41 protein-coding genes, 4 tRNA genes, 3 rRNA genes and 1 pseudogene (1 of these 49 cut by a window edge) are annotated in these 51,289 nt (G+C 64.8%); 19 read left to right on the forward strand and 30 right to left on the reverse strand.

Annotated elements, in window-relative coordinates:
* On the forward strand, positions 1-1,162 hold the 3' portion of the coding sequence (locus ASF14_RS12530; protein WP_082442227.1) for a TonB-dependent receptor plug domain-containing protein. Its footprint begins 1,274 nt before the window's first position; only the last 1,162 of its 2,436 coding nucleotides appear in the window; the start codon falls outside the window, past its left edge; the stop codon is at positions 1,160-1,162.
* A gap of 41 nt (positions 1,163-1,203) precedes the next feature.
* Here the strand turns inward: ASF14_RS12530 and ASF14_RS12535 are convergent, their stop codons facing one another.
* Positions 1,204-2,346: a histidine-type phosphatase gene (locus tag ASF14_RS12535; protein WP_236697049.1), complete on the reverse strand. Its 1,143-nt coding sequence runs from the start codon at positions 2,344-2,346 to the stop codon at positions 1,204-1,206.
* A gap of 226 nt (positions 2,347-2,572) precedes the next feature.
* Between ASF14_RS12535 and ASF14_RS12540 the strand changes: the two genes are divergently transcribed.
* On the forward strand, positions 2,573-4,381 hold the full coding sequence (locus tag ASF14_RS12540) for a DUF885 domain-containing protein (protein WP_082442228.1): 1,809 nt from the start codon (positions 2,573-2,575) through the stop codon (positions 4,379-4,381).
* 44 nt (positions 4,382-4,425) lie between these two features.
* Here the strand turns inward: ASF14_RS12540 and ASF14_RS12545 are convergent, their stop codons facing one another.
* Positions 4,426-6,165, reverse strand: coding sequence for a chloride channel protein (locus tag ASF14_RS12545; protein WP_056435211.1), 1,740 nt, complete (start codon positions 6,163-6,165; stop codon positions 4,426-4,428).
* 135 nt (positions 6,166-6,300) lie between these two features.
* Here ASF14_RS12545 and ASF14_RS12550 point away from each other — a divergent pair, with 135 nt between their 5' ends.
* Positions 6,301-7,932: an alpha-N-arabinofuranosidase gene (locus ASF14_RS12550; protein WP_082442229.1), complete on the forward strand. Its 1,632-nt coding sequence runs from the start codon at positions 6,301-6,303 to the stop codon at positions 7,930-7,932.
* A 12-nt stretch (positions 7,933-7,944) separates the two neighbouring features.
* Here the strand turns inward: ASF14_RS12550 and ASF14_RS12555 are convergent, their stop codons facing one another.
* Positions 7,945-9,243: an aminotransferase class V-fold PLP-dependent enzyme gene (locus ASF14_RS12555; RefSeq protein ID WP_056435217.1), complete on the reverse strand. Its 1,299-nt coding sequence runs from the start codon at positions 9,241-9,243 to the stop codon at positions 7,945-7,947.
* Positions 9,243-11,606, reverse strand: coding sequence for a TonB-dependent receptor plug domain-containing protein (locus ASF14_RS12560; RefSeq protein ID WP_056435221.1), 2,364 nt, complete (start codon positions 11,604-11,606; stop codon positions 9,243-9,245). The genes ASF14_RS12555 and ASF14_RS12560 overlap by 1 nt, the downstream gene beginning before the upstream one ends.
* A gap of 179 nt (positions 11,607-11,785) precedes the next feature.
* On the opposite strand from ASF14_RS12560, the gene ASF14_RS12565 reads away from it, so the two are divergent.
* The gene (locus tag ASF14_RS12565; protein ID WP_056435224.1) at positions 11,786-12,895 is read left to right on the forward strand and encodes a DNA alkylation repair protein; all 1,110 of its coding nucleotides are present in this window, start codon (positions 11,786-11,788) and stop codon (positions 12,893-12,895) included.
* Positions 12,896-13,159: 264 nt separating this feature from the next.
* Here the strand turns inward: ASF14_RS12565 and ASF14_RS12570 are convergent, their stop codons facing one another.
* Positions 13,160-13,480 carry a hypothetical protein gene (locus ASF14_RS12570; protein ID WP_056435227.1) on the reverse strand — a complete coding sequence of 107 codons (321 nt, stop codon included), beginning with the start codon at positions 13,478-13,480 and terminating at the stop codon, positions 13,160-13,162.
* Between the two features lie 147 nt (positions 13,481-13,627).
* On the opposite strand from ASF14_RS12570, the gene ASF14_RS12575 reads away from it, so the two are divergent.
* The 5 genes from ASF14_RS12575 to ASF14_RS12595 all read left to right on the forward strand — a co-directional run bounded on the left by ASF14_RS12575 (position 13,628) and on the right by ASF14_RS12595 (position 19,045).
* The gene (locus tag ASF14_RS12575; protein ID WP_082442230.1) at positions 13,628-14,122 is read left to right on the forward strand and encodes a Csu type fimbrial protein; all 495 of its coding nucleotides are present in this window, start codon (positions 13,628-13,630) and stop codon (positions 14,120-14,122) included.
* On the forward strand, positions 14,122-14,850 hold the full coding sequence (locus tag ASF14_RS12580) for a fimbrial biogenesis chaperone (protein ID WP_056435230.1): 729 nt from the start codon (positions 14,122-14,124) through the stop codon (positions 14,848-14,850). Before ASF14_RS12575 ends, ASF14_RS12580 begins: the two co-directional genes overlap by 1 nt.
* On the forward strand, positions 14,828-17,227 hold the full coding sequence (locus tag ASF14_RS12585; protein WP_056435233.1) for a fimbria/pilus outer membrane usher protein: 2,400 nt from the start codon (positions 14,828-14,830) through the stop codon (positions 17,225-17,227). The genes ASF14_RS12580 and ASF14_RS12585 overlap by 23 nt, the downstream gene beginning before the upstream one ends.
* On the forward strand, positions 17,224-18,174 hold the full coding sequence (locus ASF14_RS12590; protein ID WP_056435236.1) for a Csu type fimbrial protein: 951 nt from the start codon (positions 17,224-17,226) through the stop codon (positions 18,172-18,174). Before ASF14_RS12585 ends, ASF14_RS12590 begins: the two co-directional genes overlap by 4 nt.
* Positions 18,175-18,256: 82 nt before the next feature.
* Positions 18,257-19,045: a DUF1206 domain-containing protein gene (locus ASF14_RS12595; RefSeq protein WP_056435239.1), complete on the forward strand. Its 789-nt coding sequence runs from the start codon at positions 18,257-18,259 to the stop codon at positions 19,043-19,045.
* 195 nt (positions 19,046-19,240) lie between these two features.
* Here the strand turns inward: ASF14_RS12595 and ASF14_RS12600 are convergent, their stop codons facing one another.
* Positions 19,241-19,609 (reverse strand): hypothetical protein, encoded by a 369-nt coding sequence (locus ASF14_RS12600; RefSeq protein ID WP_056435242.1) that lies wholly within the window; start codon positions 19,607-19,609, stop codon positions 19,241-19,243.
* A 264-nt stretch (positions 19,610-19,873) separates the two neighbouring features.
* The gene (locus ASF14_RS21540; protein WP_156361168.1) at positions 19,874-20,056 is read right to left on the reverse strand and encodes a hypothetical protein; all 183 of its coding nucleotides are present in this window, start codon (positions 20,054-20,056) and stop codon (positions 19,874-19,876) included.
* A 184-nt stretch (positions 20,057-20,240) separates the two neighbouring features.
* On the opposite strand from ASF14_RS21540, the gene ASF14_RS12605 reads away from it, so the two are divergent.
* Entirely contained in the window at positions 20,241-20,681 is a 441-nt protein-coding gene (locus ASF14_RS12605; protein WP_330218787.1) for a hypothetical protein, read from the forward strand.
* A gap of 475 nt (positions 20,682-21,156) precedes the next feature.
* Here ASF14_RS12605 and ASF14_RS22555 read toward each other — a convergent pair.
* A pseudogene (locus ASF14_RS22555) lies at positions 21,157-21,953 on the reverse strand (IS5 family transposase).
* A gap of 326 nt (positions 21,954-22,279) precedes the next feature.
* On the opposite strand from ASF14_RS22555, the gene ASF14_RS12620 reads away from it, so the two are divergent.
* Positions 22,280-22,738 carry a MucR family transcriptional regulator gene (locus tag ASF14_RS12620; RefSeq protein WP_236697050.1) on the forward strand — a complete coding sequence of 153 codons (459 nt, stop codon included), beginning with the start codon at positions 22,280-22,282 and terminating at the stop codon, positions 22,736-22,738.
* Between the two features lie 65 nt (positions 22,739-22,803).
* On the opposite strand, the gene ASF14_RS22305 is transcribed toward ASF14_RS12620, so the two are convergent.
* The 7 genes from ASF14_RS22305 to ASF14_RS12655 all read right to left on the reverse strand — a co-directional run bounded on the left by ASF14_RS22305 (position 22,804) and on the right by ASF14_RS12655 (position 27,501).
* Positions 22,804-23,088 carry a hypothetical protein gene (locus tag ASF14_RS22305; RefSeq protein WP_056435251.1) on the reverse strand — a complete coding sequence of 95 codons (285 nt, stop codon included), beginning with the start codon at positions 23,086-23,088 and terminating at the stop codon, positions 22,804-22,806.
* A gap of 107 nt (positions 23,089-23,195) precedes the next feature.
* Complete coding sequence (locus ASF14_RS22310) at positions 23,196-23,453, reverse strand: phage integrase central domain-containing protein (protein WP_056435254.1); 258 nt, start codon at positions 23,451-23,453, stop codon at positions 23,196-23,198.
* An 8-nt stretch (positions 23,454-23,461) separates the two neighbouring features.
* The gene (locus tag ASF14_RS22315; protein ID WP_236697051.1) at positions 23,462-23,878 is read right to left on the reverse strand and encodes an Arm DNA-binding domain-containing protein; all 417 of its coding nucleotides are present in this window, start codon (positions 23,876-23,878) and stop codon (positions 23,462-23,464) included.
* Between the two features lie 60 nt (positions 23,879-23,938).
* Positions 23,939-25,063, reverse strand: a complete 1,125-nt coding sequence (ribB, locus tag ASF14_RS12640) for a 3,4-dihydroxy-2-butanone-4-phosphate synthase (protein ID WP_056435260.1) — start codon at positions 25,061-25,063, stop codon at positions 23,939-23,941.
* 4 nt (positions 25,064-25,067) lie between these two features.
* On the reverse strand, positions 25,068-25,697 hold the full coding sequence (locus tag ASF14_RS12645; RefSeq protein WP_056435263.1) for a flavin reductase family protein: 630 nt from the start codon (positions 25,695-25,697) through the stop codon (positions 25,068-25,070).
* Between the two features lie 14 nt (positions 25,698-25,711).
* A complete protein-coding gene (locus ASF14_RS12650) occupies positions 25,712-26,467 on the reverse strand; it encodes a maleate cis-trans isomerase family protein (protein ID WP_056435265.1) in 756 nt (251 codons plus the stop codon).
* Between the two features lie 23 nt (positions 26,468-26,490).
* Entirely contained in the window at positions 26,491-27,501 is a 1,011-nt protein-coding gene (locus tag ASF14_RS12655) for a carbon-nitrogen hydrolase family protein (RefSeq protein WP_056435268.1), read from the reverse strand.
* Between the two features lie 112 nt (positions 27,502-27,613).
* Here ASF14_RS12655 and ASF14_RS12660 point away from each other — a divergent pair, with 112 nt between their 5' ends.
* Both ASF14_RS12660 and ASF14_RS12665 read left to right on the forward strand, forming a co-directional pair.
* Positions 27,614-28,741 carry a cupin domain-containing protein gene (locus ASF14_RS12660; RefSeq protein WP_056435271.1) on the forward strand — a complete coding sequence of 376 codons (1,128 nt, stop codon included), beginning with the start codon at positions 27,614-27,616 and terminating at the stop codon, positions 28,739-28,741.
* Between the two features lie 26 nt (positions 28,742-28,767).
* Positions 28,768-29,679, forward strand: coding sequence for a fumarylacetoacetate hydrolase family protein (locus ASF14_RS12665; protein ID WP_056435274.1), 912 nt, complete (start codon positions 28,768-28,770; stop codon positions 29,677-29,679).
* A gap of 166 nt (positions 29,680-29,845) precedes the next feature.
* On the opposite strand, the gene ASF14_RS12670 is transcribed toward ASF14_RS12665, so the two are convergent.
* The 4 genes from ASF14_RS12670 to ASF14_RS12685 form a co-directional block, all read right to left on the reverse strand.
* Positions 29,846-30,253, reverse strand: coding sequence for an acyl-CoA thioesterase (locus ASF14_RS12670; protein WP_056435277.1), 408 nt, complete (start codon positions 30,251-30,253; stop codon positions 29,846-29,848).
* The gene (locus ASF14_RS12675; RefSeq protein WP_236697052.1) at positions 30,250-30,738 is read right to left on the reverse strand and encodes a MarR family winged helix-turn-helix transcriptional regulator; all 489 of its coding nucleotides are present in this window, start codon (positions 30,736-30,738) and stop codon (positions 30,250-30,252) included. Before ASF14_RS12675 ends, ASF14_RS12670 begins: the two co-directional genes overlap by 4 nt.
* A 23-nt stretch (positions 30,739-30,761) precedes the next feature.
* Positions 30,762-33,056, reverse strand: coding sequence for a bifunctional salicylyl-CoA 5-hydroxylase/oxidoreductase (locus ASF14_RS12680; RefSeq protein ID WP_056435500.1), 2,295 nt, complete (start codon positions 33,054-33,056; stop codon positions 30,762-30,764).
* 67 nt (positions 33,057-33,123) lie between these two features.
* Positions 33,124-33,585 (reverse strand): MarR family winged helix-turn-helix transcriptional regulator, encoded by a 462-nt coding sequence (locus ASF14_RS12685; RefSeq protein ID WP_236697053.1) that lies wholly within the window; start codon positions 33,583-33,585, stop codon positions 33,124-33,126.
* Positions 33,586-33,719: 134 nt separating this feature from the next.
* On the opposite strand from ASF14_RS12685, the gene ASF14_RS12690 reads away from it, so the two are divergent.
* The 5 genes from ASF14_RS12690 (at position 33,720) to ASF14_RS12710 (ending at position 40,619) form a co-directional block, all read left to right on the forward strand.
* Positions 33,720-34,499, forward strand: a complete 780-nt coding sequence (locus ASF14_RS12690) for a cyclase family protein (protein ID WP_056435280.1) — start codon at positions 33,720-33,722, stop codon at positions 34,497-34,499.
* Positions 34,500-34,502: 3 nt separating this feature from the next.
* On the forward strand, positions 34,503-36,629 hold the full coding sequence (locus tag ASF14_RS12695; protein WP_056435283.1) for an indolepyruvate ferredoxin oxidoreductase subunit alpha: 2,127 nt from the start codon (positions 34,503-34,505) through the stop codon (positions 36,627-36,629).
* Positions 36,548-38,128, forward strand: coding sequence for an indolepyruvate oxidoreductase subunit beta family protein (locus tag ASF14_RS12700; protein ID WP_082442245.1), 1,581 nt, complete (start codon positions 36,548-36,550; stop codon positions 38,126-38,128). The genes ASF14_RS12695 and ASF14_RS12700 overlap by 82 nt, the downstream gene beginning before the upstream one ends.
* A 99-nt stretch (positions 38,129-38,227) precedes the next feature.
* Positions 38,228-39,019, forward strand: a complete 792-nt coding sequence (locus ASF14_RS12705; RefSeq protein ID WP_056435286.1) for an SDR family oxidoreductase — start codon at positions 38,228-38,230, stop codon at positions 39,017-39,019.
* 4 nt (positions 39,020-39,023) lie between these two features.
* Positions 39,024-40,619 carry a phytoene desaturase family protein gene (locus ASF14_RS12710; RefSeq protein WP_056435289.1) on the forward strand — a complete coding sequence of 532 codons (1,596 nt, stop codon included), beginning with the start codon at positions 39,024-39,026 and terminating at the stop codon, positions 40,617-40,619.
* 181 nt (positions 40,620-40,800) lie between these two features.
* Here ASF14_RS12710 and ASF14_RS12715 read toward each other — a convergent pair whose 3' ends face one another.
* From ASF14_RS12715 to ASF14_RS12725, 3 genes are read right to left on the reverse strand one after another with little or no spacing between them, the layout of a single operon-like run.
* Positions 40,801-41,745, reverse strand: a complete 945-nt coding sequence (locus tag ASF14_RS12715) for a SphA family protein (protein ID WP_236697054.1) — start codon at positions 41,743-41,745, stop codon at positions 40,801-40,803.
* 47 nt (positions 41,746-41,792) lie between these two features.
* Positions 41,793-42,266 carry a flavin reductase family protein gene (locus tag ASF14_RS12720; protein WP_076715518.1) on the reverse strand — a complete coding sequence of 158 codons (474 nt, stop codon included), beginning with the start codon at positions 42,264-42,266 and terminating at the stop codon, positions 41,793-41,795.
* A 1-nt stretch (position 42,267) separates the two neighbouring features.
* Positions 42,268-43,488: a styrene monooxygenase/indole monooxygenase family protein gene (locus tag ASF14_RS12725; protein WP_056435510.1), complete on the reverse strand. Its 1,221-nt coding sequence runs from the start codon at positions 43,486-43,488 to the stop codon at positions 42,268-42,270.
* A 214-nt stretch (positions 43,489-43,702) separates the two neighbouring features.
* Between ASF14_RS12725 and ASF14_RS12730 the strand changes: the two genes are divergently transcribed.
* Positions 43,703-44,716, forward strand: a complete 1,014-nt coding sequence (locus ASF14_RS12730; protein WP_056435295.1) for an AraC family transcriptional regulator — start codon at positions 43,703-43,705, stop codon at positions 44,714-44,716.
* A gap of 439 nt (positions 44,717-45,155) precedes the next feature.
* Here ASF14_RS12730 and ASF14_RS12735 read toward each other — a convergent pair whose 3' ends face one another.
* The 8 genes from ASF14_RS12735 to ASF14_RS12770 all read right to left on the reverse strand — a co-directional run bounded on the left by ASF14_RS12735 (position 45,156) and on the right by ASF14_RS12770 (position 51,058).
* The gene (locus tag ASF14_RS12735) at positions 45,156-45,428 is read right to left on the reverse strand and encodes an Arm DNA-binding domain-containing protein (RefSeq protein ID WP_056435298.1); all 273 of its coding nucleotides are present in this window, start codon (positions 45,426-45,428) and stop codon (positions 45,156-45,158) included.
* A gap of 185 nt (positions 45,429-45,613) precedes the next feature.
* Positions 45,614-45,690 (reverse strand) — tRNA-Met (locus ASF14_RS12740).
* 17 nt (positions 45,691-45,707) lie between these two features.
* Positions 45,708-45,784: transfer RNA gene (locus ASF14_RS12745), tRNA-Met, on the reverse strand.
* Between the two features lie 58 nt (positions 45,785-45,842).
* Positions 45,843-45,957: ribosomal RNA gene (gene rrf, locus ASF14_RS12750) — 5S ribosomal RNA — on the reverse strand.
* A 134-nt stretch (positions 45,958-46,091) separates the two neighbouring features.
* Positions 46,092-48,889, reverse strand: a 23S ribosomal RNA gene (locus ASF14_RS12755).
* A 303-nt stretch (positions 48,890-49,192) separates the two neighbouring features.
* Positions 49,193-49,268: transfer RNA gene (locus ASF14_RS12760), tRNA-Ala, on the reverse strand.
* A gap of 10 nt (positions 49,269-49,278) precedes the next feature.
* Positions 49,279-49,355 (reverse strand) — tRNA-Ile (locus ASF14_RS12765).
* A gap of 214 nt (positions 49,356-49,569) precedes the next feature.
* Positions 49,570-51,058 (reverse strand): 16S ribosomal RNA (locus ASF14_RS12770).
* Together the 16S, 23S and 5S rRNA genes with 4 tRNA genes alongside form the textbook arrangement of a ribosomal RNA operon.
* Between the last annotated feature and the right edge of the window lie 231 nt (positions 51,059-51,289).

Below are 51,289 nucleotides of genomic sequence, written 5' to 3' on the forward strand. Positions count from 1 at the left end.
CGAGGGCTTCAAGATCGAGGCAGGCCAGCCCGAAAGCTACAACCGCGCGCCCGGCGCCGCCGCCAACCTGGCCTCGGGCGCGCAGGGTTTTGTCGGCTTCCGCCCGGAAAACCAGGTCGATGCGCATCGCAGCAACGGCAGCCTGTATCTGGATGTCGAGGCCAAGCTGTGGGATCGCCTGACCCTGGGTGCGGCCGTCCGTGGCGAGAGCTATTCAGACTTCGGCGAGACGGCGACCGCGAAATTCTCGGCCCGCTATGACGTCGCACCGTGGCTGGCCTTCCGTGGCACGCTGTCCACCGGCTTCCGCGCGCCGTCGCTGCAACAGCAATATTATACCTCGACCCAGACGCTGGTGACCAACGGCACCATTCTGGAAACCGGTCTCTATCCGGTCGACAGCACCCTCGCCCGGACGCTGGGCGCACTGCCGCTGGAGCCGGAGAAGTCGCGCAACTATTCGCTGGGCACGGTCGTGCGCTTCGGTGGGTTCAGCCTGACCGTCGACGGCTATCGCATCCGCATCCGCAACCAGATCGTGCTGTCGGAGAATATCCAGTCCTCCGCCAGCGCCCAGGTCGCTAGCCTGCTGTCACCGTTCGGGGTTCAGGCGGCGCGTTTCTTCATCAACGGCGTCCAGACCACCACCAAGGGGCTGGACATCGTCGCCGCCTATAATTGGCGCAGCGAGACGCTGGGCAATTTCAACTTGAGCGCGGCGGCGAACATCAACGACCTGTCGGTCGACCGGGTGCCGACCTCGACGGCCGCGCTGAACCCCGCGCCCAGCCTGTTCGGCCGCAACCGCATCCTGACCATCGAACAGGGCACGCCGCGCACCAAGATCGTCGGCTCGGTCGACTGGACCCGGCAGGCGGTCGGCGCGACGCTGCGCGCAGTGCATTATGGCAATGTGCTGCAACCCGGATCGGTGGTCGCCAACGACCTCTATACCGGCCCACGTACCATCGTCGATCTGGAGGGGCGGTATCGCTTCAACGACAATGTGTCGCTGGCGCTGGGGGCGTCGAACCTGTTCGACGTCTATCCCCGCACGACACCCGCCGCGCTCAACAACAATGGCGTGACGGCGTTTCCGTACTATTCGCCCTTCGGCTTCAACGGGCGGCAGCTTTACGGCCGGTTGAACCTGATCTGGTAAGGCCCGCCAATTCCTCCCCATCTTTGATGGGGAGGAATGGTTTAGCGGGTAAGCTGTGCCTGAAACGCCTGCATCGTGCAGAGCCCCACCACGCCCCGCGCCTTGCAGCCTGCGATCGGCAGCACCGCGACGTAAGGGGCCTCCACCGCCGGATCGGCCAGCTTGCGGATCTGCTCGACAGTCTGCGACCGATAGAGCGCGCGGACATAAGCCTGCCCCCGCGCATCGACCAGCCGCTCCAGCACGATCGCCCCGCCCGGCGCGGGATCGTCCGCCGCCAGCCCCGGCACCTTCCAATGCAGGTCTAGCAGCCCGCCCAGGCTGGCGATATTGGTGTCGTGGCCCGAGATCATCGTGACCACCGGCCCCTTGCCCGCCGTCAGCCCCTGGACGATCAACGGCGCGATCCCCGCCATATTTGCCTTGGCGACATAGCGCGGGCGGGCGAGCAGCCGGAATTCCTCGGCATGGAAGACGCCCAGCCGCTCGATATCGGCGGGCGTGGCACGGCCCCAGCCGACCTCTGCCATCGGCTTGCCCTCGGCATATTCGAGCAGCAGGATCTGCGCCGCCGTCGAGGCGCGGTCGACCGCCCCGGTCAGCTTGGGCCGCTTGTAGGGCTTGACCGGAGCCAAGCCGGTTGGAGCCTGCCGCACGCCGCATGTCGGCGAGGCAGGCGCGCAGAGGATCGCGTCGAGCCGCGCCAGTTCGGGCGCCAGCCGCTTGTCAAGCGCCACGAGCCCGGCCTCGCCCCCTGCCCCGGCCAGCACGGCGGCCCGCGCCTTCGCCGCATCGAACGCCACCGCCCGCTCGTCGATCGGTGAGAAGATCGGGTCGGCCACGTCCTGCGGCTTGTGATCGATCGCGACGGAGCAGCTGGGCGCCAGCGCCTCGGCATAGGCCTCGGCCGTGCGGATCGTCCGTTCGTCGCTGTCGGCAACGATCCGGATTGCGGCGCAACCCGATCGCGGCAGCAGGCCCGCCGCCGTCCAGGCGCTCCGGTCATAAACACCCAAGCGCTCAACGCCGCTGCGCCCGTGCGGAGTCAGATAACCCGGCGCGACCGGCCAGCTTGGCCATGCCTGGTTCGTGGTGCCTTCGGGCATGGGCGGCGACTTGGTCGGCGGGCGGACACCATGCCGCATCAGCAGCACGACCCGGTCGAGCTTCAACCCCTGCGGCACGGCAGGCCCTTGTGCGAAAGCCGTTCCCGCCAGCAACAGGCCTAAGGCCAAAGCCCCCCCAAGTCGCGCAAAATTCTTCATAAATCGCCCGCCCCTCTTATCGTCACGGCAGGCGGTAGGGCGGCGGCAAGACAGGAAAGCGACATGGGCATGAACATTATGTTACAACCGCAAGGCGGCCGCATCCCCGTTTGACCTGTGCCCCTGCGCCGGTCATCCTGGCGGCATGACCAGCCTCTTCTCCCGTCGTGAAACCCTGGCGGGCATGACCGCCCTCTCCGCCGCCGCCTCCGTCCGGGCGGCCAACCCGGCCAGCGATGTGGGAGCCCTGCTCGATCGGCTGGCGTGGCAGTTGCTCGAACTCGTGCCCGAGCGGGCGACCACTTTGGGCGTGGATACCGGCCCCCATGCCGATCTGCGGCGCAGGCTGGAGGATCGCTCGCCCGCCGGTATCGCGGCGCGGCAGCGTTTCCTGACCGATGGCCTGAAACAGGTGGCGCGGGTGCCGCGCACCGGGCTCGATCCCGCGACGCTGACCAGCCTTGCGGTGGTCGAAAGCGCCTTCCAGACCGCGCTGGACGGCATGGCGCTGCCTTACGGCGTCGCGACGATCGGCGACTGGCGCAACACGCCCTATGCCGTCATCCAGAATGTCGGCGCCTGGCTGGACGTGCCGCAGATGCTGGACGGTGACCAGCCGGTTCGCGACAAGGCCGATGCGGAGGCCTATCTCGCGCGCCTCGCCGCCATGCCCGCGCAGCTGGATGGAGAGACGGTGCGGATCCGGCAGGCACGCGAACAGGGGCTGGTGCCGCCGTCCTTCCTGCTCGACAAGACGATCAAGGGCATGACCGGCACCATTGCCGAGGCGGCGAAGGCCGACGGCCCGCTGATCGGCCCGCTCGCGCGCAAGACGACCGCGATCCCCGGCGAATGGACCAACCGTGCCGCGCAGATCGTGCGCTCGGCCATCGTGCCCGCACTGGAGCGACAGCTCGCCGAATTGCAGGCGCAGCGCGGCGTGGCCATCGCGGCACCCGGCATGAATGTCCGCCCGCATGGCCCGGAATGGTATGCCTGGGGCCTTCGCGCCGGGACTACGACGCGGCGCAGCGCGGCCGATCTGCACGCCATGGGCCAGGCCCGGCTCGCCGATCTCCAGGCGCAGATGGACACGATCCTGCGCAGCGAAGGGCTGACCCAGGGCAGCGTCGCCGAACGCGCCATCGCCTATCAGAAGCGCCCCGGCATCGGCTTTCCCGATGGTGACGAAGGACGGCGGCAGATCGTCGCCTATATGCAGGGCCGGATCGACGCGATCCGCCCGCGCCTGCCCGATGCGTTCCGGCGGCTGGCGCGCGGAAATCTGGAAATCCGGCGGATGCCGGTGGCGCAGGAGCCCGGCGCCCCTGCGGCCTATGGCGGCCCCGGCACCATCGACGGCAGCGTGCCGGGCAAGGTCTGGGTCAATCTGGGCGATCCGTCGATCCACAACCGCGTCACCATCCCCGATCTCGTCTATCATGAGGGGATACCGGGCCATGTCTGGCAGGGCGAATATGCGCAGAAGCTGCCGCTGATCCGTTCGATCCTGGCGTTCAACGCCTATTCGGAGGGCTGGGCGCTCTATTCCGAACAGCTCGCCGACGAGCTGGGCATGTACCGCGACGATCCCGCCGGGCGGCTAGGCTATCTGATGGGCCTCGCCTGGCGCGCGGTGCGGCTGATCGTCGACACCGGCATCCATGCGATCGGCTGGTCGCGCGACAAGGCGCTGGCCGAGTTCATCGCCGCCACCGGCCTGCCGCGCAGCAATGCCGAGAGCGAGGTGGACCGCTATTGCTCCTGGCCCGGTCAGGCCTGCGGCTACGAGGTCGGGCGGGCCGAGATCGTGTCGCAGCGCACCCGCGCGCAAAAGGCGCTCGGGACACGCTATGACCTGCGCGATTTCGACCAGGCGGTGGTCGATGGCGGCAACGTGCCGCTGAACGTACTGGCGGAGAATGTGACCCACTATATCGACGGCGTGCGCTGAGTCCGACCCGTTCCTCCCCTTGCAGGGGAGGAATGAGCGGCCTCTTAATCCTCGCCGAACAACGCGCGCTGCGCCTTGTCCATCTCCTCGGCATAGCGGCGGCGGACATAGGGTTCGGAGAGCAGGCCCAGTACCGTCCGGTCCGGGCCGACGACCGCCATTTCGTCGGCGCCCGCTGCGTCGAGGGCGCGCATGACCGCCTTCACATCCGCCTCGGGCGTCAGCGCATGGTCGCGCTGGATGGCAAGCGTCGCGATCGGCTCGGCCGGGTCCAGTCCGTCGACATAGGCGCGCGCGGTCTGGACGATCCCGGCATAATGGTCCTGTTCGTCGACCAGAACGACACGACTGGTCGATCCCAAGGGAAAGACACGGCGAAATTCGGCGATGGTCCATGCCGAGGGCGTCGCGCGCTCGACCCGGCGCATCATGCGGCCAGCGGTCAGGGTGCGCATCCAGCCGACATCGCGCGCGCTCTTGATCGTCTCGCCGCGCAGGTGAAGCCGCCAGGTCGAGAAGGAATAGCCGAACGTCTCGCGCACGATGGTCGTCGTGACCAGCGAGGCCGCGATCGCCGCGCCCGCCAGTGAGAAGTCATGCGTGGCCTCCAGCACCAGCATCGCCATGGTCATCGGCCCGCCGACCACCGCCACCGCAAAGGCCGCCATGCCGACCAGCGCGGCATTTTGCGGATCGACGACCGGCGCGCCGACCATCAGGCCGATCAGATCGGCATAGATATGGCCGAGCAGGCTACCGAGGAACAGCGAGGCGAAGAACAGGCCGCCGCGAAAACCGAAACCCAGCGACACGATCGACGCCGTGCTCTTCATGACGAAGATGGCGGCGAGGAAGCTGAGCGGCAGGCCATATTCCAGGTCGAGATGCAGCGCCCCGTGCCCCGCCGACAGCACCTGCGGCGTCAGCCAGGCCAGCGGCATCAGAAGGACGCCCCCCAGAACCGGCCGCCACGCCGCCGGGATGGGAAGACGACGGGTCAGCGTCTCCATCTCCGCGACCGCGTGCATCAGCACGATGCCCAGCGCCGCCGCCACTGCGCCCAGCCCGGCATAGATGAGATAGTGGTGGGTCAGCACCGCCTCACCCGCGACGGCGTTGACCAGATAGGGCTGCGCGCCCAGCATCTGCGCGACCAGCACGCCGGTCAGCGCGGCAGCGGCGACCGGCGCGATGGCGGCGGGCGTATAGGCGCCGATCACAATCTCGAAAGCATAGAAGGCCCCGGCCAGCGGCGCGCCGAAGGCCCCCGCGATCGCCGCGCCCGTCCCCGCCCCGACCAGCACGCGCAGATCGCCGCGCCGCAGCCGCAACCAGCCGCCGGCGATCGAGGCCAGCCCCGCCCCCAGCTGCGCATAGGCCGCCTCCAGCCCGACCGAGGCGCCGCAGCCGTTGGAGAGGATCGTCTGACCGGAGATGACCAGACTGTCCGACCAGGACATGCGTCCGCCGTGCAGCGCATTGGCCTCCACCGCGTCGACCAGCCGCCGCTTGCGCGCGCCCGTGATCCGCGAGAACAGAACCAGCACCAATCCCCCCAGTGGCAGGGCCAGCAGTCCCCAGGCCGGGACGGTCGTGCTGGCGCTCAGGCGCTGATCCGCCTCCAACGTGAACAGCAATCGCTGCAACCCTCGCGCGATGGCCCCCTGCACGACGCTCAGCAATCCCGCCGCCGCACCGATCGCGATGGCGAGCAGGACGAGGCTCGCTTCGCTGGATCGGACCCGGTGGCGTATCCAGGATGGCGAGAGTCGGGGGAAGGACATGGCACCGGCTATGTCGCGAAACCGGCGGGCCTGCCAGCGCCGTCAACCGCTATCGGTCCGTGAGGAATGACGGGTTGCATATAAAAAGGGCCAAGATTACTCCTACAATATAAAATATTGGGGGGAGGCTTTGGGATGGGAAGATCTGCCTTTTCGCGTCATATCGCTTGGGTCGGCAGCTTCGTACTGACGCTGTCCGTAGCAATGGTGCCAGCAGCCGTAGCGAGCGGTCAAACGACCGCGCCGCGCACCATTTTGTTGCTCCACGCCGACCGTCCCGGTCCCCGTATCGCGCCCGAGATTTATGGCCAATTTGTCGAACATCTCGGACGCGGTGTCTATGAGGGCATCTGGGTCGGCGAGGACTCGCCGATTCCCAATACGCGCGGCATCCGCAACGACGTGACCCAGGCGCTGCGACAGGCGAAGGTGCCCGTGATCCGCTGGCCCGGCGGGTGTTTCGCCGACGGCTATCACTGGCGGGACGGCATCGGCCCGCGCAACAAACGGCCGCGCAGCATCAACGCGGCCTGGGGCAACGCGCCGGATTCCAATGCCTTTGGCACGCACGAGTTCATGGATTTTCTGGACCAGATCGGGGCCAGGCCCTTCGTCTCGGTCAATGTCGGATCGGGCAGCGTGCGCGAGGCCGATGAGTGGCTGCGCTACATGACCGCACCCGTCGAAAGCTCGGCCGGGGCGGAGCGCGCCGCCAATGGCCGTGCCGCGCCTTGGGCGGTGCCCTATGTCGGCGTCGGCAACGAAAGCTGGGGCTGTGGCGGCAAGATGACGGCCGAAACCTATGTCGCCCAGTATCGCCAATATGCCGCCAACCTGCGCACCTTCGGGGGCGGCCCGACGAAGCTGATCGCGGTGGGCGCGGACACCGACGATTATGAGTGGACCGAAAAGGTCATGGCCGGAACGATGAAGTCACGGCCCAATCCCACCCCGCTCGCCTATATCAATCCCCGCCCGCTCCTGTGGGGGCTGTCGCTGCACTTCTACACCTTCACCGGCAATGACTGGTATGCCAAGGGCCGCAATGTCGGATTCACCCGTGACGACTGGGCCAAGGCGCTGGGCCGGGCGCAACTGACCGACGAGATGGTCCGTCGCCATTCCGCGATCATGGACCGCTACGACCCCGAAAAGAAGGTCGCTCTGGTCGTCGACGAGTGGGGCGCCTGGTTCAACAGCGAAAAGGACGCGCCCTCCGCCCTCTATCTGGAGAGTACGCTGCGCGACGCGGTGATTGCTGGGCTGAGCCTCAATATCTTCAACAACCATGCCGACCGGGTGCGGATGGCCAATATCGCCCAGATGGTGAACGTCATCCAGTCGCTGATCCTGACGCGCGGCAAGGAGATGGTGGTGACGCCGACCTGGCACGTCTTCGACCTGTACAAGGTGCATCAGGGCGCGACGCAGATCCCAGTCGATGTCGATACGCCGGACTATGTCCAAGGTACGACGCGCCTGCCGACGATCAGCGCCTCGGCCTCGCGCGATGCGGCAGGCAGGCTGCACCTGTCGATCGTCAACCTCGACCCCGACAAACCCGCGCCCGTGGACATGGTGGCAAGCGCCCTGTCCGGCCGACGCGCCCAGGCATCCGCGATCACCGCCGACCGGATCGACCGGCCAGTACAGTTCGGCCAGCCCGATCCCTTCGTGCCCCAGCCGGTAAAGGCCATCGCGATCAGGGGCGACCGCCTGACCCTGACCGTTCCCGCCCGGTCGGTCACGCTGGTGACCGTCGAGTAGCGCGGTCCTCCGCTAACCTCTCCCCTCGGTAAGGGACGAGGGAGGGAAAGACGCGACGAGATCGGGCAAGGCCAGCGCCAGCCGGTCGACCTCCGCCATCGATGTGAACAGTGCGGGCGTGACGCGGACACATGCACCCTTGGCCGGGCCGGTGCGGTGGACGGTGAAGACGCGGTGCCGGTCGAGCAGCCGCTTGGCCAGTTCGGCATTGCCTTGCGCGCTCGTCACGCCGTCGATGCGGAAGGATGTGATCGCGCCGTGCAAGGCCGGATCGTCGGGCGTCAGCACGGCAATCCCCGGAACCTGCCGCGCCCGCGCCACCCAGCGATCGCGCAAGGCCCTCAGTCGCGCGGCCCGCGCCGCCCGGTCGATCCGCCGCTGATAGGCAAGCGCCGCCGGTGCGGTCAGCCATGCGGCATAGTCCAGCGTGCCCGTATGGACCCGCGACAGCAGGGTGTCCGGCCCCGCCGCATCCTCGGCAGGATCGCGGTCGATCCGCGCCAGTGCGGGACGACGGATATGGAGGATCCCCATCCCCAGCGGCGCGCCCAGCCATTTATGCCCGTTCAGCCCGACAAAGTCGCAGTCGAGATCGGGCAGCGCGAAGTCCAGTTGCTGCCAGCTATGCGCCGCATCGACGATGACATCGATCCCCCGCGCCCGCGCCATCGCGGCGATCTCCCGCACCGGCAGGACCAGCCCGGCGCGGTGGCTGAGATGGGTCAGCAGGATCAGCTTCAGCCGTGGCTCCGCCGCCATGGCTTGCGCATAGGCATCGATCAGCGCCTGCCGCGTCGCGGGTTCCGGCAGGGCGATCCGCCGCACCCGAACCCCGCGCCGGGGGCCCAGGCTCTCCATGCAAGCCTGCATGCTGTCATAGTCGAGATCGGCGTACAGCACCGCATCGCCCGGCGAGAGGCGGTTATAGCCCAAGATCAGCACCTTCAGCGCCTCGGTCGCGTTGCGGGTGAAGGCGATCTCCTCGGGCGGCACGCCCAGTTCGTTCGCCACCGCCTCGCGCGCGGCGCGCAGATCGGCCAGCATGCCCCGCCGCGCATAATAGCTGGTGTCGCGGTTTACCCGCGCGACGGCCTGTTCATAGGCGAGCCGCACGGGCCGCGCCATCGCACCCCAATTGCCATTTTCCAGCTGGACGATGCCGTCGGACGGCCGGTCATAATCCGCGGCGACGCCCGCCCAGAACGCTTCGTCATCGGGTCCCGGCGCATGGGCCCGCGTCGGGGCGGCGATCCCCGGCAGCGGGACGGCCGCCGCCATCCCGCCTGCCAGCATCATGCGCCGGTCGATCATCAGAAGCTGACCCCGACGCGCACATAATAACGCCCGCCATCGGTGTCATAGGGGGCATTGCGCGAGTAGATCAGGCCGCGATTGGCTTGGTTGGTCGCCTCGGCGGGATAGGTGTCGAAGATATTCTCCGCCCCGCCCCGGAGCGAGATATTGGGCGTGATGCGATAGGTGAGGGATGCGTCGAACAGCGCGATGCCGCCGAAGCGCTGGAACAGCTCGCCCGTCGCATTGCCCGTCACATCGGTCCATGGTCCGTAATAACGCCCGCGCAGCATTACCCCGACCGGGCCGATATCATAGCCCAGCGTGCCGGTCGCATTGTGACGCGGCAGCCGTTCCTCGAAGATGCGCCGCTGCGTCTCGTTGGCGATCGCCGCGCTGGTGCCGCTGCGTACCTGGGTGCGATTGTAATTATAGGCCAGGGTCGCGCTGGCCCGCCCGCCGCCGATCTGGCGGTTATAGCCCAGCACCATGTCGACGCCCCGCGTGCGCGTGTTGAAGTCGTTGGTGAAATAGCTGATCGAGGTGAAGCGATTGGGGTTGGCCAAGGTCGCCGGGATGGCGATCGTCGCCGACTGGCTGAACCGGTCGTCGACATCGATCTGATAGAGATCGACCGTCGCGGTGAAGCCTATCTGCGTCTGCACCGCCAGCCCCACGGTCGCATTGCGCGAGGTTTCGGGGCGCAGCGGCTTGGCACCCAGCGCGATCGCCAACGGATCGCTGGGCGCCAGGCGGCCTTGGTTGAACACCTGAAGCGTGCGGGTGTCGAGCCCCTGGCTGACCACTCGCGTGTTCAACTGCGCGGGCGTCGGTGCACGAAAACCGGTCGAATAGGTGCCGCGCAGCGCCAGCCACGACATCGGCTCTACGCGGCCCGACAGCTTGTAGGTGAACTTGTCGCCGAAGCTGGAGAAATCCTCATAGCGCCCCGCTGCGCCGAGCGAGACGATCGACACCGGCCGCCAGGCGAGGTCGACATAGCCCGCATGGCTGCTCTGCCGGAAATGGCCCGCCTGTTGCGGGCCGAAGCCGGGGAAGCCGTTGGAATTGGGCGCCAGCCCCGTCGCCGCGCCCGGCCCGATGGCATAGGAGGCTGGGTCGCCGGTGCCGACGACATAACGCTCGATCCGGCGCTCGCCCCCAAAGGCGATGTTCAGCGGCTCGACCCCGCCGATGGGCAGGCGATAGACGAAATCGGCGTTCAGGTTCGTCTCGACCTGGGTCAGCCGCCCCAGATAGAAGCGCGTCGGACTGTTCGGCCCCAGCGAGGCGTTCAGGCTCTCGGCGAGCGTATAGTCGATACGGCTGCGGCCCGACGACGCACTGATGTCGTAGGAAAAGGCATCGGACAGTTCGCCCCGCACCCCGCTATCGGCCTGGAGATCGGCGAAACGCGTCCCGAAACGCGGCGTAAAGCCGACCGGATAGATGCTGCGGAAGCTGAAACCCGGAAAGGCGCTGCTGGCATTATAGACGCTGCCCGTCCCCGCCGGATTGCGCCAGTTGAAGTCGGTCACGCCCTCCCCCTGCTGTGCCGTGCCAAAGGCATAGAGGGTCGCGCCGGGCGCCAGCTCGTAATGCATGTCCAGCGCCCCGCGCAGCCGCTCCTCGTCCGGCTGGCCCCAGCGCTGGACGGGATTGGGAACGGTCAGCGTCGGATTGGCCGCCTGGAACGCGATGGCATCGGGGCGCTGGCGGGTGCGCGAGGTGGCCTCGGCATGTTCGAACTGGCCGGTGAAAACGATGGCGCCGCGCTCGCCCAGCGCGATGCCGCCGCGCATGCCCGACTGATAATCATTGCCGTCGCCCGCATCATATCGGCCGAACTGACCATAGGCCTCCATGCCGGGCGCATCGTCGAGGATGATGTTGATGACGCCCGCAATCGCGTCCGACCCATATTGCGCCGAGGCCCCGTCACGCAGCACCTCGATCCGCTTGATCGCCAGGCTGGGGATGCTGGCGAGGTCGGGGGCCTGCGCCCCGCGCGTGCCGAGCAGAGCCGAGCGATGGTAACGCTTGCCGTTGACCAGCACGAGGGTCTGGTCCGCCGACAGCCCGCGCAAGGTGGCCGGGCGGACGAACGCCTGCCCGTCCGCCGCCGGCAGGCGCTGCACGTTGAAGGAGGGCAGCAACTGCGCCAGCGTGTCGTTCAGGTCGCCCGACACACCCGAGCGGATCAGCGTTTCGGGCAGCACATCGACGGGTGCCAGCGTATCGAACTGCGTGCGCCCCCGCTCGCGGGTGCCGGTGACGATCACATCGCTGTCCACGCCCGGCTCCGGCACGGCCTGCGCCCAGGCGGCGGAGGCAAAGGACAGATGCAGCGCCACGACGGCGCTGGCGGTAACGAATTTCATGATGAAGCCTTCCCCATAGGCGATGCGCGTGGCGCTTGCGGGGGCTCCGCCTATGGGCGGGACGTTTCAGCCGCGTTACGTCCCGGCGGCGGTTTGATGACGGCATTTTGCGCACACGATGCCGCGCCGATGCGGTAACGATCGCCACCAGCGATATTCCAGGCGGACGACCGACCCTCATGAGCGACGCGAAAACCTATCCCCTGATGAAGGACATTCTGGGCGTCGCGGCGGTGACGATCATCGCCGATGCGGGTGCAGCGGCGTCGCCCGTCTTCGACCGCACGGCATTCCTCGACGCGGCGCTGAACGGACTCGACGGGCTGTCGATCATGGAACGGGTGCGCCATATCGCCGACGCGCTCCATGAAGCCCTGTCCACCGATTACGCCACCGCAATCCATGTCGTCCGGGCCATCGCGCCGCACCTGACGCACAGTTTCCAGGCGATCGCCGTGACGGAGTTCGTCGCCCGGCAAGGGTTGGGCGATTTCGATCGGTCGATGGAGGCGCTGGCCGACCTGACCCGGTTCGGCTCGGCGGAGTTCGCCATCCGACCGTTCCTCGCCGCCGATCCCGCGCGGACCCTGGCGCAGATGCTCCGCTGGACGGATCACCCGAACGAGCATGTCCGCCGCCTCGCCAGCGAGGGCAGCCGCCCGCGCCTGCCCTGGGCCTCGCGCGTCCCGGCGATGCGGGACGATCCGACGCTGGCCGCCCCGATCCTGGATACGTTGCGCGACGATCCCAGCCTCTATGTCCGCAAATCGGTCGCCAACCATCTGAACGATATCGGCAAGGATCGCCCCGACTGGCTGGTCGAGCATCTGCAAGGCTGGGACCGGGACACGCCGCGCATGAGCTGGATCGTCCGCCATGCACTTCGTTCGCTGATCAAGAAGGGCGATCCGCGTGCGCTGGCGCTGATCGGGGTAGCGCATGGGGCACAGGTGCGGGTCACCCGTCTCACCGTCGAGCCCGCAACCGTCAAGCTGGGCGAGGCGGTCACGATCACGGCGGAGCTGGCGTCCCTCGCCCAAACCGACCAGCGCCTCGTCGTCGACTATCGCCTCCATTATGCGCGGAGCGCGGGCAAGACGGCGGCCAAGGTCTTCAAGCTCAAGACCTTCGATCTTGCCGGATCGGCCTCCGCCACGTTGGGCATCCGTCAGGTCATGCGCGACTTCAGCACGCGCCGCCACCATCCCGGTCGCCATGAGGTGGAACTGCTCGTCAACGGCCTGCCCATGGCCACCGCCGCGTTCGATCTGGTTATGGACGACAGTTAAGCGGCGTCCGAAACCATCTCTTCCTTCCCTCGCCCCTCGCAGAGGGGAGAGGGTTGCGCAGACTTGGTCTTTGCGAGAGCAAAGGCCTAGTCGGAGCTGGGTGAGGGGTGAAGCGCTCGCTTGGCGAGCGCGCGAGCCTTTGGGCTCGCTCCACCCCTCACCCAAGCTGCGCTAGCCAGCAGGCTGGCAAGCTCCGCTAACCCTCTCCCCTTTCCAGGGGAGAGGGATAAGAAACTGGCAGGACAGCAGATCGCCCCTGAGGCCTCAATTCCCCTCGGCGTCGACGGTGAAGACCACCGGCCGCCCGCGCGACATCGGGTCCCAGCCTGCCGCCAGTGCCGAGCGCACGCAGCGCGTGATGGTCGGGTCGTCGAGCTGGAGCCGCCCGCGCGGCAAGCCCTTGAGCAGCCGCTTCGGAGCCGGAAACTCCATATGCGCCTCGCGCTTGGCGCCCTGTTCGGAAAGCGCGATGGTCATGCCCTTCCATCCTTCGTCATCCGACAGATGGGGCTCGCGCTGGAGATGCCAGTCATAGGTGATGCCGTCGACGGCCACGCTGCCGGACTGAATTTGGGTTTTCGACATGGCCCCGCCCCTAGCACGTTCGTCGTGCCAAGGCACAGACCGCCGCGACAAACCGCATCTTCCAAAATTCTCGTCCGATTCCGAAGCTTTAGCACCTTGATAAGGCCTTCGGGCTTTTGATCAGGCGTGATTTGGAGGCACAATATCGTGAAACCCTATCTCGCACCTCTCGGCATCGCGGCACTGGGCTGCGTCCTGATCGCCGATCCCGCCGCCGCGCAGCAGAGCACACAGTTTCAGGTGTCGATGACGATCCAGGCCGAATGCCGCCTGACCTCGGCGAGCGACCTGGCCTTCGGCAATACCGGCGTGATCCAGGCCGCGATCACCTCGACCAGCACGATCGGCGTCCAGTGTACCAACACCACCCCCTATAATATCGGCCTGAATGCCGGTGCAGGCACGGGGGCGACGGTGGCGGCGCGGCGGATGACCTCGGGCGCGGGGGCCACGGTCGTCTATGAATTGTTCCGCGATCCCGCCCGGTCGCAAATCTGGGGCAATACCGCAGGCACCGACACGCTGGCCGGGATCGGCAACGGCGCGGTTCAGTCGCTGACGGTGTACGGGCGCGTCCCGGTCCAGACCACTCCGGCGGCGGGCAGCTATACCGATACCGTCCAGGTCACGGTGACATACTGATGTCGCCGTGGCCGAAACGGTCGTGGGCGGCGGCGGCGATGGGGCTGGCGATCCCGGCGATCGGCCACGCGTCCGACATCCGGGTCGCGCCGGTCGCCATCGACCCGCTGCCGGGCGCGCGCACGACCTCGCTGACGCTCAGCAATGCCGAGCAGCGGCCGGTACGGGTCCAGGTCCGCGTGATGAAATGGTCGTCGCGCAACGGCACCGACGTCCTGACCCCCACGAATGAGGTGGTCGCCAGCCCGCCCTTCTCGACGCTGGCACCGCAGCAGCAATATCTGATCCGTGTCGTCCGCACCGCCAAGGCCGCCCCGGTCGGCGAGGAAGCGTATCGCGTCCTGATCGACGAAGTGCCCGAGCCGACCCGCGCGCAGCCGGGCACGGTCAATCTCGTGGTCCGCCAGTCGATCCCCGCCTTCTTTTCCGACATCCCCCGCCGGATGCCCGATGTGGAATGGCGGATCGACCGTTCGGGCGGCGGCGCGGCGCTGGTCGGGCGCAACAAGGGCAACAGGCGGCTGCGCATCGCCGACCTTCAGCTGATCGCGGGCAGCCAGCAGCTTCTCGCGCGACCGGGGCTGGTCGGCTATGTGCTGGCCGGGTCCGAACTGCGCATTCCGCTGAACCCCGGCACCGCCCTGCCCGGCGGCACCGACCTGCGGATGCGGGCCGTCTCCGATGGCGGCCCGATCGAGGTCTCCCTTGCGACCCAACCGCGCCGGTGAACTGGCCGGGATCATCCTGGCCACGCTGGCCTGCGCGCAGACCGCCGGTGCGCAGGACAGCGAAAGCCTTCGCGTCGGGGTCGATGTCGACCCCAGTCGCCAGGAACAGGCGCTTCAACTCGAGGTCTATCTGAACGACAAGCCGACCGGCTATGTCGCCTCGTTCACGCAGCGCGCGGACGGCAGTTTCACCGCACCCGTCGCCCAGTTGCGGACGCTGGGCGTCAAGGTCCCGCCGGATGCCGAGACGGGCGACGTGCCGCTGGAGCGTATTTCCGGGCTGCGCTATCGCTATGAGCAGATGCGCCAGATCATGTGGCTGGCCGCTGGCCCGACCATACAGAGCCCGACGCTGATCGACGGCGGGCGCGGCGACCGTTCCGGCCTGGCGCCCGACCGGCCACCCTTCGGCGCGGTGCTGGACTATACGCTGTTCGCCAGCGGCGACCGGAGCGCGGTCGGCCCGCGATTTACCGGCGCATCGGGAGCGTTCGGGACGCGCGTCTTCGGCGCGTTCGGCCTGTTCGAGAGCAGCGCGGTCGGCCTGTTGTCGGGCGGGCCGCGCTTTACCCGGCTGGCCACGAGCTATAGCTATGAGGACCCCAGACGGCTGGTGACGCTGCGCGCAGGGGACACGATCAATGGCGGCCATGCCTGGACCCGCCCGATCCGCATGGCGGGGCTTCAGATCCAGCGGACCTTCGGCATGCGGCCAGACCTGGTCACCATGCCCGTGCCGCGCCTGCTGGGCAGCGCCGCCGCCCCCTCGACGCTGGACCTGTTCATCGACCGGGTCCGCACCCTGTCGGCCGACGTGCCCCAGGGCCCCTATGCCGTCATGCACCCGCCGATCGTGCAGGGCGCAGGTGTCGCCACCGTCGTCGTCCGCGATGCGCTAGGCCGGGAAACCGTGCAGACCGCGCCCTTCTATGCCTCTCCCCAGTTGCTGGCGGAGGGGCTGACCGATTTCAGCGCGGAAATCGGCTTTGCCCGGCGCAGCTATGCGATCCTGTCGAACGACTATGACCGACGGCTGATCGGCTCGGCCTCGGTTCGACGCGGCATGACCGACCGGCTGACGCTGCAGGGCCATGCCGAGCTTGGCGCGGGTCTCGTCCAGCTTGGCGCGGGCGGCGTCGTGACGTTGCGGGACCAGGCCTTGCTGTCGCTCGCCGGGGCGGTCAGCCAGGCGGGGGGACGCACGGGCGGGCTGGTCGATATCGCGTTTGAGACGCGTCGTTCCGGCTTTTCGGTGCTGATCCGGTCGATGCGGGCGATCGGCCGCTATGAGGACCTGGCGTCGCGCACATCGTCCTTCGGCCCGATCCTGGTGGGCGACCGGCGCATCTTCGGCGCGCCGCGCGAGGTCGACCAGTTCTCTCTGTCGTTGCCCATCGCCGCGACCTCGGCCTCGGTCGGGGTCAGCCTGGTCAATTCCAAGACGGCGGCGGGCGACCGCTATCGGCTCGCCAGCCTGTCCTCTACCGCCAATATCGGGCGGCTGTCGCTCTTCGCCAATGCCGTCGCGGACCTGAGCGGCGACCGCAGCTTTGGCCTGTTCGTCGGGGCCAGCCTGCCCTTCGGACGACGCGCCTCGGTGACGACCGGCGCGACGGTGTCGGAGGGGCGCGTCTCGGGCTATGCCGAAATGTCGCGACAGGGGGCGCACGAACCCGGCTCCTGGGGTTGGTCGGTGCGGGTTGCCGATGGCCGTGAGCGGGCGGGCCATGCCATCGTCCGCCATACGACCGGCTTCGCCCAGTTCGAGGCGACCGGCCTCTATGCGGGCGGCAACGTCTCCGGCACCTTGCAGGCCGAGGGGGCGGTCGCTTTGATCGGTGGCGACCTCTATGCGGCGCGGCGGCTCGACCAGTCCTTTGCGGTGGCCGATGCGGGCGCGAGCGGCGTGAGGGTGTACCGCGAGAACCGGCTGGTCGGCACCACCGGCGCGTCGGGCAAGCTGCTGGTTCCCGACATCGCCCCGTTCGAGCCGAGCGCGATCTCGATCGATCCCTCCTCGCTCCCCGTCGACGCGCGCATCGCCTCGACCCATGCCGAGGCGGTGGCCTTTACCCGCGTACCCGCACTGGTCGCGTTCGGCGTGGCGCGCGAAACCGACGCCGCGCTGGTCGAGTTCGTCGATGGCGAGGGTCGGCTGCTGCCGCTGGGCTCGGGGATCGCTCGGCCGGGGCTGCCCGAGGATGTGGTCGGCTATGACGGTGCCGCGTTCCTGAGCGCGCTCGGGGCCCAGAACGAAGCGATCGTCACCGATCCCGATGGCCGCCGCTGCCGGGCGCGTTTTTCCTTCGCCGCGCAGCCGGGCGAGCAGGTTCGTATCCGGGCGGTCTGTACGCCCATGGCGAGTATTGCGCCATGACCCGGCTGATCCTCATGCTGCTCGCCGTCCTCACCTGTCTGGCCAGGCCTGCCCCGGCACAGGCGCAGACCTGCTCGGCCACGGTGTCGTCGATCGATTTCGGTAGCCCCTCTCTCCTCACCAGTGGCCCGGTCGATGTGACGGGGACGGTCACGGTCACCTGCACCAGCATCCCGGTGCTCAACGTCGTCAAACTCTGTCCCGGCATCGGCGCGGGCAGCGGCGGCACGGACGGCTCCGGCCGGTTGATGACGGGCACCGGAGGATCGCTGCGCTACCAGCTCTATCAGGACGCGGCGCGATCGGTCGCCTGGGGATCGCTGGACAATCCGGCGTTGGGCACGGTGCCCGCGATCATCATTTCCAACCTGCTGAACGGGGCCGGTTCGGCGACGCGCACCATCTATGCGCGATTGTTCGGCGGCCAGGCGACGGCGGTGCCGGGGGCCTATCGCTCCAGCTTCATCGGCAACGCCACGCTGTTCAGCTATGGAGCCGAACTGCTCGGCACCAGCACCAACTGCACCGGCTTTGCGGGCACCGCCTCCGTCCGCCCGACCTTCGAGGTGACGGCCACGCTCCCCAAGGGTTGCACCGTGGCGGCCACCGCACTCACCTTCCCGACGACCGGCGTGCTGGCAAAGGCGGTTACGGCGCAAAGCGGCCTGACCCTGACCTGCACCAGCCAGACGCCCTATGCGCTGCGGCTCGACGCCGGGCGTAATGGCGATGCGTCGGGCGGCCGCCGAATGCGCGGGCCCTCGGGCAGCTTCATCGCCTATGGCCTGTTCCGCGATGCCGCCTTCTCATCCAGCTGGGATAGCGGCGTCCAGGCCTCGGGCACCGGCCTTGCCCAGGCGCTGGCGATCTATGGGCGGGTCCCCGCGCAACCGACCCCCGCCCCTGGCCTCTATACCGACACGGTCGTCGTGACCGTGACCTATTAGGGCGGGGGCCAAGTCGAAAAGCCATTCCGAGGCTGGAACGAGATTGCTTTGTCCTTGTTTTGTCGGGGGTAAGGGAGATCATATGAACGCCAGCTCGCGCCTGACGGCCTTGACCCGGATCGGCTTCGCGACGCGCGGGCTGCTCTATATCGTCATCGCCATGCTGATCGTCCGGACCGGCAGGGCGGAAGACCAAAGCGGTGCGATCGAATATCTCGGCCGGGGCGGCGGCCAGATATTGCTGGCGATCATCGCCGTCGGGCTGACGGCCTATGGCATATGGCGGCTGGCCGACGCGGCTCTGGATATCGAACGGCACGGAACCGACCGTAAAGGCGTGATGGAGCGGATCGGCGCTGGCGTCAGCGGTGCCATCCACCTCCTGCTCGCCTCGCAATCGGTGCAGTTGATGCGCGGAGCGGCCCTGTCGGGAGACGGCGCTCAGGAAAGTGCACGGACGGCTATGCAACTGCCCGGCGGCTGGGCGTTGGTCCTGCTGGGTGCCGCGGTGATGATCGTGCTGGGGGTGGTCCAGTTCGCAAAGGCCGTCAAAGGATCGTTCCTCCGCTATCTGGATCCATCGGTGGCGCGACATTCCTGGGTGCAGTGGAGCGGACGTGCGGGTTATGCGGCACGCGGCCTCGTCTTCCTGATCAGCGGCTATCTTCTGGCAAAGGCCGGGATCGAGGAACATGCCAGCGAGGCGGGCGGCATGGCGCGGGTGCTGTCCTGGCTGACCGATCCTTTCGATATCATCGTCGGTGTCGGGCTGTTAGCCTTCGGACTCTTCAGCCTGGTCGAGGCGCGCTACCGGCAACTCCATGACGTACCGGTCGACGAGGCCATCCAACGCGCAACCCGCTGGCGTTAAGCGGGTTCGCCGAGATGGCGAAGGCCGGTGTCGGATTTGAACGCCTTTGCTGCGGCTGGCTTTAACGCTTGCCTCAGATTGCTTTCCTGCCGGTAAACGCCGCCTGCTCGACGTGACGGACGAAAGCTATTCGATCGTGACGATGGTAAAGGAGAGCCCGACCAGTCGATACCGAAAAGCCCTCCTTTCCCAACTTTATGCCTCGGCCAGAGGCTTTGCCAGCTTCGGCGTCTGCTGGTGCTGCACGACCCGCCAGACCTCATGCTCCAGCCGCCGGATGACCGAGGTGCAATAGGCCTCATAGGCCTCGCCATCCCGGCTGGCCGCGACATGATAGCCGATGACGATCAATCCCTCCTGGGGGCGTGACACCTGCCGTTCGGTCAGTTCGGCGCTTTCCCAAACGGGCGTATCCGCCACCGCCGACACCGCCGCGTCGCCGGTCAGCACGAAAGGCGGCCGGGGCAGCACCATCACGACCTCGGCATCGACTTTTTCCCGATAATTGTCCGGGCCTTCGGTCCAGAGGCTTTCCTCGAAACTCCAGAGGCGTTCGTCATCCATGATTGGCACTCCCGATAGTGAACAGAATGGCGTGGCGGTCGTCAGGCAAAGTCACCGAGTCCGGCGGCTCCTTCGCCCGTCGCGTTTCCCCCGGGCGAGGCCGCTCCGGGCACCGGTGTAGGGCTGGGACGATCGGACATGTCGGCTCCGTTGGTGCGACCGACACTTTGCCAGCGGCCAAGCCATAGAACGCCCTCGCCCTCTATCGGAGCCGTTCAAACGGAAGGAAAATGTCGGGCGGGCGACTTCGCCCCGATCGCGCCGTCAGCTTTTCGCCGTCACCGGCACGGATGCCCGCGCGACGGCGACCGGAGGACGGTCCGTCGCAGGACTATCCTCCCCCAAGTGCCGCATGGCATGGAGACGCCGCAGGATGAGCGCCAGATCGTCCTCGGTCAGTTCGGACGCCGGATCGATAGTGCCCGCTCCGGCAACGACTCCACCCACATCGCCAGCCGGTTGCAGGCTGCACCAAGATCGGGATCGGAACTGTCGTCGAAAGCGGCCATGCGGTCAGCCTAACCCTTTCCCTGCCGCCCGCAACCATCATCGACGCCGAACCGCCCCCCGCCCGGAACGCCGCCCCCTGGCATTCGTCTGATGATATGTCGTTCCTTGCGAGGCAGAAAGCGTGACCAGTACCAGATCGGCCGAACGCGTCATTGATACCGGAACCGCGGGCAAGACGAAGACGGGCCGTACCCGCCCCGGTGGCCTATCGGCACCCAAATCCCCACCGCCGATCACTCCCGATGGTCGCTATATCGTCGTGCGCGGTCGGTTGTGGCGGAAGAGCAACCCGGCCCTGGCATCGGACGAGCGACAGGCACTGGTCGATGCGTTGATGCAGGCCCGCCGAGCGGTACGAACGGCGATGGCGCAAGGTGACGGGCCGGCTCTTCGCCAGGCGCGCGCCCAAGTCCACGCCACCAAGGTCGCGCTCGGCGAGCGGGGGCCGGTCTGGTGGGACGATGGCGCCCCTGATCTCAATCGGCACATGGTCCACACCACCGGCTATGCCGACTGGTATCGCGACGCTTCGCCGCCGAAGACAACGACATCAGCCAGCTAAGGTCTGATTCGGTAGACCCGAAACGTAGAGAGGATCGCCAAGCGGGCATAGCTACGCTAAAAATTCCTGCCCGAGGGAAGATCGGTAGCTGTGGGGCGAGGCTATTCGAATGACCTACTGTACAGGTAGCAAATTCGGTTGCCTGCGCTGCGACGGCCCGTGGCAACATGCTTCCACCTATTCCTGCGGCATCCGCCATTCGAAAATCTTGAACCGCTCTGTCATGCGACCGTTTACGCCATTCCGGTCGATCAGCCCAAAAGCCGATCAGCGTTCTTCTGCTCGTCCGTCAGCGCGGAGAAGCGCGTCTCGACATGCTCTCTACTGCCGACATTTTCCGGGACGCCGTGAACGATGAAATTCTGAACATCGCTTCGTAGGCATCGTGGACAAAGGGCAGCCAGAGCAGGACTGATGCGAGGCTGACGAAGCCGATGTAGGACTCGGCGGTTTTGTCGTATCGGGTTGCGACCCGCTAGGCATCGTGGACAAAGGGCAGCCAGAGCAGGACTGATGCGAGGCTGACGAAGCCGATGTAGGACTCGGCGGTTTTGTCGTATCGGGTTGCGACCCGTCGCCAATTCTTGAGTTTGTTGAACAGTCGCTCGATCTGGTTGCGCCAGCGGTACTTGCCCCGATCATACGCAGCCGGGTTGCGACGGTTGCGCCGAGCCGGGATCACGGCCTCAACGTTCATGCTGGTCAGGGTGTCGCGTACYGCGTCGCTGTCATAGCCTTTATCCGCAAGCAGAGCGTCGATCCGGTCGGCGATCATGCGCATCAGAGGGCCGAAGCCTTGCGTATCGTGCGCCTGGCCCGGCGTCAGGACGAAGGCGAGCGGACGACCTCTGACATCGCAGCGGGCGTGGAGTTTGGTAGTGAAGCCGCCGCGCGATCGGCCAAGCGCCTCGGTCGCGCCAGTCCCTTTTTTATGCCCACGGCACAATGGTGTGCCCGGACAATGGTGCTGTCGATCATGTCGGCGCGACCATCGCGTTCCACCGCACCGGCCAGCGTCTCCAGCATGGCGTCGAACACACCCGTCGTCGCCCAGCGACGGTAGCGGCGAAACACGCTGTTCCACTTGCCATATTCCTCCGGCAAATGCCGCCATTGCGCACCCGTCCGCGCGATCCACATCATGCCTTCGAAAAAGGGGCGGTTGTCACCAGCGGGACGACAGCCACGTCYGCGCTCGGCCGGTAGCAGCGGCCCGATCAGCGACCATTCCTCATCCGACAAACCGATCCGCTCGCCCAAGCCTGCCCCCAAAAGGCAGCCTTGAATCAGTGGCGAGGCACGCCGTCAAGCTTTGTCCACGATGCCTAGNTCATCCGACAAACCGATCCGCTCGCCCAAGCCTGCCCCCAAAAGGCAGCCTTGAATCAGTGGCGAGGCACGCCGTCAAGCTTTGTCCACGATGCCTAGTCCCTTGACGCCATGTCGTTATTGCCGCTGCAAGGCCGTCGCTGTGACATGGCCGTTTACGGTTCTTCGGAACCCCGCAGCGTTTTAAATCTCTGCCACTCCCATCTGGATTGACCATGGCTGACTAAACCATCACTGATACCGCGCATGCGGTCGAACTCGCTACCGAATTGACCATTGCCTGGCTGGGCAATCCCAACACGCGCATCGATGCCGAGCAGGTCCCGGCTTTTCTGGGCAGCATGCACAGCGCCATCCTGAAGCTGGCCGGCGGCAGCGAGACGGTGGCAACGGATGCCGTAGACACCACCGAATACACCCCTGCGGTGTCGGTGCGGAAGTCGCTGGCCTCGAAGGACCACATCATCTCGATGATCGACGGCAAGCCCTACAAGACGCTGCGTCGTCACCTCGCGACCAACGGTCTGACGCCCGAGCAGTATCGCGAGCGCTATAATTTGAAGGCCGACTATCCGATGGTGTCCGAAACCTATTCGGAAAGCCGCCGGGCGATGGCCAAGAAGATTGGCCTCGGCCGCAAGCCGGGCACCAAGATGGCAAGCGCAGCCAAGCCGAAGGGCGTGAAGGCCGCCAAGAGCGCCGCGGCGGCGCATCTGTCGGGCGAATAATCGGTCAGGCAGGGCTGGCTTCGACCAACCAGCCCTGCCCGCTACTTTCGGTTACGCCCGAGGCCTTATCGGCCACTGCCGCCAAGGCTAGGTGGCTCTGGATAAACCTGGGTCAGTCCTCGAGCATGCGCTGACGCGGAGAATATTAAGCGCAGCGTTATAGCCCCCCTCACCTCGTCGCGTTCGAGCGCCATCTTCATGCGCTGAGCCAGCACCCGCCAGAGCGGCGCGGGCCCGTCGAAATCTTCGAACTTCTCCCAACGGGCGTGACGCGTCTCGTTGGTCCGCGCCCAGGTCAGCAGCGTGAACAGCAGCGCCGCCCGGGTTACCGCTCGACGCCGCGGCGTCATAGCCGTCAATCGCTCGGATGAGCGTCGGCAGCTCGCTGCGGCCAATAAGCGTCATATGCCGGGTATGCGGTTTGGGCTTGAGCAACTGCCCAAGATGCTCGGCGGGATCACGCTCGGCCCAGCCATGCGCGATGGCAAACGGTAGACCTGGCTGACATGCTGCTTGAGGCGGCGAGCGAACCACGCGCCTCGACCCGCAGCACTATCGCCAGCACATCGGTCGGTGTGATGACGGACAACCCAAGCTTGCCAAGCACCCGAAAGGCATCGCGCTCGAGCCGGGTCACCAGCCGAGTAGCATGCCCAGCATCAAGCGCGTCGAGGCAGTATTCATGCCATTTGCGCGCCGCTTCCTCGAAGGTCATCTGAGCCCTCAGCTTGTTGGCAGCACCGGGATCCCCCCCTCGCCCGGCACCACTTTTACCTTGGCGCGGCGCAGCCGCGCCTCGGCGAGTGAAACTGCGGGATAGGCGCCAAAGCTCAGGAGCTTTTCCTTGCCGCCATAGCGGTACTTCATCTGCCACTGCCTGAAGCCGTTGGGGCGGACGAGAAGATAGAGGCCTTCGCCATCGGTGAGTTTATAATCTTTTGCCCGCTTCGTGGCGTAGCGGACTTCGAGCTCCTTGAGGGCCATGGGGGTATCTCCTGCCGAGGCGGCGATGAAAGCCCCTGAACGAAGGCTAATTTGCACAAAAACAGGCACAAAAAGACTCAGCGGGATGCCCGGAGCGGTTGTGGTATCGGAAAATATGGTCGCGGGGGCAGGATTTGGCCGCTGCAGAACGCGCATTCGGATTTCTGGCATCGACTGGTTCTGCCCAGGACTAGCAAAGCCCGGATCGGCTGCGGATTAGCAGATCGCACGTTCGCCGACGATCTTAAGACCATAGCCCTCCAACGCGATCGGCGTGTGATGACTGTTGGTCAGCAGCACGATGTCCTCTACACCGAGTTCGGTGAGGATCATTGCGCCGACGCCGTAATCGCGCAGTTCTTCCATGTCGGGGATCGGCGCGCCGCTGCGTGCATGGATCGCCAGCGTCAGGCCGTCGGAGCGGGGCCGGTCGATCACGACGACGACCCCTGCCCCCTCCTCCGCGATGATCCGCATCGACTTGGCGAGCAGTCCGGCGCGCGATCCGGTTTCGCCGAACATGTCGGTAAAGGGCGACAGCGAGTGCATACGCACCAAAGTCGGTTTGTCGGGCTGAACCTGCCCCTTGACCAGTGCGACCTGTTCGCTGCCCGTCGCCTTGTTCCAGAAGGTCATGACCCGCCATGCGCCACCCCACTCGCTCTCGAACACCGTCTCCGCGCGTTTTTCGACAAGGTGATCGTGGCGGCGGCGATAGGCGATCAGGTCGCGGATCGTGCCGATCTTCAGGTTATGGAGCTGCGCGAAGGAGACGAGGTCGTCCATCCGCGCCATCGTCCCATCCTCGTTCATGATCTCGCAGATTACGCCCGAGGGGTTGAGCCCGGCGAGGCGGGAGACGTCGACCGCCGCCTCGGTATGGCCCGCCCGCACCAGCACGCCGCCTTCGCGCGCGATCAGCGGAAAGATATGGCCCGGCGTCACGATCGAGGCCGCGTCATGGTTCGCATCGATCGCCACCGCGATGGTCCGCGCGCGGTCGGCCGCAGAGATGCCGGTCGTGACGCCTTCGCGCGCTTCGATCGAGACGGTGAAGGCGGTTTCGTGGCGGGTGCCGTTGGTCTTGGTCATCGGGTCCAACCCAAGCTGCTCGACCCGCGCCCTGGTCATCGCCAGGCAGACCAGCCCGCGTCCGTGCCGCGCCATGAAGTTGATCGCGTCGGGGGTCGCCATCTGCGCCGGGATGACCAGATCGCCCTCATTCTCGCGATCCTCGTCATCGACCAGGATGAACATACGGCCGTTGCGGGCCTCGCCGATGATTTCCTGCGGGGTGGAGAGAAAGGCGTGGCGGACGGGCGCCAGTTCACATGTTTCCATGGACCTACTCCTTGACCAAAATGGGAAGCGCGGGGCGAAGCATCTCGAACTTGTCGCTTTGACGGCCATACCAACCCGCCCCGTGCAGCCGGGATATCAGGTTCATCGCGCTGATATCGAAGTGCAACCGCGTGGCATCGGTCACGAAGGCGTCGGCGATATGGGCATGGACGATCTCGGCCAGCACTGCGATCTGATTGGGGCCGGTTTCGATGATGTGCCGCGCCCGACATTCGAAGCCGACCGGCGCGCTGGCGATGCGGGGGGCCGCGACGGCGACGCCCGGCACCATGTCCAGGCCGACCAGCGCGCCCTCATCGACGCCCGCCGGATGGTCGATGCTGGTGTGGTTCATGCGTTCGGCATGGGCTTCGTCGACCAGATGGACGATGAAATTGCCCGTCTCACGGATATTCGCGGCGGTGTCCTTCGTGCCCTTGATGGGATGCGCGACCAAGCCCAGCACGATCATCGGCGGGTCGTTCCCGATGGCGTTGAAGAAGCTGTAGGGCGCGAGGTTGGGCACGCCCCCGGCCGACACGCTGGACACCCAGGCGATCGGCCGGGGCGTGATGCAGGCCCCGATGATCTTGTACCGGCTGGCGGCATCCAGCGTCCGCATGTCGACCTGCATCGCGGCCGCTCCCCTCAGTACCGGCCGCTGAGCAGCGCACCGGCATCGGGCACGCGCCGCTCCAGCCCCAGCCGGTCGAGCATCTGGTGCGTGGTGCACACCGCCGCCGAGACGACCGGAATGCCGATCGCATCCTCCAGCCGCTGGACGATCGGCAGCGAAGGCATCTGCACACAGGCGGAGGCGACGAAGGCATCGACGCCGGTGCGGTCGACGCGCTTGTAGATTTCCAGCAGCCGCTCGGGATCGTGCCGCCCGACCTCCAGATTGTCGGGGATTTCCAGCGCGGTGAAGTCGTGGACGGTGATCCCCTCATGCTCGATATAATCGACCACCAGCTGGGTCAGCGGCTTCATATAGGGGCAGATGACCGAGATTTTCTTGGCGCCCATCCGCTTCAGCCCGTCGACCAGCGCGCCCGCGCTCGTCACGACGGGTGCGGCGGCGTGGTTTTCGACGGTGCGGGCATGGAGCCGCGCTTCGGACTCGCGGTGATAGCCCTTGCCCATGCTCATGATCGCGACGAGGCAGGCATAGCCCAGCACATCGACCCGCGCGTCGGACAGCTCGGTGGCGCAGCGATCGCTGTCGCGGTCCATCGCCTCCAGCTCTTCCTTGACCACCTTCTTCATCCGCATCCGGCTGGAGTGAAAGGTGAAGCGCTCGGGCAAAATCCCCTCGCGCGCACGGAGCATGGCGGGGATTTCGGTTTCCATGGTGGTGTTGGACGACGGCACGATCTGGCCGATGCGATAGCTGTGGGCGGTCATGGTGATCCTCTCGAGGTTTTTGTTCAGGATTGGACGTCGGCGCTCGGTTCGGGCTCGGCGGCGGGCGCGGGGCCGGTGTCGATCCGCACCGGCTGTTGCGGCACGGCGTTCACGCGCAGGTCGAACACATCGAAGCGGTTATAATGACCGATGATGTCGTGCATCTGCTTGGGCTGGATGCAGCGTGACAGGTCGATCTCGCCATAGACGATGCCTTCCTCGTCGATCAGCGGCTGGCCGACGACGCGCCCATCGGGACCGAGGATGCCGGAAAAGGCACTGTTCTTGCGCTCCAGCCGCGCGCGCGCGTCGGGGACCAACGTCTCCATCGCCGCGATGATCTCCTCCGACACGGTCGAGCAGGAGACGATGGTGAACAGCTTGCCCTCGAAACAATGCGCGGCGGCGCGCACCTTGATCGCCTCGGCCATATCGTAATCGGCGGGTGCAACGGGCAGCGCGATATAGCTGGCGACATGGATCAGTTCGCCCTGCGCCAGCAGGCTGAACCGCGCGAGCGTGTTGGTGTTCTCGCCGCACGCCAGGCCACCCAGCGGCCCGATCGCGGTGTCATAGACCTTCAGCGTCGACCCGTCGCCATGCGCCCAGGTCAGCTTCTCCGCCCAGGTCGGCACCAGTTTGCGATGCTTGCCCAGGATCGTGCCGTCGGGGCCGATAAAGACCAGCGTGTTGTAGAGCGTGCCAAGCGACACCGGGCTGCGTTCATTGACTCCGATGACGACATGCACCCCCGCCTCGCGCGCGGCGGTGCAGATCCGGTCGATCTCCGGCCCCGGTATCAGGATCGAGGCACGGGCCAACTTTTCGAACCACGGGCTGCCCGACACCGGATCGGCGATCCAACTCCAATAGGGATAGCCCGCGACGAACACTTCTGGAAAGGCGACCAGTTCGGCGCCATTCGACGCTGCCTCGCGAATCAGGCTGGCGGCCTTGTCCACCGTCGCGGCGGGATCGAGGAAAACGGGGGCGGTCTGGACCGCGGCGGCCTTGAAACGGGGCAGGTTCAGCATGGTGCTCCCTCACGGCATTCATTGCATTTGCAAGTTTTCTCTAACCCCGATTGACAGGGATTGGCAAGATATTTTAAGCCTGAACTAATTCGACGCGACAAGGAGATCGAACATGTCGACGGAGAGCTTTGACGCCTATCGTGAGGATGTCGCCGGGCGGGCCAATGTCAGCGACACGGCCGAGCTGGTGGACTTCTACCGTGATCTCGAAGACCAGCACGCGGGCGCATTGTGGACGGTCGCCAACAAGATCGAACCCTGGGAGCCCAAGTCGCAGTCGGTGCCGGTCGTCTGGCACTATGACCGCCTGCGCGACCATGTGCTGCGCGCGCTCGATCTCGTCAGCCCGGAAAAGGCCGGGCGCCGCGTCGTCTATCTCGCCAATCCGGGACGTCGCGACGTGTCGGCGGCGGTCGGCTGGCTCTACACCGGCCTTCAGGTGATGGGTCCGGGCGAGGTCGCCTCGGCGCATCGCCACTCCGCATCGGCATTGCGCTTCATCATGGAGGGGTCGGGCGCGTTCACGAACGTCGATGGGCACAAGATGACGCTGGGCCGCAACGACTTCGTGCTGACGCCCAACGGCACCTGGCATGAGCATGGCGTGGCGGAGGACGGCTCGGTCTGTATCTGGCAGGACGGGCTGGACATCCCGCTGATGAACGCGCTGGAGGCCAATTTCTATGAAGTCCATCCCGATCTCAACCAGGCGGTCGGCTATGCGGTCGACGACTCCACCGCGACCTGGGGCAATGCCGCGCTGCTGCCCGCGGGCGAAAGCTGGTCGAAGCGCTACTCGCCGCTACTCAAATACGAGTGGGAGCCGACCTATGAGGCGCTGCTCCGCTATGCCCGCGCCAGCGACGGGTCGCCCTTCGACGGTATCCACATGAACTATGTGAACCCGTTCAACGGCGGCCCGCCCATGTCGACCATCGGCGCGTCGATGCAGCTTCTCCGCCCCGGCGAGCATACCAAGGCGCATCGCGAGGTCGGCAGCTTCGTCTATCAATGCGCCAAGGGCTCGGGCCACTCGATCATCGGCGGCAAGCGCTTCGACTGGAAGGAGCGCGACATCTTCGTCGTGCCATCCTGGATGTGGCACGAGCATGTCAACGGATCGGCCAGCGACGACGCCTGCCTGTTCTCGTTCCACGACCTGCCCGCGATGCGCGCGCTCAATCTCTATCGATCGGAAGCCTTTGCCGACAATGGCGGGCACCAGCCGGTCCTGTCCTGATCCCCCTATTTTCTGAAAGGAATGCCATGCGTCTCGTTACCTATCGTGTCGATGTCGAAGCCGAAGGCCGCTTGGGCGTTCTGGTCGATGGCCTGGTCATCGACGTCGCCAAGCTTGGCACGCGCGCCGGTGTGCCACTGCCGTCGCGGATGCTCGACTTCATCGATCTGGGGCCGGTCGCGGTCGCGGAGCTGAAGCTGCTGCTCGACGAGGCCAAAGGCCGTTGGCCGGTCGATGGCGCGCGTCCTCTCGCCAGCGTGAAATTACTCGCGCCGATCCCGCGCCCGCGCAAGAACGTCTTCGGCATCGGCCTCAATTATATCGATCACGTCGCCGAGAGCGCCGCCGCGCTCGATACCTCGGCCGATCTCCCAAAGAAGCCGGTGATCTTCTCCAAGCCGCCGACCAGCGTCATCGCGCCGGGCGAGCCGATCGTCCACCGTGCCGACATCACCCAGCAGCTGGACTGGGAGATCGAACTGGGCGCGATCATCGGCACCACGGCGCAGCGCGTGTCGCGCGAGGACGCGTTGAAGCATGTCTTCGGCTACACCACACTCATCGACATGAGCGCGCGCGACTGTCGCCGGGCGGGCCAGTGGATTTATTCCAAGGGGCAGGACAGCTATTGCCCGATGGGCCCGTGCATCGTCACCGCCGACGAGATCCCCGATCCCCAGACGCTGGACCTATGGCTGACGGTCAACGGCGTCGAGAAGCAGCGCAACAACACCAGCCACATGCTGTTCAAGGTCGATGAGCTGATCGCCGATATCAGCCAGGGCATCACGCTGGAGCCCGGCGACATCATCGCGACGGGCACCCCCGAAGGCGTCGGCGCAGGCCGGACCCCGCAGGAATGGGTGTGGCCGGGCGATGTGATCGAAGGCGAAGTGGTCGGCATCGGCAAGCTGCGCCATTCCATCGTCGCAGGGTAAAGCCCGCCCCTTAGCGGTATAAAGACCGCCCCCGATCATCGAGATCGGGGGCGGTTTTGTTTTTATCGCGGTTATCCCTCTCCTCTGGAAAAGAGGGGCCGAGACGCAAAAAAAACGGCGCGCAGGCCGGGGACCCGTGCGCCGTCGATCAGTCCGGTGCGAAAGGTCAGGCCGCGACGCTTAGCGCCTTCGGCCGCATGTCGGCGGGCCATTCGGCCGAGCGGCCTTCCTTCAGGTTCATGCAGACCAGCACCACGGTCGCGCGGAAGCGCAGTTCGCCGCCGCATTCCACCTGCACCGACATCTCCGCCGAGCTGCGCCCGACCCGTAGCGGCGCGACCAGGAAGTCGAGCATGTCGCCCAACCGGCTGGGCGTGGCGAAGTCGGCCTCCAGCCGGACGGTGGGTACACCCAGCCCGCGGTCGCCATGCATCTCGGCGAAATCGACGCCGACCGCATGGGCGAAATAATCCTCGATCGCGGCATTCAGCATCTCGAAATAGCGCGGATAGAAGACGATGCCCGCGCCATCGACATGGGCGAAGCGGACCTGTTGGGTCGAACGGAATGTCATTCGCTTTCCTCTCCTTCAGACCCCAGCGACTGTTTCAGAATCGCCAGAAGGTCATAGAGTTCGGCCATCTGCGCATCCGGCACGTGGTCGAACATCGCCGCGATCCAGCCATGATGCGCGGCGGCCAGTTCCTCGAAATGCGCCCGCCCCTGCGGCGTCAGCGCCACGATATAGCGGCGCCGATCCTCCGGCGCGGGCTGGCTGGAGACATAGCCGTCGGCCTCCAGCTGGCGGACCAAAGCGGTTACGTTGCCGTTGGACACCAGCAGCGAGCGGGACAGTTCGCCCATGGTGATGCCCTCATGGTGCCGCTCCAGCGCCGCCAGCACGTCGAAGCGCGGCAGGGTCGTGTCGAACTGCTCGATGAAGCGGCGACGCAGCCGCTTCTCGATCGTCATCGAACAGCTCAGCAGGCGCAGCAGGACCTTGATGTCCATCCGCCCGCCCAAGGCCCCGTCATGCTTTTCGCGAATGCGGTCCGTCAAAATCAAGCTCTCCATGCGCGTCGTCACGCCGTCTCGGACTGGCGTTGGACGTTGCGCATAAGCTGTGCCTGGCCAAGGGCATAGGCCGAAGATACCGGCATCTTGTGCCCGGCTGCCGCCGCCGCATGGAGCGTCCAGTTGGGATCGGCCAGATGCGGGCGGCCCAGCGCCACCAGATCGGCACGCCCCGCCGCCAATATGCCATTGACGTGATCCGCCTCATAAATGTTGCCGACCGCCATGGTCGGGCAGTCCAGCTCGTTGCGGATACGGTCGGAGAAGGGCGTCTGGAACATGCGACCATAAACGGGACGCGCATCGGGCACGGTCTCACCGGCCGACACGTCGATCAGGTCGGCGCCGGCTTCGCGCAAGGCGGCGGCGATCTCGACAGCCTCGGCCGGGGTCACACCCGCCTCGCCCGCCCAGTCATGGGCGGAGATACGCACCGCCAGCGGCCGATCCTTGCCCCAGACCGCCCGCACCGCGCGTACCACCTCCAGCGGGAAGCGCAGCCGGTTTTCCAGGCTGCCGCCATAGTCGTCGGTGCGCTCGTTCATCAGGGGGGTGATGAACGACGACAACAGGAAGCCATGTCCGGCCTGAATCTCGATCATGTCGAACCCGGCCTCGGCGGCGCGGGCGGCGGCGGCGACGAAATTCTCGCGCACCCGGTCCATGTCGGCGCGGGTCATCGCGGAGGGGCGCTGGCTTTCGGGCAGGTAGGGCTTGTCCGACGCGGCGAGCAAAGGCCACCCGCCTTCGGGCAGCGGGCGGTCGGGCTGGACCGATCCTGGCAGCGTCGCGCCGCGCGGCCCCGCATGGCCGAGTTGGATGCACAATTTTCCCGAGCCTTGCGCATGCGCAAAGTCGGTGATCCGTCGCCACGCGGCCGTCTGCTCGTCATTCCACAGGCCGGGACAAGACGGCGTGATCCGCCCCTCCGGCGACACGGCTGTCATCTCGGTCACGATCAGCCCCGCCCCGCCCATGGCGCGCGCGCCGTAATGGACCAGATGGAAGTCGCCCGGCACTCCGTCCGCCCCGGCGGCATAGGTCAGCACCGGCGACACGACGACGCGGTTGGGCAAAGTCAGCTCACGCAGGCGATAGGGCGCGAACATCGGCGGCACCGCCTCGTTCCCCCCGGCGCGCGCGGCAAACCATTGTTCGATACCGTTCAGCCAATTCGGATCGCGCAGGCGCAGATTTTCGTGGCTGACCCGTTGCGACCGGGTGAGCAGCGAATAGGCGAACTGCTTCGGGTCGAAGTCGAGATAACGGTCGAGCGTCTCGAACCATTCGGTCGAGTTGCGCGCCGAATTCTGGATCTTCAGCACCTCGACATGGCGTTCGTTGCGATATTCCGCCAGCGCGGCGGCCATGCCCGCGCGGTCCTGTGCGATGTGGGGCCGGCTCATCACCTCGGCCAGCTTGATCGCATCCTCCAGCGCCAGCTTGGTGCCCGAGCCGATCGAGAAATGCGCGGTGTGCGCGGCGTCGCCCAGCAGCACGACATTGTCGAACGACCACTGCCCACACAGGATGCGCCGAAAATTGATCCACGCGCCCGACCCGCGCTGATGCGCCGCATTGGTCAGCAGCGGCTCGCCGTTCAAATGCCGGGCGAAGATGCGCTCGCACGCGGCGATCGCATCGGCCTGCTCCATCGTGTCGAAGCCCAGGCCGCGCCACGTCGCTTCCGAACATTCGACGATGAAGGTCGAACGCGTCTCGTCGAAGCGATAGGCATGCGCCCAGATCCAACCCGCCTCGGTCTTTTCGAAGATGAAGGCGAAGGCGTCGAACAGGCGCGGCGTGCCCAGCCAGATGAACTTGTTGGCGCGGGTGTCGATATCGACGTCGAAGCGATCCTCGTTGGCCGTTCGGACCCGGCTGTTGATGCCGTCAGCCGCGACGATCAGGTCGTAATCGGCCCATTTCGTCAGGTCGGCGTCAAAGTCCGTCTCGAACTGCAACCGCACGCCCAGTTCGCGCGCCCGGTCCTGCAGGATGTTGAGCAGCCGCTTGCGACCGATGCCGATGAAGCCGTGTCCGCCGGACCGCTCGACATGGTCGCCGACGACCACCTCGATATCGTCCCAATGCGCGAATTCCGACTCGATCGTCGCGGCGCTGACCGGATCGTTGGCACGCAAATTGGTCAGCGTCTGGTCCGAAAACACCACGCCCCAGCCGAACGTGTCCCCGGCCTTGTTCCGCTCAACGACCAGCACGTCATGCGATGGGTCTCGCAGCTTCATCGAGATCGCGAAGTAGAGCCCGGCAGGCCCGCCACCCAGACAAACGACACGCATCGGCATCTCCTCTATTTGTTTTAGACTTAAAATATATGAACCCGCCGATCAAGGGGGTTTCGGGCAATCAGCCTTCCAGATTGCGGTACACGCGGTCGAGCAGGCTCAGCAGCCTGTCAAAATCCCGCGCGGAAAGTCCTGTAATCACCTGCTGATAGACGGGCGACGTGGCCTTCCGGGCTTCAGCCAGTTTTGATTCGCCGGTGGCGGTCAGCGCGACCATGGTGACGCGCGCATCCTCTTCGCTGGCGGTCAGCGTGACCAGATCGGCGGCAGCCATGCGCTGGACGATGCGGGTCATGGTGGACAGCGGAATCACCGCCGCTTCGGCGATGTCGCGTACCCCGCGCGGGGCCTGTTCGCCCAGGATCATCAGAACGCGCCAATTGGGAATGTCGAGGCCAATGGCGCGAAGGCGCGGCTCGATCGTCGCATTGTAGCGACTCGCCAGACGGTTGATCAGGAAGAAGGGGTAACGCTCCACCTGGAACGCCGTCGTTCCGGGATCGCCCTGCGTACGATGGTCCAATCCGATAGCTCCCAATTCCACAGGGCCTTAACCCCTGCCCCAGTCCGTCGCAACCGGCACCAAAAGAATTTAGTTGCACATGCACGTTTTATTCGGCAGCTTTCGGTCAAGAAATTCGAAATCGGAGAGCGACTATGGCCGAATCCGCCTTGTCTCGTTTCGCGGCCGCCCTGATCGGCGGGTCGATCGAGATCGTCGACCTGACGCAGGAACTGTCGGAAGACACGCCGGTCCTGATCCTGCCCGAACCCTTCGGACAGACCGCCCCGTTCAGCCGCCAGGAAATCTCGCGTTATGACGACCGCGGCATCGCCTGGGCGTGGAGCAATTTCACCACTGGCGAGCATACCGGCACGCATTTCGACGCACCGCTCCATTGGGTGACGGGCAAGGACCTGCCCAACAACAGCGTCGACACCATCGACCCCGCGCATTTCGTCCGCCCGGCGGTCGTGATCGACGCCTCGACCGAAAGCGCAGCGAACCCCGACTTCCTGCTGTCCGTCGACTTCATCACGCGCTGGGAAGCCACGCACGGCCGCATTCCATCAAAGAGCTGGGTCTTGCTGCGCACCGACTGGTCGAAGCGCGAGAGCGATGCCTATACCAACCGGCGCGAGGATGGCCCGCACACCCCCGGCCCCGACCCGGACGCGGTCCGCTTCCTGATAGAGCAGCGCGACGTGATCGGCTTCGGCGTCGAGACGATTGGCACCGATGCTGGCCAGGCGCATGGGATGACGCCCCCCTACCCCGCACACACCCTGCTGCACGGTGCGGGGCGTTACGGCCTGCAATGCCTCGCCAATCTCGATCGGCTGCCGCCGACCGGCGCGGTCATCGTCGCCGCGCCGCTGAAAATCCGTGGCGGCTCGGGCAGTCCGCTGCGCGTCCTTGGGCTGGTGGAGCGCTGAGCCATGGCCGAACGCTCGTTCAAAAAGGAAGTCGAAAAGCTCCGCCTCGGCGCGGGTGACGTCTTCGAGGGCGAAGGCATCCTCGCCGTCACCAAGGCGCTGCTCCAGGCCGGGGTCGCCTATGTCGGTGGCTATCAGGGATCGCCGATCAGCCATTTGATGGACGTCTTTGCCGACGCCGACCCCCTGTTGCGCGAACTGGGCGTGCATTTCGAATCCAACGCCAATGAGGCGGCGGCGGGTGCGATGCTGGCGGCGTCGGTCAACTATCCGTTGCGCGGTGCCGTCGCTTGGAAGTCGGTGGTCGGTACCAACGTCGCCTCCGACGCTTTGTCCAACCTCGCCAGCGGCGGCGTGACCGGCGGCGCGTTGGTCATCGTCGGCGAGGATTATGGCGAAGGCTCCTCGATCATGCAGGAGCGCACCCACGCCTTTGCGATGAAGAGCCAGATGTGGCTGCTCGACCCGCGCCCCAATCTGCCAACCATCGTAGGCATGGTGGAGAAAGGCTTCGAACTGTCCGAGGCGTCGAATACCCCCGTCATGATCGAGATGCGGGTGCGCAGCTGCCACATGACAGGCAGCTTCGTCGCCAGCGACAATCGCCGCCCGACGATGACGGTCGGACAGGCCGCCGCCAACCCGCGCCGCGCGCTCGACCGCATCGTCCTGCCGCCCGCCATCTTCCAGCACGAGATCGAGAAGATCGAGCTGCGCTGGCCCGCCGCGCAGAAATTCGTTCGCGAACAGCGGCTGAACGAATGGTTCGGGCCGGAGCGCGACGATATCGGCATCATCGTGCAGGGCGGGCTCTACAACACGCTCAACCGCGCATTGGAGCTGGCTGGCCTCTCCGACACGTTCGGCGCGACGCGTATCCCCATCTATTGCCTCAACGTCGTCTATCCGCTGATCCCTGAAGAGGTTGTCGCCTTCTGCGCAGGGAAACGCGCGGTGCTGGTGCTGGAAGAAGGCCAGCCCGAGTTCATCGAGCATGAGTTGAGCACCCTGCTGCGCCGCGCCGATATCCAGACGAAGCTGGTCGGCAAGGACGTGATGCCGCGTGCGGGCGAATATTCGGGACAGGTGATCGGCGACGGCCTCGCCAAGTTCCTGCGCGACCACGCCCCCGAGCGCGCGCCCGAACCCCGCGCCATCGTGCCCGTTCCCGCCGATGTCGCCGCCACCGTGCCGCAACGCCCCGCGGGATTCTGCACCGGCTGTCCCGAACGCCCGATCTTCGCCGCGATGAAGCTGGTCCAGCGCGAACTGGGCGAGATGCACGTCTCGGCCGATATCGGCTGCCACCTCTTCTCGATCCTGCCGCCGTTCAACATCGGCAACACGACGATGGGTTACGGCCTCGGCGCGGCGGCGGCCTCCGCCTTCAAGCCGGAGGGCAAGCGTGCACTGGCGGTGATGGGCGATGGCGGCTTTTGGCACAACGGTTTGACCTCCGGCATAGGCAATGCCGTCTTCAACCAGGACGAGACCGTTACCGTCATCGTCGACAATGGCTATTCGGCGGCGACCGGCGGCCAGGACGTGCTGTCCTCGCGCGCGAAGAACGACACGCGCATCACCAACCACCCCATCGAGAAAGCGGTGCGCGGCATGGGCGTGAAGTGGGCGCGCACGCTGACCCGCACCTATGACGTGGCAAAGATGCGCGACCTGATCCGCGAGGCGATGACCAGCCCGGAAAAGGGCCCGAAGGTCATCATCGCCCAGTCGGAATGCATGTTGAATAAACAGCGTCGCGAAAAACCGCTGCTGGCCAGGGCCGCCAAGGAAGGCCAGCGCGTGGTGCGCGAGCGCTTCGGCGTCGATCCCGACACCTGCACCGGCGACCATGCCTGTATCCGCCTGTCGGGCTGCCCCTCGCTCAGCATTCGCGACAATCCCGATCCCCTGCGCAAGCATCCCGTCACCCATATCGACAATAGTTGCGTCGGCTGCGGCAATTGCGGCGAGGTCGCCCATGCCGCCGTACTCTGCCCCTCCTTCTGGAAGGCGAGCATCGTCACCAATCCGGGCCGCTGGGAGACATGGCGTCACCGCCTGAGCCAGCGCGTCATCGGCTGGCTGCAACAGCGCCATGGCCGCCACCTTGCCGCGAGGGCTTTCTGAGGGAACTGGTTCTTCCCGATCGCGACCGCATCACCATCGCCATATTGGCGCTGGGCGGCGAAGGCGGCGGCGTGCTGGCCGAATGGGTGCAGCATATCGCGCGCGCCAATGGCTATGTCGCGCAAGGGACGTCAGTGCCCGGCGTCGCGCAGCGCACCGGATCGACGGTCTATTATATCGAACTGGTCCGTACCCGCCCCAGCGGCGGCAATCGCCCCGATCCTGTTCTGGCGATGATGCCGGTACCGGGCGACGTCGATATCGTCATCGCGTCCGAACTGATGGAGGCGGGCCGCGCCATCCTGCGCGGCTTCGTGACCGAGGATCGCACCACGCTGATCGGCTCGACTCACCGCGTCTATGCCATTTCCGAAAAGGCGGCGCTCGGCGACGGCACCGGCGCCAGCGAGCGCATCCTGGCCGCCGCCGAGCGTCGGTCGCGGCGTTTCATCGGCTTCGACATGGCCGCTGCTGCGTCCAAGTCGGGCAGCGTCATCAGCTCGATCATGCTGGGCGCGCTGGCGGGCAGCGAGGCCCTGCCCTTCCCGCGCGAGGCGTTCGAGGATGCGATCCGTCACGGTGGCAAGGCGATCGAGACCAATTTGAAGGGCTTCGGTCTGGGCTTCGAATCGGCGCAGAAGGGCGAGGCGGCGAAGGACGCCGCCCCCGCCGGGCCGCCAGTGCCGACCACCGCCGCCGGTCGCGCGCTGGCGGCGCGGATCGCGAACACCCTGCCCGCTCCCGCCCAGGCCACGGCGACCGAAGGCGTGCGCAAGCTGATGGATTATCAGGACGCCGATTATGCGAGCGACTATCTCGACCGGCTGGCGGCGTTCGTGCCGCTCGACGAACCGGACGGCGCGCTCACCGAGGTTGCGGCGCGGCATCTGGCGCTCTGGATGGCCTATGAAGACACGATCCGTGTCGCCGATCTGAAGGTCCGCGCCAGCCGCAGCGAGCGCGTCACGCGCGAAGTGCGCGCCAAGGACGACCAGCTGCTCAGCGTCACCGAATATATGCATCCGCGTTTGCAGGAGGTGTGCGAGACGCTGCCCGCTGGCCTCGGCCGGTTCATCCTGCACCGCGACGGGCTGCGGCAGAGGCTGGAGCCGTTTTTCACCAAGGGCCGCCATGTGCGGACGACGGGGCTGCGCTGGTTCCTGATGCTGCGGCTACTGGCGGGGATGCGCGGCATGCGCCGCCGGACCTTGCGCTATATCGAGGAACAGGAGCGGATCGGCGCCTGGCTCGACCTAGCCCTGCAGGCCGCGCGCACCGATCGCGCCGCCGCCATCGAAGTCCTGCGCTGCCAGAACCTCATCAAGGGCTATTCGGACACGTTCGAGCGGGGCCTGGCACATTTCCAGATGGTGATGGACGCCGTCCCGGCCGCGCTACAGGGGCCGAATGCAGCGGCGCGGATCGCAGCGCTGCATGACGCGGCGCTGTCTGACGAAAAGGGCGAGGCGCTGGGCTGCGCATTGGCGGCGACCGGATAATCCAGCAGCCAGCGAACAGGCCCGGCACTGGCTGCATAACGCAGGGCCGCTGCCGGGTCATAGACTGCCACGATAGATTGCTGGGAAGAGGATAACCGCATGGCCATGCTGGACGGAAAGGTCGCAATCGTCACCGGGGGCGGCGCATCGATCGGCGGTGCGATCACGCGTAAGTTGCATGCCGAGGGTGCGAAGGTCGTGATCGCCGCGCGCAACCAGGATCAGGGCGCGAAACTTGCCGAGGAACTGGGCGACGCCGCGCTGTTCGTCGCGACCGACATCACCGACGATGCCGCCATCGCGCATCTGGTCGATGCCACGATCGCGACGTTCGGGCGAATCGACATATTGGTCAACAATGCCTGCTCCTATGGCGATGACGGACCCGCCACCCCGCGCGAAACCTGGCTCCAGACGTTGAACGTCAATGCGGTGTCGGCGGCGATCCTGGGCGAAGCGGTCCGTCCGCATCTCACCCAGTCGCGCGGTAACATCGTCAATATCGGCTCGGTCTCGGGCAAGTTCGCGCATATCGGCCGCTGGGCCTATCCGGTATCGAAGGCGACGCTGGCGCACCTCACCCGCTCGCAGGCGATGGACTATGCCGCCCAGGGCATCCGGGTGAACATGGTCACGCTGGGCCATATCTGGTCCGACCCGTTCGACGGCCTGACCGCCGGCGACCGCGATCATGCCGACAAGGTGGCGAGCGATCTGAACCTGATCGGGCGCGTTGCCGATGCCAGCGAGGTCGCGCAAGTCGTCGCCTTCGTCGCCTCTGACGCGGCATCCTATATGACCGGCAGCGAGACGTCGGTCGATGGCGGCTACGGGATGCTCGGGCCGGAGCGGCGGGTGCCGTTGATGCCACTGCTCGCCGCGCACGGCTGACCCCATGGCCGCCCCCAATCGAGACGCCGATATCGTCATCATCGGCAGCGGGATCAACGCACTGGTCTGCGGTGCACGCCTCGCGCTGAAGGGCAAGCGCGTCGCGCTGTTCGAGCGGGAGGCGGTGGCGGGCGGCTGTATCCGCACCGAGGAGCTGACGCTCCCCGGTTTTCGCCACGACACGCTGTCGACGCTCTATCCGTTGTTCGTCACCTCGCCGCATTATGCCGAGCTTGGGCCGGAATTGGCGCGGCATGGACTGCGCTTCCGCAATACGCAGACGCCGACCGCCTCGGTGATGGATGATGGCCGCAGCGTGATCTTCCGCACCGACCGCGCCGCCAATATCGCTGCGCTGGACGCCTGCGCGCCCGGCGATGGACAGGCCTATGCCCGCGCCATGGCCGAGGTCGAGGAAATCGCGCCAATGGTCTTCGGGCTGTTGGGAGGCGAACTCTGGTCTTGGCCGACCGCCAAGCTATTGCTCGGTGAGGTGAAGCGGCGTGGCCCCAAGGGGCTGGGTCGGCTGTTCGGCGGCATGTTGCGCGCCTCACGCGACTGGTTGCGCAGCGACTTCGCCTCGCCGCTGTCACAGGCGCTGTTCGCGCCCTGGGTCCTACATGTCGGCCTGTCCCCCGAAAGCAGCGCATCGGCCCTAATGAACCGGCTGGTCCTGATGTCGCTGGAGGCGGCGGGCAGCCCGATGGTCGAGGGCGGCAGTGTCCGGATCGTCGAGGCGTTTGTCCGGCTGATCGAGGAAAAGGGCGGGCGAGTCCACACGAACGCCGATGTTGCCGAAATCCTCGTCGAACGCGGCCGTGCCACCGGCATCCGGCTGGGCGATGGCGAGGTCGTGCGGGCGCGCAAGGCGGTCGTCGCCTCGGTCACGCCGACCCAGCTGTACGAACGGCTGCTTCCCGCCAGCACGACGCCCGAACGCGCGCGCAGCGAGGCCAAGGCCTATCGCTATGGTCGCGGCGAGATGCAGATCCACCTCGCTCTGTCCGAGCCGCCGCAATGGCCCGACCCGACCTTGCGTGACGTGGCGATGCTGCACCTCAGCAACGGCCTGGAAGCGGTATCTCGCGCGGTCAACGAAGCCGAACGTGGCCTGCTGCCCGCCGAGGCGAGCATCGTCGTCGCGCAACCCATCGCCGTCGACCCCAGCCGCGCGCCGGACGGCAAATGGATTTTCTGGATTCAGCTGCAGGAACTGCCCCGCGATGGTGCGATCAAGGGCGATGCCGCCGGGCTGATCCCTACGCCCGAGGACGGTCACTGGACTCCCGAATTGCGCGAGGCCTATGCCGACCGCATCGTCGAGAGGCTGTGCAAGCTGATCCCCAATCTGCGTGAGAGCATCATCGGCCGGCACGTCATCAGCCCGGCCGATCTGGCGGCGCTGAACATCAATCTGGTTGGCGGCGATCCTTATGGCGGCGACTGTTCGCTCGACCAGTTCATGCTCTGGCGGCCCCGCGCGACGCCGGGCAATCACGAAACGCCGATCAAGGGGCTGTACCAGATCGGCGCCTCGACCCATCCCGGCCCCGGCCTGGGTGGCATGTCCGGCTCGATGGTCGCCGACCGGCTGGCCTGAAATTGCTCCTCTGCAAGGGAGGTGGCAGGGCGAAGCCCTGACGGAGGGGGGCCCGCTATCGGGGCGTAACACCCCTCCACCATGCTGCGCACGCTCCCCCTCCCCTTGCAGGGGAGCAATAGAAAAGCCCAAAAAAGGGCGCCCCGCTGGATAAGCGGAGCGCCCAGTGGGCCAGAGCCTGTCAGCGGCCGATCGGAATGATCGCCTTCAACCAGAATTTGTCGCCCTGCGGACGATTTTCGGCGTGGAATTCATGCTGCCAGGTGCCGATCAGCTGCACCTTGCCCGCCTGATAGCTGGCGGTCGGGCCGACGCCGATCACCTGTCCCCTGAAACCGCGCATCCGCTCGATGAACGCCTGCGCGGTCGGGTCGGACACCTGGTCCTTGGTCGTCTGCTTGTAGACATAGCCCGACGCGCCCAGCTTCCACTTGCCGATTTGCTGGCCGACCGCGATATCGGCGTGCAGCTCGTTGCCGCTGCGATAGCTGGCCCCCGTGGGGTTGAAGGGCGTGAACACCGCCTGGTTGTTGCGGGTGTTGATGTCGTACATCACCTTCACGTCGAGCGAGAAGCCCTTCTTGCCATAATAAGCGAGCGCGACGACCGGCTCGAAATTCAGATAGTTGCGGCTGATGTTCGACAGCTTGCGCCGGTCATAGGCACCCAGGGGTAGGTTGATGTCGACGCCCGCGCTGACATGCACGCCGTTCTGGAAATGCCAGCCCAGCAGGATCGGATCGATGGTGATGTCGCCCAGCCCGGTCGTCTCGTCGCCCAGGCCCGCCGCGCCGACCTTCAGCTTCACCACCGGCACGATCGCCTGCATCCCCCAGGTTGCGCCCAGGATCTTCACCGGCGTCATATGCACCATCCGTACGATCGCCGCGTCCGACCGCACGCGAAAATTGGGCAGCAGCCCCGCTTCGCCATCCGGCCCGTTGAAGCGATCCGCCTCATAATGCTGGAGATAGCCGAGCAGATAGGTGCCCGGCGGCGGCATGGCGGCACCCGAAAAGCCCTCCGCGCCGTTGGGATAGACACCGCCGCCCAGTTCCGACGCCAGCGCCGGAGCCGACACCCCCATCGCCAGAGCAGCCGCCATCGTGGCGAAAATTCTCCGCATATACTCCCCCTTTTGTTGTTCGTGATCTGGTGCCGGTGACCGCCGGATCAGGCGGCCATCTCATGCAGCTGGCGATACGCCCCGCCGTAAAAGAGCAGCGGCGGCGTCGCCTCGTCCTCGTGACGATGGTCGACGACCTCGGCGACGAACAGGCAGTGGTCGCCCGCCGGGAACACGTCCTTCACCCGGCACGCCAGATGCGCCATCGCGCCGCGCACCAGCGGGATATCCTCATGCCAGTCGAAATCGATCGGTTGGTCGCCGGGACGACCTGCAAAATGGTTGGACAGTGCCATCTGCTGCTGGGACAGGATATTCAGGCCGTAATGCCCCGCCTCGCGCAGCCGGGCGGCCATCTTGGCCTTGTTGTCGATGCTGATGAGCACCAGCGCGGGATCGAGCGAGACCGAGGTGAAGGAGTTGGCGGTCATGCCGTGCACCCCCTCCCCCGTCGAGCAGGTGACGATCGTGACCCCGGTGGCGAAGCGGCCGAAGGTCCGGCGAAGAGCCATGCGGTCCATGTTATGCAGCCTCCTTGATGAAGTCCTCGGTCAGCGCGGGCGCGGTGATGGTCGGGAAGAAGCCGCGCGGATCGTCGAAATTGTTGGCGAACCAGTGGGCCACGCGCGGCTGGGCCGAGGCGGCACCGAGCAGCTGCACCATGTGCGGGGGCGGTGGCTGCAACATACCGTTGGTCCAGCCGACGACGAACTGCGCATAGTCCCAATAGCGGTCGAAGGTCGCCTGCATCCAGGCGGCATCGAACGGCTTGCCCTCGTTCGCGATGATCGAGTCGAGATAGATGGCCGCGCTCTTGGCGGCGTTGTTCGCCCCCTGCCCCGTGATCGGATCATTGAGGCAGACCGCGTCGCCCAGCCCCAGCGCCTTCGCGCCCGACGGCAGGGTCAGCACCGGCTTGCGCACCGTCGGCGGAAAACGTCCGGTCAGCCAGCCCTGCTGGTCGGTCAGCGTGCAGTTGCGGGCGCGTTCATACTCCTCCGGCACATAACGCTTCAGGATGTGCAGGCTCGTTTCCAGATGCTCCTCGGCCGAGGCGCGCGGGTCCCACAAGTCCATCGGACCGCCGGGCAGCGACTCGAACACCATGATCTCGCACGGGCCGTTCAGCGTCAGCGCAGGGAAGACGAAATACTCGCCCATGCCGGGAATGAGGTTGAAGTTGACCGCGCTATGCTCCGCCCGCGGGGTCATGCCGTTGACATAGGTCAGCGCCAGGCTGCGCATCGGCTTGTCGAAGGGCGATTTGTCGGCATCCCTCTCGAACAATTTGCCGATCTCGCCCTTGCCCGAGGCGACGAGCACCAGATCGCATTCGCGCGCCAACTCCTCTAATTCGGCAATGCCCGCGTCACAGATGCGCAGTTCGCCGCCGCGCTTCTCGAACTCGGCCAGCCAGCGCGGCATCTTCACTCGCTGATCGACCGATTGGGCAGCCGCGTCGAGGCGCGATGCCCAGGACATTTGTGAAGTGCCGTCCTCGCCGACCAGCGAGAAGGCGATGCCTTCCACCGGTGGACAGGCATCGTCCCAGAAGTTGATGCCCAGCTTGCGCTCATGCTCGCGCGCCTGGTCGAACATGCACTGGCTGGAGGTGACACGGCCGCCCGCAATCTGCTCGGCCGTCTGGTTGGACAGCATGATGACTTCATGCCCCCGTTCCAGCAAACCCATGCCCAGTTGCAGCCCCGCCTGACCTGCACCGACGATCCCGATCCGCGTCATCTCTCCGGTCTCCCACATGCCTATATAATGGAGGCAGGATAAGTGGGTGTGCCTCGCCGGGACTATGCAGCGACCGCCGACGCTGTTCGCGGATTGCATATTTTAAGTTTGAAATGTTATGGTCGTTCCCGAGCCGGGCAAACCGGCCGCAGCTTGCAGGCGGACATCACCCATGGCTTAATCCTTGCCTGCAGGCGGGACTGGTGGAGAGTCTATGCTGAACAAGCGCGCAGCCGATCAGGGCCCTGACGCAATAGCGGGAAACCCGCTCGACAAATGTCGGGTGTTCGGATCGTCCGATGTCGACGAGACGCGAGCACAGGTGGCACGTCTTTATTGCGATCATCGGCTGAACCCCGTCTCCCCCAATGCGCGGTTGCAGGCGTGGCAGAATGCCGTGACGCTCAAGCAATCCTGTCTGGCGACGATGGGTTATGGTGCCGAAGTCCAGATCGACCCCGGCAAGTTGAAGAACTTCTACCTGCTGATGCTACCTTATGCCGGGGAGGCAATGGTCGATGCCGGTGGCCGCATGGTCCAGGCGTCATCGACACTGGGCACCCTATTGTCACCCGACGATCTGGTGACGATGCGCTGGTCCCCCGACTGCGCCAAATATATGGTCCGTATCGACCGCGCGGCGCTGGAACAGCATGTAGCATCACTCTTGGGCCATCCGCTGCGCCGCCCGCTGAACTTTCGCCTCGCCATTCCGCGCGAGGGACTGGGGGCGGAGTGGTGGCGGCTGACCGAGTTGCTGGTCGGCCTAGTCGAATGCCAGGATCGAGCGCATCCCCAGAATCTGGCCATCGACCAGCTCGAACAGGCACTGCTGTTCAGCCTGATCGAGGGGCAGGAGCATAATTACAGCGACGCGCTGCGCGACCGCGACCGCTCGATCGCGCCCAAGCATGTCCGGCTGGTCGAACATTATATCGAGGAACATGCCGCCGATCCGATCACGATCGAACAGTTGGTGGCGATCAGCGGCGTCAGCGGGCGGGCGCTGTTCGACGGGTTCAAGCGCTTCCGCAACACCTCGCCGATGGCGCATTTGCGCGCCTGCCGGATGCGCCGGGTGCGCGAGGCGCTGCTGAAGCCGACACCTGACGTCACCGTGTCACGACTCGCGCAGGACTGGGGCTTTCACGAATTAGGACGCTTTGCGGGCCAATATCGCAAGCTCTATGGCGAGACACCTTCCGAGACACTCCGCCGCGCGCGATGATATCGCGGCGATTGGTGGTGTGACAGGATTATTGGATCACGTGCGCCCGACCGTTCGACTTGCTTAGTAAAAGGCATGCGCAGCACGCCATTCCCGATCGGACAATGGCATGATTTCTAGGCATTAAGTCAGTTAGGGTCCAAACCCAATCGGTATCTTGAGGCAATTTGGACTTGCCCCGCTTAATTGGAGAGGCATGTGCTCAGCGTGACGCAGTTGGTTCAAACTGCGCTGGGCTGGTGTAGTCGGGCGCGGAGTGCTGCCTGACGGGTGCGCTTCAGCCGCGCCGTGCGCCGGTGCCCGATGGCAAAGCCCCGTCATTCTACAACTCGCGCGTCATGCACGGGCTGCCATAGCCGAGTGAACAGCCGGGTGGCATGCCCGGCATCAAGCGCGTCAAGGCGGTGGCCATGCCATTTGCGCGCCTCTTCCTCGAAGGTCATCTGTGCCCTGGGCTTGTTGGCGGCACCGGGATCACACCCCTCGCCCAGCACCACTTTACCTTGGCGCGGCGCAGCCGCGCCTCGGCGAGCGAGACCGCCGGATAGGCACCAAAGCTCAGGAGCTTTTCCTTGCCGCCATAGCGGTACTTCATCCGCCACAGCTTGGAGCCGTTGGGGCGGACGAGAAGGTAGAGGCCTTCGCCGTCGGTGAGTTTATAATCTTTTGCCCGCTTGGTGGCGTAGCGGACTTCGAGCTCCTTGAGGGCCATGGGGGCATCTCCTGCCGAGGCCCGGATGATACCCACGAAAATACCCCCAAAGGCAAATCGACGTCCTGGCGTCCCGAGGCGTCGAGTGGGACGCGATGAGAGCCGCTGAACGAGGGCTAACTCACGAAAAAAGGGCACAAAAAACCGCCGCGGGATGATCCGGGCGGTTATGGCATTGGTAAGTATGGTTGCGGGGGCAGGATTTGAACCTGCGGCCTTCAGGTTATGAGCCTGACGAGCTACCGGGCTGCTCCACCCCGCGACGCTGTGGAAGGTGGTTGGTTGCGGGGGCAGGATTTGAACCTGCGGCCTTCAGGTTATGAGCCTGACGAGCTACCGGGCTGCTCCACCCCGCGACGCTGTGGAAGGTGGTGAGACAAGTGAATGGGTTTTTGTGTATTCGCGGGCTGTAATGCCTGGCGACGCCCTACTCTTCCACTGCTTGAGCAGTAGTACCATTGGCGCAGTCGGGTTTCACGGCCGAGTTCGGGATGGGATCGGGTGGGACACCGACGCTATGGCCACCAGGCAATAGAGTCCGCGAATACTGACCCTCGAGGGTTGGCTCGAGGGTGATGGGTATAAAATCGATGCTGTGCACTGGCTTGTATGATGACCGCACCCTGCCATCTAGCCCAGGGCTGATGGTGGGGGTGTGGAGCTCTCAAGCGCGAATAGGACAATTAGTATCGGTTAGCTCCATGCGTTACCGCACTTCCACATCCGATCTATCGAGGTCGTGGTCTTCGACCGTCCTGAGAAATCTTATCTTGAGGGAGGCTTCCCGCTTAGATGCTTTCAGCGGTTATCCCGTCCGTACATAGCTACCCTGCTGCGCCGTTGGCACGACGACAGGTACACCAGAGGTACGTTCAACCCGGTCCTCTCGTACTAGGGTCAACTCCTCTCAAATTTCGACGCCCACGGCAGATAGGGACCAAACTGTCTCGCGACGTTCTGAACCCAGCTCACGTACCACTTTAATTGGCGAACAGCCAAACCCTTGGGACCTGCTCCAGCCCCAGGATGTGATGAGCCGACATCGAGGTGCCAAACAACCCCGTCGATATGAGCTCTTGGGGGTTATCAGCCTGTTATCCCCGGCGTACCTTTTATCCGTTGAGCGATGGCCCTTCCACGAGGGACCACCGGATCACTATGACCGACTTTCGTCTCTGCTCGACTTGTCAGTCTCGCAGTCAGGCTGGCTTATGCCATTGCACTCTAACAGCCGGTTTCCAACCGGCCTGAGCCAACCTTCGCGCGCCTCCGTTACTCTTTAGGAGGCGACCGCCCCAGTCAAACTACCCGCCACAGAGGGTCCCTGTACCGGTTTCACGGTACGAGGTTAGACATTAAACAACAACAGGGTGGTATTTCACCTATGGCTCCACATCGGCTGGCGCCAATGCTTCAAAGCCTCCCACCTATGCTACACAGTTCTTGTCCAATGCCACTCTGAAGCTGCAGTAAAGGTGCACGGGGTCTTTCCGTCTAACCGCGGGTACTCCGCATCTTCACGGAGAATTCAATTTCGCTGAGCATGTCCTGGAGACAGTGGGGAAGTCGTTACGCCATTCGTGCAGGTCGGAACTTACCCGACAAGGAATTTCGCTACCTTAGGACCGTTATAGTTACGGCCGCCGTTTACCTGGGCTTCATTTCAGAGCTTGCACTCCTCCACTTAACCTTCAGGCACCGGGCAGGCGTCAGGCCCTATACGTCGTCTTGAAGCCGACTTAGCAGAGCCCTGTGTTTTTGCTAAACAGTCGCTACCCCCTGGCCTGTGCCCCCCATGAGAGCTTGCGCTTACATGGGGCCTCCTTCTTCCGAAGGTACGGAGGCAATTTGCCGAGTTCCTTCAGGACACTTCTCTCAAGCGCCTTGGTATACTCTACCTGACCACCTGTGTCGGTTTCGGGTACGGTCTATACGGTGGGGCTATTTCCCGGGACAGTTTCGAAGCCTGACCAATCCGATAAGGTCAGACAACACACACCATCCGTCACACACCACCAGGCCCACGAATATTAACGTGGTTCCCATCGACTACCCCCTTCGGGCTCGTCTTAGGGGCCGGCTCACCCTGCGCGGATTAGCCTTGCGCAGGAACCCTTGGTCTTTCGGCGAGAGGGCATCTCACCCTCTTTATCGCTACTCATGTCTGCATTCGCACTTCCGATACCTCCACGACCCATTACCAGATCGCTTCGCAGGCTTACGGAACGCTCCGCTACCGCGTGTACAAAGTACACACCCTAAGCTTCGGTGCGTGTCTTGAGCCCCGTTACATCTTCGCCGCAGAAACCCTTGTTTAGACCAGTGAGCTGTTACGCTTTCTTTAAAGGATGGCTGCTTCTAAGCCAACCTCCTGGTTGTTTTGGGATTTCCACATGCTTTCCCACTTAGACACGACTTGGGGACCTTAGCTGTAGGTCAGGGCTGTTTCCCTTTTGACGACGGACCTTAGCACCCGCCGTCTGTCTCCCGAGTATCACTCATAGGTATTCGGAGTTTGGTTAGTATTGGTAGATCTCGCGACCCCCGCAACCATCCAGTGCTCTACCCCCTATGGTGTCCGCTCGAGGCACTACCTCAATAGTTTTCGCGGAGAACCAGCTATTTCCCGGCTTGATTGGCCTTTCACCCCTAAGCACAACTCATCCGGTAACTTTTCAACGTTAATCGGTTCGGACCTCCAGTGCGTGTTACCGCACCTTCATCCTGGTCATGCATAGATCGCCGGGTTTCGGGTCTAATACTTCAAACTATGTCGCCCTATTCAGACTCGCTTTCGCTGCGCCTACACCTATCGGCTTAAGCTTGCTTGAAACATTAAGTCACAGACCCATTATGCAAGAGGTACGCAGTCACCCCATAAAGAGGCTCCTACTGCTTGTAGGCAATCCGTTTCAGGTACTGTTTCACTCCCCTCATCGGGGTGCTTTTCACCTTTCCCTCACGGTACTAGTTCGCTATCGGTCATGTACGAGTATTTAGGCTTGGAGGGTGGTCCCCCCATGTTCAGACAGGATTACACGTGTCCCGCCCTACTCGAGTCCTGATACATCACTTTCGCATACGGGACTGTCACCCGCTATGGTGCTACTTTCCAGAAGCTTCTGCTAGTTGAATATCAGGCACTGGCCTGGTCCGCGTTCGCTCGCCACTACTAACGGAATCTCGGTTGATGTCTTTTCCTCCAGCTACTGAGATGTTTCAGTTCACCGGGTTCGCTTCTCGAAACCTATGTATTCAGTTAAGAGATACCTGAACCGCCTAACCCCGCTCGCCGTCCTTGTGGGACAACGGTCGAGATTAAACGGATAGGTGGGTTTCCCCATTCGGAAATCGTCGGGTCAAAGGTTGCTCACACCTCACCGACGCTTATCGCAGCGTGCCACGTCCTTCATCGCCTGTACATGCCAAGGCATCCACGAATTGCCCTTACCTCACGCTTGAGAGCCCACACCACCACCATCAACGCTGGGCTTGTCTCACGACAAAGCCGACTCGGCAGAGCAGCATTGGGTAGCTTATCGGTGTGGTCATTAAATACTCAGCCAGATATTGTGAATTGCCAGCCTGTCCGCTTGACTTGGCCTTACGGCCTCGCCTCACTTTCAAAGCCGACACCTTCACGGCATCGATTTTAAAAACCCATTCACAATGTCAAAGATGAGGTGCTTGTAGCACCTCGTATCCGCTTACGCGGAACTGGTGTCTTCATCAAAACTGGATTGTCGTTCGTCGGGCAAAAAGAGTGGTGGAGCCTATCGGGATCGAACCGATGACCTGATGCTTGCAAAGCAACCGCTCTCCCAGCTGAGCTAAGGCCCCGTACACTCAATGGTGGGCCGAGTAGGAGTTGAACCTACGACCTCACGCTTATCAGGCGTGCGCTCTAACCACCTGAGCTACCGGCCCGCACCCGTCGCGCCGTCAGTCGCAGCAAAGCTGCGCCTTATGGCGCGCTTCGCCGCGCTGGCCGAACTGACCGACGTGCAAAACAGCTCACGCTGTTTCGTCTCGTCGGTTCCAGTTTGATGAAGGGACATGAGGACGGCGGATTGGAATGTCTTTGGAATGGGAGGAAGCTCTTTCATGCCAAAGCATGACGCTTTCCGCCGCGTTTCCTTAGAAAGGAGGTGATCCAGCCGCAGGTTCCCCTACGGCTACCTTGTTACGACTTCACCCCAGTCGCTGAACCCACCGTGGTCGCCTGCTTCCCTTACGGGTTGGCGCAACGCCTTCGGGTGAATCCAACTCCCATGGTGTGACGGGCGGTGTGTACAAGGCCTGGGAACGTATTCACCGCGGCATGCTGATCCGCGATTACTAGCGATTCCGCCTTCATGCTCTCGAGTTGCAGAGAACAATCCGAACTGAGACAACTTTTGGGGATTAGCTCGCCCTCGCAGGGTCGCTGCCCACTGTAGTTGCCATTGTAGCACGTGTGTAGCCCAGCGCGTAAGGGCCATGAGGACTTGACGTCATCCCCACCTTCCTCCGGCTTATCACCGGCGGTTCCTTTAGAGTACCCAACTAAATGATGGTAACTAAAGGCGAGGGTTGCGCTCGTTGCGGGACTTAACCCAACATCTCACGACACGAGCTGACGACAGCCATGCAGCACCTGTGTTCCAGTCCCCGAAGGGAAGAAAGGCATCTCTGCCAGTCGTCCGGACATGTCAAACGCTGGTAAGGTTCTGCGCGTTGCTTCGAATTAAACCACATGCTCCACCGCTTGTGCAGGCCCCCGTCAATTCCTTTGAGTTTTAACCTTGCGGCCGTACTCCCCAGGCGGATAACTTAATGCGTTAGCTGCGCCACCCAAGCACCAAGTGCCCGGACAGCTAGTTATCATCGTTTACGGCGTGGACTACCAGGGTATCTAATCCTGTTTGCTCCCCACGCTTTCGCACCTCAGCGTCAATACCAGTCCAGTCAGCCGCCTTCGCCACTGGTGTTCTTCCGAATATCTACGAATTTCACCTCTACACTCGGAATTCCACTGACCTCTCCTGGATTCAAGCGATGCAGTCTCAAAGGCAGTTCTGGAGTTGAGCTCCAGGCTTTCACCTCTGACTTACAAAGCCGCCTACGTGCGCTTTACGCCCAGTAATTCCGAACAACGCTAGCCCCCTCCGTATTACCGCGGCTGCTGGCACGGAGTTAGCCGGGGCTTATTCTCCCGGTACAGTCATTATCTTCCCGGGTAAAAGAGCTTTACAACCCTAGGGCCTTCATCACTCACGCGGCATTGCTGGATCAGGCTTTCGCCCATTGTCCAATATTCCCCACTGCTGCCTCCCGTAGGAGTCTGGGCCGTGTCTCAGTCCCAGTGTGGCTGATCATCCTCTCAGACCAGCTATGGATCGTCGGCTTGGTAGGCCTTTACCCCACCAACTACCTAATCCAACGCGGGCTCATCCTCTGGCGATAAATCTTTGGACTTTCGTCATCATCCGGTATTAGCAGCCGTTTCCAGCTGTTATTCCGAACCAAAGGGCAGATTCCCACGCGTTACGCACCCGTGCGCCACTAAACCCCGAAGGGCCTCGTTCGACTTGCATGTGTTAGGCATGCCGCCAGCGTTCGTTCTGAGCCAGGATCAAACTCTCAAGTTTGATGCTCGATTCCCAACCAGGTGGAATAACCCAGCCGAAAACCGCTCACTTCAAGGAGCCAATTCCTGCACATCACATATTCAAGTGGATATGTAACGAGACATACGAACTGGCTTATTGCTTATTAACGATCCCCGAGCACCTTGAATGCCCAGGACAACCGCCAAGCCGCCGCCCGCATGTCCCTTCATCTAACCTACAATGTCAAAGAGCCCGACAACAAATACCGGC

It is taken from the genome of Sphingomonas sp. Leaf257 (genome assembly GCF_001422185.1).
In the GTDB taxonomy this organism is placed as follows: Bacteria; Pseudomonadota; Alphaproteobacteria; order Sphingomonadales; family Sphingomonadaceae; genus Sphingomonas; species Sphingomonas yabuuchiae.

What these genes read in the sequence shown, in the direction of transcription:
- ASF14_RS12540 (WP_082442228.1), top strand. Translation starts at nt 2,573, where the DNA reads ATGACCAGCCTCTTCTCCCGTCGTGAAACCCTGGCGGGCATGACCGCC.
- ASF14_RS12545 (WP_056435211.1), bottom strand. Translation starts at nt 6,165, where the DNA reads ATGTCCTTCCCCCGACTCTCGCCATCCTGGATACGCCACCGGGTCCGA.
- ASF14_RS12550 (WP_082442229.1), top strand. Translation starts at nt 6,301, where the DNA reads ATGGGAAGATCTGCCTTTTCGCGTCATATCGCTTGGGTCGGCAGCTTC.
- ASF14_RS12555 (WP_056435217.1), bottom strand. Translation starts at nt 9,243, where the DNA reads ATGATCGACCGGCGCATGATGCTGGCAGGCGGGATGGCGGCGGCCGTC.
- ASF14_RS12560 (WP_056435221.1), bottom strand. Translation starts at nt 11,606, where the DNA reads ATGAAATTCGTTACCGCCAGCGCCGTCGTGGCGCTGCATCTGTCCTTT.
- ASF14_RS12565 (WP_056435224.1), top strand. Translation starts at nt 11,786, where the DNA reads ATGAGCGACGCGAAAACCTATCCCCTGATGAAGGACATTCTGGGCGTC.
- ASF14_RS12570 (WP_056435227.1), bottom strand. Translation starts at nt 13,480, where the DNA reads ATGTCGAAAACCCAAATTCAGTCCGGCAGCGTGGCCGTCGACGGCATC.
- ASF14_RS12580 (WP_056435230.1), top strand. Translation starts at nt 14,122, where the DNA reads ATGTCGCCGTGGCCGAAACGGTCGTGGGCGGCGGCGGCGATGGGGCTG.
- ASF14_RS12590 (WP_056435236.1), top strand. Translation starts at nt 17,224, where the DNA reads ATGACCCGGCTGATCCTCATGCTGCTCGCCGTCCTCACCTGTCTGGCC.
- ASF14_RS12595 (WP_056435239.1), top strand. Translation starts at nt 18,257, where the DNA reads ATGAACGCCAGCTCGCGCCTGACGGCCTTGACCCGGATCGGCTTCGCG.
- ASF14_RS12600 (WP_056435242.1), bottom strand. Translation starts at nt 19,609, where the DNA reads ATGGATGACGAACGCCTCTGGAGTTTCGAGGAAAGCCTCTGGACCGAA.
- ASF14_RS22305 (WP_056435251.1), bottom strand. Translation starts at nt 23,088, where the DNA reads ATGACGCCGCGGCGTCGAGCGGTAACCCGGGCGGCGCTGCTGTTCACG.
- ASF14_RS22310 (WP_056435254.1), bottom strand. Translation starts at nt 23,453, where the DNA reads ATGACCTTCGAGGAAGCGGCGCGCAAATGGCATGAATACTGCCTCGAC.
- ASF14_RS22315 (WP_236697051.1), bottom strand. Translation starts at nt 23,878, where the DNA reads ATGCGCGTTCTGCAGCGGCCAAATCCTGCCCCCGCGACCATATTTTCC.
- ribB (WP_056435260.1), bottom strand. Translation starts at nt 25,063, where the DNA reads ATGGAAACATGTGAACTGGCGCCCGTCCGCCACGCCTTTCTCTCCACC.
- ASF14_RS12645 (WP_056435263.1), bottom strand. Translation starts at nt 25,697, where the DNA reads ATGCAGGTCGACATGCGGACGCTGGATGCCGCCAGCCGGTACAAGATC.
- ASF14_RS12650 (WP_056435265.1), bottom strand. Translation starts at nt 26,467, where the DNA reads ATGACCGCCCACAGCTATCGCATCGGCCAGATCGTGCCGTCGTCCAAC.
- ASF14_RS12655 (WP_056435268.1), bottom strand. Translation starts at nt 27,501, where the DNA reads ATGCTGAACCTGCCCCGTTTCAAGGCCGCCGCGGTCCAGACCGCCCCC.
- ASF14_RS12660 (WP_056435271.1), top strand. Translation starts at nt 27,614, where the DNA reads ATGTCGACGGAGAGCTTTGACGCCTATCGTGAGGATGTCGCCGGGCGG.
- ASF14_RS12665 (WP_056435274.1), top strand. Translation starts at nt 28,768, where the DNA reads ATGCGTCTCGTTACCTATCGTGTCGATGTCGAAGCCGAAGGCCGCTTG.
- ASF14_RS12670 (WP_056435277.1), bottom strand. Translation starts at nt 30,253, where the DNA reads ATGACATTCCGTTCGACCCAACAGGTCCGCTTCGCCCATGTCGATGGC.
- ASF14_RS12680 (WP_056435500.1), bottom strand. Translation starts at nt 33,056, where the DNA reads ATGCGTGTCGTTTGTCTGGGTGGCGGGCCTGCCGGGCTCTACTTCGCG.
- ASF14_RS12690 (WP_056435280.1), top strand. Translation starts at nt 33,720, where the DNA reads ATGGCCGAATCCGCCTTGTCTCGTTTCGCGGCCGCCCTGATCGGCGGG.
- ASF14_RS12695 (WP_056435283.1), top strand. Translation starts at nt 34,503, where the DNA reads ATGGCCGAACGCTCGTTCAAAAAGGAAGTCGAAAAGCTCCGCCTCGGC.
- ASF14_RS12700 (WP_082442245.1), top strand. Translation starts at nt 36,548, where the DNA reads ATGGCGTCACCGCCTGAGCCAGCGCGTCATCGGCTGGCTGCAACAGCG.
- ASF14_RS12705 (WP_056435286.1), top strand. Translation starts at nt 38,228, where the DNA reads ATGGCCATGCTGGACGGAAAGGTCGCAATCGTCACCGGGGGCGGCGCA.
- ASF14_RS12710 (WP_056435289.1), top strand. Translation starts at nt 39,024, where the DNA reads ATGGCCGCCCCCAATCGAGACGCCGATATCGTCATCATCGGCAGCGGG.
- ASF14_RS12715 (WP_236697054.1), bottom strand. Translation starts at nt 41,745, where the DNA reads ATGCGGAGAATTTTCGCCACGATGGCGGCTGCTCTGGCGATGGGGGTG.
- ASF14_RS12720 (WP_076715518.1), bottom strand. Translation starts at nt 42,266, where the DNA reads ATGGACCGCATGGCTCTTCGCCGGACCTTCGGCCGCTTCGCCACCGGG.
- ASF14_RS12725 (WP_056435510.1), bottom strand. Translation starts at nt 43,488, where the DNA reads ATGACGCGGATCGGGATCGTCGGTGCAGGTCAGGCGGGGCTGCAACTG.
- ASF14_RS12730 (WP_056435295.1), top strand. Translation starts at nt 43,703, where the DNA reads ATGCTGAACAAGCGCGCAGCCGATCAGGGCCCTGACGCAATAGCGGGA.
- ASF14_RS12735 (WP_056435298.1), bottom strand. Translation starts at nt 45,428, where the DNA reads ATGGCCCTCAAGGAGCTCGAAGTCCGCTACGCCACCAAGCGGGCAAAA.